Source organism: Mycobacterium sp. RTGN6, assembly GCF_033804605.1.
Classification (GTDB): domain Bacteria; phylum Actinomycetota; class Actinomycetes; order Mycobacteriales; family Mycobacteriaceae; genus Mycobacterium.
The window spans coordinates 788,537-844,215 of the sequence record NZ_JAPZKZ010000001.1; the positions used below are offsets into that span (position 1 = coordinate 788,537).

Below are 55,679 nucleotides of genomic sequence, written 5' to 3' on the forward strand. Positions count from 1 at the left end.
CGCTGCGCACGCCGTCCCGCTCGACGCCGACGGCGACCGTGTCGCCTGCCGCGATCGCCTTCTGCCAGCGCCCGCCGCGCAGCCGCGACACCAGCTCCGACGTGCCGAGTCGCACGTCGTCCCCGATCGTGAGGACGGTCGAGTCCACGATCCGGCGCCGCACCGCCACCTCGTCGCCTGCGCATGCATCGTCGAGCAGCCCCACGACGTGGCGTTTGCCGCGGTGCCCGACCCCGCCGAACCCGGACAGGAAACCGACGGTGCCGCTCAAGCGCTGGTTGCCCAGCAGCGCACGCGTCAGCGCGAGTCCTGCGGGCACCGCTGCTCCCCCGCCGCGGGCGAACTGGAGCACCATGGCGGGCAACTCCCAATGTGCTTGCAGCCGAGCGAGCTTCGACTGGTCGACGTCGACGTCGTAGCGCAGGTAGGCGGGAATTCGCATCGTCAGCGCCGCGGACATCCTCACTTCGAGCTCCAGATCGCGCACGACGGTGGTGCCGACGACAAGGTCGGTGTCCCGGTGGAAGGTGATGTCGCGTGGACCGATGAAGGTGTCGTAGAAGCACTCGAGCGCCCGCGGCCCGCGATGAGGCCGGGAACCCACCGGGTCCTCGACCACGCCGTCGCCCGTGAAGAGGTCCACCCAGCCCGCGCGTTCGTGTGCTGCCGCCGCGGCCGGGGACCGTTCGACGACGGCGAGTAGGTGCTCGCGCGTTGCGGCAGTGTCGTCGGGCATGTCCCATCGTTACCACGTCGTGGCGAAGGTCGGCGCGGGCCTGCACACTGGTCAGTAAGCGAACGTCGAGTGCGGCGGCGCAGTGAGGAGCGAGCCATGAGCCAGCAGAACCCGTTCGGAATCGACCCCGAGGACTTCGATCGAGTCATGCGTGAGGCCGGCGACGGACTCCGGGAGGCGCTCGGGCGGCTCGGCAAGCAGGCTGGCTGGGCAACGTTGCTCGACGAGTTCACTAAGTCGGGGCGTTCGGACCGGAAGCCCGAACCGGAGACCACCGGCGCAGCAGGCGACGGCGTCTGGGCCATCTACACCGTCGATGCGGATGGCGGTGCGCACATCGAAGAGGTCTACCCCGTCGAACTGGACGCCTTGCGCGCGAACAAGAACAACACCGATCCCACCCGCAAGGTGCGGTTTCTGCCCTACGGCATCGCGGTGAGCGTGCTGGACGCGCCCGAATAGCCGCGTCGGGCGAAACGCCTGAGCCGCTCGGCGCCACCCGTTAGGCTTTGCCGCGACGCTGAGGAGACCCAACAGCATGATTCGCGAACTCGTGATCGCCGCCGCCATGGCCGGTGCCGCCATCGCGCTGGCGCCGTCAGCCGCCGCCGATCCGCCGCCGGACTTTCCCGACAATCCGGGCCGCTACCCGTCGGACGTGCCCGGGATGAGCTACGACGCGCACCTGGCCGGACCATGCGACAACTACCAGGTCTTCACCTACGGCCGGGGACCCGGTGGCGAGACCTTGGCGTGCCATTGGATTCCCAACCAGTGGCCGCCCATCTACACCGGGTTCTGGGTGGCGTCCTATCCGCTTGACGGCGTGAAGGAGATCGGCGCGCCGTGCGCCACCTGGAAGGCGGCGGCACAGTCGCCCGACGGACGTCCGATGGCGTGCCTTGGCGCCCAGGGCTGGCAGCCCGGGACGCTGACCGGAGCGGGTTTCTTCCCCGGCTGAGCGCCCGCTGACCATACATAGAGGAAAGAACTGTATGGTCGATCGTCATGGGTGCTGACACGAGCTTCAACCTGTCGGACGTCTTCACCACGGTGGCCGAGGCCATCCCCGACCACACGTTCCTGGTCTGGCGCGACCGCAGGTTCACCTACGCCGAGGCGGACGCCCGCATCGATGGCTTCGCGCGCTACCTTGCCTCGGTCGGGTTGGGGTGCCACACCGAACGCGACGCACTCGGCGGCCACGAGTCCGGTCAGGACCATCTCGGCATCTACCTGCGCAACGGCAACGAGTACCTCGAGGCGATGACCGGCAGCTACCGGGCCCGGGTGGCGCCCTTCAACGCCAGCTTCCGCTACGTCGAGGAAGAACTCGTCTATCTGCTCACCGACTCGAAGGCACGGGCGCTCGTCTACCCCGCCGAGTTCGCGCCGCGCGTGGCGGCGATCCGTGACAAGCTTCCCGGGCTCGACGTGTTGATCCAGGTGGCCGACCAGTCCGGCAACGCGCTGCTGCCGGGGGCCGTCGACTACGAGACCATCCTGGCCACCCCCGAGCCGGCAGGCGGGATGCCGACGCCGTCTGGCGACGATCTGTACGTGCTCTACACCGGGGGTACCACGGGCATGCCGAAGGGCGTGCTGTGGCGTCAGCACGACATCTTCTTGTCGTCGATGGGCGGACGCCCTTGGGGCGCAACCGAGTTCATCGATTCCTACGCCGAGCTCGCCGAGAAGGCGCGCGCGGCGGCGGGCGTGATGTCGATCCTGGTGATTCCGCCGTTCATGCACGGCGCCGCGCAATGGGCGGCCTACACGATGGTCACCATGGGCGGTCGGTTGGTGATCCCCGACGACGTCGAGCGGATGCGTGCGCCCGACGTGCTGCGGCTCGTCGAACGCGAGAAGGTGCTCAGCATCCCCGTCGTCGGCGACGCCATCGCGCGCCCGCTGATCGATGAGATCGAGGCCGGCGACTACGACCTGTCGAGCGTCGTCACGTTCACCAACGGCGGTGCGCCCCTGTCCCCCACGGTCCGGGAGCGGATCCACGCCGCGCTGCCGAACGTGATGGTGATGGACGCCGTCGGAGCGTCCGAGTCCGGTGCGCAGATGAGTACCGTCAGCGCGCCAGGCGTCGAGCCGAAGGCGGCGACGTTCATCCCGCAGTCGGACACGGCCGTCGTCTCCGAGGATCTCGACCGGGTGCTGGAGCCCGGCGAGGGCCAGGGGTGGCTGGCGCGCCGCGACCTGATCCCGCTGGGCTATCTGGGCGACGCGGAGAAGACGGCCCGTACCTTCCCGACGATTGACGGCGTGCGGTGGTCGGTGCCGGGTGACCGGGCGAACGTGTTGGAGGACGGCAGAATCGAACTGCTCGGCCGCGATTCGGTGACCATCAACTCGGGCGGCGAGAAGATCTTCGCCGAAGAGGTGGAGCGTGCGGTCGCTGCGCATCCCAGCGTGTACGACGTCGTGGTCGTGGGCCGCCCGTCGGACCGTTGGGGCAGCGAGGTCGTGGCCGTCGTGCAGTTCGCCGAAGGGGCGAGTGCCACCGACGAGGAGCTGGCGGTGACCTGCGGCCAGTCGATCGCACGCTACAAGATCCCGAAGGCCTTCGTCCGGACCGAGAAGGTAATGCGCTCACCCGCGGGCAAGGCCGACTACCGCTGGGCGAAGTCCGTGGCGACCGCGGCGGACGCGCCCGCCTAGTTGGCGAGGAAGGCCGTCGACCTGCGTCGGAAGGTTTCGACGGCACCCACCGGCTCGTCGACCCCCGCCGCGCGCAGCGCCTGGCACTTGAACGCCCGCGCGGCCGCACTGAGCACGTGGTCGATCGACTCGACACCACGCTCGATGCCACCTGCGCCGGAGTCACCCCAGAGGGTCACCTCCGTCAGTCCGCGCTTCAGCGCGCGCAGCACGTCGTCCCGCAGCGGAGCGTTGTCGGTCATCGCACACGCCGAAACGGCGAGCGCCCGCGCGGTCGGCGGAGCCGTCGCGTCGGCTTCCGAGTTCGCCTGCTCCGTGCGCACGCCAAGGATGCGCAGCGGCGTGACGTCATCGTCGTGGCTGACCACGACCGTCACGTCCCAGCCGGCCCTGGCCCGGTCGTACAGCCATCCCCCGGCGCTCCGCACGACGTCGGCGACGTCGCATGCGGTGACGTCGAGCTGGTACTTGCCGTGACGGCCAGTCGCCACGCCGGAACGCGTTCCATGTGTCTGGGCACTCACAATCAAGAGCGTGACACTTATGCAATGATCTGTAAAGGTCGGATCAATAATTTGGTGCCACGTGCTCCCGGCCGAGCCCGCTCACCCCGGCCACGCCCATCAGCGTCAGCGCCTTGCTTGTCTCGTCGGCCAGAATGCTCAGCACCGCCTCGACCCCGGCGGCTCCGGACGCCGCGATGCCGTACAGGTACGGGCGGCCGATCAGCACCGCCTGCGCGCCGAGGGCGAGCGCGGTGACGACGTCGGTGCCGCACCGGACGCCGCCGTCGAGCAGTACCGTGGCGCGGTCGCCGACCGCATCAGCGATGCCGGGCAGCGCATTCAACGACGCCGTAACCGAGTTGAGTTGGCGCCCACCGTGATTGGAGACCACCACTCCGGTGGCCCCGACCTCGTCGACGGCCAGCACCGCGTCCTCGGGCTCGAGGATGCCCTTGACGACGAACGGCCCGTCCCACCGCTCGCGTAGCGCCGCGACGTCCCGCCACGTCAGGTCGGGACGCATCCGGCGCTGCTGCAAGGTCACCGACTCGACCGCACCGGCCGCGCCGCGGGTGGAGGTGAGACTGCGCATCGTCATCCGCCGATGCCGCAACAGCCCGTACCACCACGACGGGCGGATGGCGGCGTCGACGACACGGCGCGGGGTGAGAATCGGCGGGTGGCCCATGCCGGTGCGTCGCTCGCCGGTGCGGTTGCCCTGCACCGGTACGTCGACGGTGACGACGAGGGTGCGATAGCCGGCATCTGCGGCCCGGTCGAGCATCGAGTCCATGAAACCGGCGGCCTGATCGCCCCACGGATACAGCTGAAACCAGTGATCGTGCTCGGTACCCGCGGCCACTTCCTCGATCGAGTACGACGACGCGGTGCTGAGCACTAGCCGCGTTCCGGCCCGCTCGGCGGCCCGGGCGGCGCCGAGTTCACCGGACCAGTGCGCGAGCCCCGTCAACCCCGTCGGAGCAAGCAGCACCGGGAGGGCGAGATCCGTGCCGCAGACCGACGTCGAGACGTCGGCCTCGGCGTGCCCCGTCAGGACCCGTTGGCGGAGTAGCCATTTCGCAAACGCGTCCCGATTGGCGCGCATGGTTCGTTCGTCTTCGGCGCCGCCGTCGAGATAGGCCCACACCATCTTGGGCAGGGCGCGCTTCGCCGCCGCGCGGTAGTCGTCGACGCTGACCAGCGGCGTCTTCGTGCGGAGCCGGTATTGAAACGCCGGACTCATTTGATGGCGATGGGGCTGACGGGTGAGCCGACGGCGTGGGTGATGTGCAGCGGCGGCGCCACGAACATGAAACTCCACCGCCCGTCGGCGGCGCAGTCGCCCGCGAGCGCGTCGAGGTCGAGGATCTCGGCCAGCGGCATGCCCATGTCGCGGATCAGGATGCAGTGCAGCGGCACCATCGCGCCGCGAATCGGGCTCGGCATGACCTCTATCGCCCAGTTGTCCGAGCCGACGGCGGCCACCGACCGCGCGTGCAGCCACCGCGCACAGTCCAGGTCGAGCCCGGGCTCACCGGCCATCCAGCCATCGTTGCCGTCGGCCAGCAGCTTGGCGCGCCAGCCGGTGCGAACGAGCAGGAAGTCGCCGGCGCCCACGGTGACGCCCTGGGCCCGCTCGGCCTGCTCGAGGTCGTCGGGTGTGATCGGGGTGCCGCTTTCGAGCCAGGGCCGGTCCTTCAGCCGCGCGACGTCGAGCAGGACGCCGCGGCCGACGAGCCGGTCGGTCATGGCGTCAATGGCCAGCCGCCGTGCACCGCTGCGCGTGTCGACGTCGTCGGTGGAGTAGCCGTTGTACATCTTGCCGTCGTAGGCGACGTGCGCGAGCGCGTCCCACTGGGTGCCGGACTGCAGCGGCATGATGATCCAGTCGTCGGAGATGGCCACCCCGTGCGGGTTCTCCCAATCTCGGGGCTGCATCGACATCAGGTGCACGGGGTTGATGCGCCCACCCAGTCCGCTCTGGGGGCCATCGCTGCCGACGGGGATGCTCAGGTGAAAGGTCTTGCCCTTGCGCACCTCGGCGGCGGCAGCCTGGATGTGCTCGGGCCGAACGAGGTTCAACGTGCCGAGCTGATCGTCGGGCCCCCACCGGCCCCAGTTCGACAGCTCCCGGCCGAGTTCCTTGAAGTTCGCGGTCACGCTTTACAGAATCGCATGAGACTGTCAACGTAGGCGGCGAGTTGCCCACTTCGTATCGGAGGAGCCCATGCGCGAGGTCCCCGTGTTGACGTTCGACACCGCCGACCCGGACTTCGTGCGCTCACCCTGGGACCGCTACGACGAGATCCGCCGACTCGGTGGGGTGGTCTACAACGGGCACGTCAATCGTTGGATGGTCGCCGACTTCGAAGCCGTCCGCCAAATCCTCGTCACGCCACGCAAATTCGGCTCCGAGCGCGGCCAGGTGGAGCAGGCCGCGGTGTTCGGCGGCCCGACGATGGAGTTCTACGACGGCCCACACCACGACGACATCCGTGCGATCTGGTCCGACGACTTCCGGCCGAAGACGCTTGGCAAGCTTCGACCCGTCATCGCCGAGCTCGTCCGGGCCCGCCTCGACCCCGTGGTGGATCGGCTGCGTGGGGGCGAGAACGTCGAGGCGGTGTCGGAACTGACCAGGGGCATTCCCACCGCGGTCATTGCGCACATGCTCGGCATCGAGTCGGACATGGTGGATCAGTTCTCGGCGTGGAGCGACGCCATGGGCGCCTCGGCGGAGGGTTACACCAACCCAGGGGAACGCGGACGGGAACTGATCGCCGCGGGCAAGCGGGCCACCGCGGCGCTCAACGACTATCTCCGCGAGCAGCTCGCCGTGCGGCGCTGCCCGGCGCACGACGGTGCCGATCTCATCACGACGATGGTCCGTGCCGACTACGCCTGCGCCCACATGACCGAGCAGGAGATCGTCGCGAGCAACACGCAATTGGTGTTCGCGGGCAACGAGACGACGGCGAAGCTGTTGGCGCAGATCCTCGTCACCCTCGCCGCGCATCCCGATCAGCGCCGCGCGATCCACGCCGATCCCACCCTGATCCCCGCGGCCGTCGAGGAGGTGCACCGCTTCGAGGCGATCACGCATTCGGTGTTCCGCGACGCCATCGGCGACGACGCGACGATCGGCGACGCGACAATCCCCGCCGACCAGCGGCTCACGCTGCTACTCGGGGCGGCCAATCGCGACCCCGCCCGGTGGGATCGGGCGGAGGTGTTCGACGTGTTCCGAAAGAAGTTGCCGCACCTCGGGTTTGCGTTCGGAATGCACAGCTGCCTCGGCATGAACCTGGCCAAGCTGGAGGCGCAGATCTTCCTCGAGGAGCTCGTCGCGGTGCTGCCCGACTGGCACGTGGCGCAGCCCGTCGACTACGGCAAGAACTACGCGGTGCGCGGCCCCAGCGCGGTGCTGCTCTCGTTCAGGTAGCGCTCAGCGCGCCAAAGTTCGCTCAGACTCAAGTGATCGCTGCAACACCTGATTTGTTTAGGGGTGTTGTTCGATGGGGTTTCGCAAGCATGGCTGCAACCAGGTGCCGGAGTCGGCGCGTGAAGAGTTCCTTGAGGCGTTGAGGTCGGGGTTGTCGCAGTCGGCGGCGGCCGCGGTGGCTGGGGTCTCGCACCAGACGGGTTCGACGTGGGCCAGGGCCGCCGGGGTCGCGGCCAATCTCGAGCATCGAGGTATCCGGTATCCGGCGGCGGCCCGGGAGGCGTTCTGGGCGGCGGTGACGTCAGGTGCATCCCCGACCCAGGGCGCTGTGATCGCCGGCGTGTCGGAACAGACCGGCCGGATCTGGGTGAAACAGGCTGGCTACGTGCCCAGAACCCAACCCGTCGACGACATCGAGACCGATCCGGTGCGGCGCCCGCGTGCGCCGCTGTCGTTCACCGAACGCTGTCGGCTCGAGGAACTACTCGAGGGCGGCGCCACCGCGGTGCGGGCCGCTGAACTGCTCGGCCGCCACCGCGACACGATTCGGCGCGAGATCGTCAAGGGGCTGACCGGCTCGGGGTATCGGGCCAGGGTCGGCCAAGACAAGGCCGACGCCAACCGCAAGCGCCCCAAGCAACGCAGGCTGCAGTCTGGGCCTGCCCTGCTGGCCGAGGTTGTGCAACGGTTGGAGCAGCGGCACAGTCCCGAGCAGATCGCGGCGCGGCTGCGGCAGGACTTCCCCGACGATCCGGAGATGTGGGTGTCACACGAGACGATCTACCAAGCCCTCTACGTTCAACCGCGCGGGGAGTTGGCCCGGCTGGTCAAGACCGCGCTGCGCACCGGACGTACTCAGCGGAAAGCGCAGGGCCGCAAGGGAAATGGCCAAGGCACACTCAAGGACATGATCAACATCGCCGATCGGCCCAAGGAGGCCGCCGACCGCGCGATCCCCGGCCATTGGGAAGGCGACCTGATCCTGGGCAGCACCGCCTCGGGCTCGGCGATCGGCACCCTGGTGGAGCGCACCACCGGGTTCGTGGTCCTGTTGCACCTGCCCGAGGACCGCACCGCGGCCACCCTCGCCGACGCCATGTCGGTCAAGATCCCCGACATCCCCGAGATCCTGCGCCGCTCGCTGACCTGGGACCAAGGCAAAGAGATGGCGCTGCACACCAAGATCACCGAGGCCACCGGGTTGCCGATCTACTTCTGCGACCCGCACAGCCCCTGGCAGCGTGGCACCAACGAGAACACCAACGGATTGCTGCGCCAGTACTTCCCGAAGGGCACCGACCTATCGTTCTACGGCCCCGGCTGGCTCGACCAAGTCGCCGCCGAACTCAACGCCCGACCCCGCAAACGCCACAAATGGCGCACCCCCGCCGAAGAACTCGACCGACTACTCTCAGACCCGTCCACATTCGTTGCAGCGACCGCCTGAATCCAAGTCGAGTAGACGTCGCTGGGACTGCTATCTCAATGACCTAGTCGAGCAGCCGCAGCGCCGCGGCCGGGCACTGCGTGACGGCCTGGTTGAGCTTGCTGCGATCCAGTTCGGCCGCGTGTTCGTGGTCGATGTGGACGCTGCCGTCGTCCTGTACCTCGAACACGTCCTCGGCGATCGACTCGCAGATGCCGTGTCCGGTGCACCTGTTGAGGTCGACTTCTACGTCCATGTCCCGATCCCTACTACTCGACGAACGCCGGAACGCGCTTGACTCCGTGCACGAAGTTGCTCAATAGGTAGTCGGGTTCGCCGAACTCGACGCGGCGCAGCCGAGTAAGCAACTCGCGGAACAGGTTCCGCAACTCGACCTTCGCGACCTGGCTGCCGAGACAGAAGTGCGGCCCTCCGCCGCCGAAGCCCATGTGCGGATTGGGCGACCGCGACAGGTCGAACCCGTGCGGGTCGTCGAACACCGCCTCGTCCCTGTTGGCCGAGCAATAGAACAGCCCGACCTTGTCGCCCGCCTTGAGGTGCTGACCCGCGAGCTCGGTGTCCGCCGTCACGAACCGGGCGAACTGCATGACGGGCGTCGCGTAGCGGACGAACTCCTCGACGGCAGTGCCGATGCGGTTGTCGAAGTCGGCCATCAGCCACTCGCGCTGTTCGGGATGCGCGGCCAGCGCCATCATCGCGTGCGTGGTGGCCTGCTTGGTGGTGTCGTTGCCTGCGGACGCCAACAACACCATGAAGGCGCCCATCTCCTCGTCGGTCAGTCGGTGGCCCTCGACTTCCGCGTTCACCATGGCCGTCATGAGATCGTCGGCGGGGTGGGCGCGTCGGTGCTTGGCCAGCTCGATCCCGCAGTTGTTGAGGAAGATCATCTCGTTGATGGTGTGCGTGGCACGTTCCTCGAGCGTCGCGTACTCGTCGTCGCTGCCGCTGAACAGCTTCTCCGCGGCATGCGCGACTGCCTCGCGGTCCGACGGCGCAACTCCGAGCATGTCCGAGATCGTCATCATCGGCAGCCGCGTCGAGCAGGCCGCCACGAAGTCGACCTCGCCCACACCCACCAGGTCGTCGACGACGGCCACGGCGTTGGCGTGGATCTGATCCTCGATGCGCTTGACGTTCTTCGGCGTGAACGCCGTGCTGATCAATCGCCGGTAGACGGTGTGCTGGGGTGGATCCATCGCCAGGAAGAACGTCGCGATGCGTTGAACCTCCACCGGCATCGGGTCCAGCGCCACGCCCTGCGCGCTGCTGAAGGGCTCGGGATGCGTGCTGACGTGGGCGATGTCGGCGCGCCGGGTCACCGCCCAGAACCCGGGTTCGTCGGAGTCGAACATCGACGGCAACGGCTCGTGCCAGGTCAGGCCCTCGGTGGCGCGCAGCTGCGCGAAGGTCTCGTCGCGTGCGACGAAGTCCTTTGCCCAGAACTTGCGGGTGGAGACGTCGAACCGGCTGTACTCGCGGGCTGTCGGTGCGTCGGCGACGGTCATCGCCTCACCCCGGCTACGTGCGAGAAGATGGACTTCAACACCGAAATAGCGTGACACTTCGGCAAGAATTTGTAAAGCTACTCGGGTGGCGCGAACCACGACCGATCCAACCGACCCCACCGTCGCCGAGTCCTCGACGCGGGAGCGCATCCTGACCGCCACCGCCGAGGTGCTCAGCCGCAACGGCATGACCAAGGTCAGCCTGTCCGAGGTGGCCCAGCAGGCGGGAGTGTCCCGGCCCACGCTGTACCGGTGGTTCGCATCGAAGGCGGAACTGTTGGACACGTTCGGAGTATGGGAACGCCACATGTACGAGCGCGGCATGGGCGACGCCATCGCCGGGCTCACCGGCGAGGAAAAGCTCGACGCCGCTTTGCGATTCATCGTCGAGTACCAACAGTCATACCCCGGAGTGCGGATGGTGGACCTCGAGCCAGGTCACGTCATCGGACAGATGTCGCGCGTCATTCCGATCATGCGGGAGCGTCTACATCGGCTGCTGCCGGGCCCCAAGGGGGCGATCAGCGCAGCGGCCACCGTCCGCGTCGCCGTCGCGCACTACGTCGTGCCCGGCGACGATGCCGACGACTTCCTGGCGCAGCTGCGCCACGCCGCCGGCATCAGGCCGCTGCCCTGATCGGCGCGCCGTCACGCACCTTCGAAGTGCTCCCGGATGCCGACGAGCATTGCCCGGTGCGCCTCGACGGCCTCGCCGACGGTGAAGCCGGCCAGCGGACGCGGCGCGCTGATGAGGAGCCGTTCGGTGAGCCGGGTGCCGTCGCCCGACGGGTCGAACGACACGGTCCCGCTCAGCCGGACGCGGGGAAACTGTCGCGCCTCAGTGTGCACGTCGCCGTTGCCGGGAACCGTCACTCGCGCGGTGTAGCCGATGCCCATCGTCAAGGGCCCGAGCGGGATTCGGTCGCGGACCCGGTAGGTCTGCGTATAGCCGTCGCCCGACTCGGTCCGGTCGGTGGGTGTCACGGAGACAACGAGCGGGTGGACGCGGATGATGTTCCGGAGGTCGACGTAGAACGCCCGAACGGCGTCGGTTGGCGCCGGGATCTGTTCGCTCAGAGTGCGTTCGGCCCGGCCGATCCACCACCCGTTGTCCGATGCCACCCCTCGAATGTAGCCGTAGTCGGCGGCTCGCCCGGTAGCTTGTCTTCGATGACGGATGGACAGCAGCGAAGCGTTCCGGGAACGGACCTGGACGTCCGGTTCTCACACGTGGTGATCGCCGTGACGGACATGGACCGCTCTGTTGCGTTCTACCGCGACGTACTCGGCATGGACGTGGTCTTCGACAAGACCCTGTCGGGGCAGCCGTTCGACGGTCGTGCCGTCGGAGGGCTGCTGGGTGGGGTCAGCGTCGAGTTGCTGAGACTGGCTTCGGGACGCGGCGACGAGACGTCGGCATCAGTCGGAACGGTTGGCGTACAGGTGATTTCGTTGTCCGTTCCAAATGTGGATGCCGCGTACCAGGCAGTCTCCAAAGCCGTCGAGCCCGCGACGAAGCCGTTCGACGTGGACGGCGTCCGGATGTTCTTCGTCTCGGATCCCGACGGTGCCACCGTCGAGTTCGTCGAGTTCCCAGGTGCGGCGCGCACGCCTGCCGAAATGCATCGTGGCCTCGACGGGGCGCGGCCATGAGCGACGGGTATTCCCATCCGTTGCCGTTGAGTGTGTTTGGTGACACGTTCATGCGGCGTCCCCTTGCGGGGTTTGGGTTTTGGCCTCTCCGCGTCTGGCCCCACCGGGGTGGGGTCTTACAGATGCTCCGGCGGCGCCGCATGCTGCGGCGTCGCCGCCATGGCCTGTACCAACCACGGTGGTGGTTGGCCCGGGTACCGATGGGGCCGTGGTCCCGACTGGACCACGACTGGCAGGATCCGGCCAGTCACGGAGATTCAACGCAGCGTTTCGGTCGCGATCGACGACGTGTCCGGTCTGCGGACAGACCAGCTGCTTGTCCAGTTTGTGCTTGCTGACGAGCCGACACGGTGTGCCGTCGGGTTGAGTGCAGCCGTGGTGGATTTGGCTGGACGCGAACCAGCGGTCGGCCACCGTCAACCGCCCGCCGTGGCGGGCGGTCTTGTACACCAGCATGGGTTTGATCGCGCCCATGGCGGCATCGGAGACGGCCCGGCGAAACGCCCGCCGGCCCATGCCCTGTTTCATCGCGGCCACGTCGAGGTCTTCGATCACGACGTGGCCGTAGCTGCCCGCCAACTCGGTGCTGAGTTGGTGGGCGGCTTCCCGCCTCAGGTGCACACACCGGCGATCCAGGCGGGTCAGCTTGGCTTTCGCTGACATCCACCCGCGGGAGCCGGGTATGCGGCGGGAAAGTTCACGCCCGGCCCGCCGGCGCGCGGTCAGCGTCGCCTTGAGCGGGGCCGGATTCGGATACTCAGTCAATGTTTCGGCACCGGTGGCGGTGTCGAGGGTGGCCACCGTGGCCAGCGTGCGCATGCCCAAGTCGACGCCGGCGACCACCGTCGGTCGGGCGACGCTGCGTGCCGTGCTGGGGGTGCGCAGCGCGTAGCCGACGGCCACGAACAACCGCCCCCACCGCTGCGACAGGGTCACGTTCAGGATGTGGGCGCGGCCGCTGGCGAGGTGGCGTTGCACCCGGCGGGTGTTCTCCTTGGTGCGCAACCCGCCGATCACCGGCACGGTGATGGTGCGCCGGTCCGCCTCCAGTCGCATCGCCCCGGTGGTGAACCGGACCCGGCCCGGGTCGCGGCGGGCGGACTTGAACCGCGGAAAGCCCACCCGGCGGCCGTTGCGGGTGCCGTTCTTACTCGCGCTCCAGTTACTGAGAGCTTGGGCGAGATCGGCCAAGCCGGACGAGTAGGCCTCCTTGGAGTTGGTGGCCCACCACGGCGCTACCTCGTACTTCGCCCGATTCCACGCCTTGCGCAGCGAACCCAGCTCCCAGCCCACGCACTGATGGGCCGGGTCAACGGTTTTGGCGTCCAGGTCGGCTTTCACCTGGGCCAGACCCCAGTTGAACGCTTTGCGGCGAGCCCCGAAATGCGACCGCACCTGCGCGGCGCGGTCCGGGTCGGCGGGCCACTCGACTTCGAACTTCGCCGCGGTCACCACCCAACCCGACGGCAGCTTCTCTCCCGGCGAACCGGTCGCGGCGTAGCCGGCAGCGTCCCCGTCGAACAACTCGAACAACACCGACACCGACTCCACCGCCGCCCGGTGCACCTCGACATCCGCGCCCACATCCACATACCGCGACAACGACGCCGTGCCATCACGTTTCGGTTTCCCCACCAACTGCACACCACCAGTCAAAGCGGCCACCCGCTCGGCCTGCCCCCGCGTACGCATCCCGACAATCACGCGACATCACCCGAATCGCTCCTGGAGGCCCGCAACGCCCGCATCACCCGGTTACCCGCCCCCCGGCGGCCGTAGCGCGCACACGCACTGGCCAGCACCTCGATCACATCGCACACCAGATCATCTGTGCTCTCCCCGCGATCGGCCACCAGGATCCGCCAGCCCTGCCCCGCCAACGCCGCCGCCAGCCGCTCCGCCCCGAAACGCGCCAACCGATCCCGATGCTCCACAACTGTCACTGTCGCATTCGGGTCTGACAACACCCGCCGCAACTTGGGGTCGCCTCCCGCTCACGCCGGATCCCACCTCGCAGACCATCCGAGCCATTCTCAGTGGCCCACCCCGTCAGCCGCGCGACCTGCCGGTCCAGATCCGCACGCCGATCACGGCGAGACACCCGCGCACACTAACCACACCCCCAGCCCAATCCGCTGCGCTGGTGCTCCGCACCAGAATCCTCCGGCCCACACACTCCGCTAGCACCGGCAATGTCCCTTCCCGAAAATCAGCGACAAGCGGTATGTCGGCTCACTCCAACCGGTTCCGCCCAACCCGCCGGATCCACACCTCCGACCAGAACACACTTAACGCACACCAAAACACACTCAACACACAGCAGCCCACATCCCCATGCGCTGGCCGGGCGCGCCGTCATCGTGACGGGTGCCGCGCAGGGCGTCGGCAAGGGCATCGCCGGCGCACTGCTGGAGCGCGGTGCGGCGGTGCTGATCGTTGATCGCAACGCCGACGTGCTTACGGAGACGTCGAATGAGTTTGCAGCAGCAGGATTTTCGGCGGAGCCGTTGCTCGCCGACCTGCGCGACCCGGCGAGCCCCGGCCACGTCGTCGAAGCGGCGCTGAGCGCGTTCGGCAAGGTCGATGCACTGGTCAACAACGCGATCGCCACCAACGAGCCCAAACCGCTGGTCGACATCGACGCGGATGACTACGACCTTGTCTTCGACGTCGGTCCGCGCGCGACGTTCTTCCTCATGCAAGCCGTGCACCCGACGATGGCGGCGGCGGGAGGCGGAGTGATCGTCAACCTCGGATCGGCGTCCGGCACCGGCGGCCAGGCAAGCTTTGCCGCCTACGCGGGCGCCAAGGAGGCGATACGCGGCATGTCGAAGGCGGCGGCACTGGAATGGGGCCGCGACAACGTCCGCGTCAACGTCGTGTGCCCATTCGCGGACTCGCCGGGCGTGCAGTTCTGGGCTGACATCGCCCCGAAGGACTTCGAGCGCGCGCTCCGGTCAGTGCCGCTGCACCGGGTCGGCCGCATTCGCGAGGACGTCGGCGCAGTGGTCGCATTCCTCGTCGGCGACGACGCGTCGTTTCTGACGGGTCAGACCATCCACGTCGACGGTGGCATGGGCGTGCACCGCTGAGTCACGCGATGTTGTCGACCAGCATGGCGTAGAGCCGTCGCGCTTCGCGTGCCGTGTCCACGGTCACGCCTTCGAGTGCGCCGGCCGTCATCGCTCCCGTGTGGAACATCAGCAGCGCTGCCGCGGCCGCCTCGGGATTCTGATGCCCCAACTTGCGCAGCTCTTCTGCGAGAAACGCGACATACCAACGGCGAAGCTCAACCACCAGGCCGCGCACCGGATGAGTGCGGACCATTTCGGCGGCGAAGTGCACCCACGATCGCCCCGGAACGGTGCCGTTCGGCACGTCCAACAGCGCCGCACTCCCGAGCAGGACCGCACGCGGGTCATTCGGATGTTCGTCGCGTAGCCGCTCGGCCTCCGCGCGACGTTGGTCGGCCCACCGCTCGACGTAGACGATCACCAGCTCGCGCTTGTTGGCGAAGTGCTTCAGCACGGCGTTGCGGCTCAGGCCGGCGTCGCTGGCGATGTGGTCGAGGGTGGACCCGATGACGCCGAGTTCGTCGAAGATGCGCTCCGCCGCAGCCAGGATCATCTCGCGCTCGGCGGCATCACCGGAGGAATCGGCATCCGGCGGCGTTGTCACGGCTTCCATCGGTACCCCTAATGTGTTTGCCGGACAGTTTCTCGACAAACCATATCCCCAGTACAACCGGCGTGCTACGCCGAAATCGTGTGCGCTGAGCCAGCGTAACAGGTTCAAGATCGACCCCGCCGCGCATTCGCAAACTGCGATCCGCTGCTCGGGAACGCTTCCGACCGAGGGTAGTCCGCCTAGTAATCTCGAACGGGACGGCCGGTTCCGTTGCGCGCGTTTGTCAATGGCGGGTTGACGCCGAAATCCTCAGGGCCCCAACATGAGTCCCGCATGGGCACACCAAACCGTCAGTCGGCCAACAGGTATCGCCACCTGATCCACGCGATCGTCGGCCCATCCGAGCCGCGTGGATCGTCGGAATGGCTTCGGTCGCAATGGGAGTGCCTCGGCGTTAGGCGACCCTTCGTCGCGTGGCGGGATGTGGTCGGGGTCACACGGGCCCCGTGCCGTACTTGATCGATTCACCGGTGTCAGCTTTCTTGTCGCAACTTGGCAAAACGAGCAACGACACCGACGCGGATTCACCCCCGCGTCACGTCGTCTCGGGTGGCCGCGGATGGTGCGCTCAAAAGCATTCCTGAACAGGCGTTTTCATGAGATAAGCGAACCGCTTAACCGGGTTGACGCCAGCGCGACATCACGCGTAGTCTCTGCGCCTATACGAACGCGAGAATGCAACGCGCCCAACAAGATTTGTTACCTGATCCGCTGATTTCGCGGAAGGTGATGGGTGCCACAAATTTTGGCGGTCGGCAAATTGCGTCGGTAGTGTCCGGCCGCATGATTGGTATTGCGACCGCAACATTGATGACACTCGTCAATCAGGTCTCGGGCACGCCGTACGTCTCGGGCGGCGATTCGCCCCGCGGCACCGACTGCTCGGGTCTTGCTTCATGGGTGGCCAACGCGGCCACAGGTAGGCCCGTCTACGGCGACCGGTTTCACACCGGAACCGAGGAAGCCGCCCTGCTGGCGCGCGGCTTCAAGTACGGCACCGCGCCCGGTGCGCTGGTGATCGGCTGGAACGGCCACCACACGGCCGTCACGCTGCCGGACGGCACCCCTGTGTCGAGCGGTGAGGGTGGCGGCGTCAAGATCGGCGGCGGCGGCGCCTTCCAGCGTCAGTTCACCCGTCACATGTACCTCCCGGTGGAGGCGGTGGAAGGCCTGCCCGCTCCTGAGGATGCACCTCCGCCGCCCGCGTTCGATCCGTTCGCGCCCCCGCCCCCGCCGCCGTTCGACCCCTTCGCGCCCCCGCCGCCACCGGCGGACGTCGTGGACGTCGGATTCGTGACGCCGGATCCCGCGATGGCGCCTCCCCCCGGACCCGAGGGCATTCCCGCCCCCGCACCGGACCTGGTGCCGGCACCCGAGCTGGCACCGCCGCCCGCCGTCATCTAGCCGGATCGGGTGCGACGCGTCTTAGGTCGCTGAGCCGTCGTCGGCCTTGGGCCGGCGTCGCGTCGCACCCCACAGTCCGACGCCGATGCCGACGACGGCGCCACCGAGCCCGATCAGCCGCTGCGAGGGCTTCATGTCGTGGTGGACGCTCATCCCGCCGAGCAGGTCGGCGGCGTCCGCCCCACCGGATGCGAGGAACCAGCCTCGGGTGTTCCGGCCGCGTAGTGCCGCCGCGGCAAGCAGCCCGCCGATGAGGGCGTCGCGATAGCCCATCGAGCGCAGCAGTAGGCGCGCGGTCGTGTCCGGCTCGTCGGGGTCGCCCCACAGCCGGTTCGCGCGCACGGGATCGACGAGGAACGAGACGCCAGAGGCGAGCCGGATGGTGCCCGCCGCGAGCGCGGCGCGATCGATGGACATGGCAGGCAGCCTAGGTCTTCATGGGTGCGCCGCGAACCACTACAGCCTCCACGCCACCACGACGAGTGCGACGACGCCCACCACTGCGATGAAGCTGGCCATGATGGCCGATATCGAGTACGGCAACGGTCCGGCTTCGGCCTTCAACGCCTTCATCGCCTGACGGTGCTGAATAGAGGCCAGCACTAGGCCGGTCAGCCCCACCAGGATCATCAGCACCCCCACCACCCACGGGCTGACGACCGCGCGGTGGGCCTCTTCCTTCGTGTCCAGGTACTGGAAGAACTTGAAGATCGTGAAACCGAACGCGATCAGCGACGTGCACGTGCGGATCCACGCCATCAACGTGCGCTCGTTGGCGAGCCGGGTGCGTTCCACGGCAAGTCGGGTGGATGCGTCCAACGGTTCGGCAGCCATGGCCCCTCAGTTCATTCGGAATCGACGTCCGCGACAAGGATCATCATCGTAAGGGCCCGTGAGTCAAGCGTGGTCGAGTTCAGCGTCCGAAGCCCGCGTCGCGCAACGCCTGTGCCATCGCTCCCCCGGCCTGGCTCGGCTCGCGACTACTAGTGTCCTTGCCCCGGTTGGGGTTTCGTGGCTCGGTCGGCGGCTGGTTGCCACCCCGCGGGCGGGGGCTTCCTGCGCGGTCGGGGCGCTTGCCCTGGTCGCGCTGGGGCGTGTCCTTGAGCCGCATGGTCAGCCCGATCCGCTGGCGATCGACGTCCACCTCGAGCACCTTCACGCGCACCACCTGCCCGGACCGCACGACCTCGTGCGGGTCGGAGACGAAGCGATCCGCCAACGCCGAGACGTGCACGAGGCCGTCCTGATGCACGCCCACGTCGACGAACGCGCCGAAGGCCGCCACGTTGGTCACGACGCCTTCCAGGACCATGCCCGGCTTGAGGTCGGCCACCTTCTCGACCCCGGCGGCGAACGTGGCGGTCGAGAAGGCCGGCCGGGGATCGCGTCCCGGCTTCTCCAGTTCGCCGAGGATGTCGGTCACGGTCGGGATGCCGAAGCGGTCGTCGGCGAAGTCGGCAGGTCGGAGCGACCGCAAGGTGCGTTCGTCGCCGATCAGTTCGGCGAGGGTGACGCTCGACCGGTCCAGGATGCGCCGGACCACCGGGTACGCCTCGGGGTGCACACCCGACGCGTCGAGGGGATCGTTGCCGCCGGTGATCCTCAGGAAGCCTGCGCATTGCTCGAATGCCTTGGGGCCCAACCGAGGAACCTTCAGCAGTGCCTTGCGGTTGGGGAACGGACCCGTCGCCTCGCGGTGCGCGACGATCGACTCGGCCAACGACTCCGTGACCCCGGAGACGCGGGACAGCAGCGGGACCGATGCCGTGTTCAGGTCGACGCCGACGGCGTTCACCGCGTCCTCGACCACGGCGTCGAGGCTACGGGCAAGCGTGCCGGGCGAGACGTCGTGCTGATACTGCCCGACACCGATCGACTTCGGTTCGATCTTCACCAGCTCGGCCAACGGGTCCTGCAGCCGTCGCGCAATCGACACCGCTCCGCGCAACGTCACGTCGAGCGTTGGCAATTCGTGGGCCGCGTAGGCCGAGGCCGAGTACACCGACGCGCCAGCCTCGCTCACCATGGCCTTCGCCGGAGCGACGGCACCGGCGGCGCGGATGTCGGCGATGAGTTCGGCTGCCAGAGCGTCGGTTTCGCGGGACGCGGTTCCGTTGCCAACGGCGATCAACTCGACGCCGTGGCGGGCGACGAGCGCGCCGAGGGTGGCCTTGGCCGCATCCCATTGCTTCTGAGGCTGATGCGGAAGGATCACCGCGGTGTCGACCACCTTGCCGGTGCCGTCGACGACCGCGACCTTGACTCCGGTGCGGAAGCCCGGATCCAGACCGAGCGTGGTGCGCGTTCCCGCAGGTGCCGCCAGCAGTAGGTCCTTGAGGTTGCGCGCGAACACCGCGACGGCGTCCTGCTCGGCGCGTTGCCGCAGCCGCAGCCGCGCGTCGACCGTGGCCGAGATCATCAGCCTGACCCGCCACGCCAACCGTACGGTGGTCGCCAGCCATGGCGTCGCGGCTGCCGTCGAGGTGAGGTTGACGCCGAGGCTCTTGGCGACCATGACCTGGTAGGCGTCGTCGTCGCCGCCGTCGAGGTTGACGGAGAGCACCTGTTCCTTCTCACCGCGCATGACCGCCAGAATCCGATGCGACGGCATCTTCTCCAGAGGTTCGGAGAACTCGAAGTAGTCGCGAAACTTCTGCGCCGCCGGACTTTTGGCGACGTCTTCGGACGCGGGCGACGTGCGCAGCGCGCCGTCCGTCCAGAAGCGCTGCCGGACGGCGCCGACGAGCTCCGCGTCCTCGGCCGCACGTTCGATGATGATGTGGCGCGCCCCGTCGAGCGCCGCGTCGGCGTCGGCGACGCTCTCGGAGCGGAACTCCGCGGCCACCGTCACCGGGTCGAGGGTTGGATCGGCCAACAATCGGTCGGCCAGTGGGTCGAGCCCGGCTTCGCGCGCGAGCTGCGCCTTGGTGCGCCGTTTCGGCTTGTAGGGCAGGTAGATGTCCTCGACCCGCGACTTGGTGTCGGCGGCCATCAGCGCTGCCCGCAACGCGTCGGTGAGCTTGCCCTGCTCGTCGATGGAGCTCAGCACCGCGTCCCGGCGCTGGTCGAGTTCGCGTAGGTAGCCGAGGCGTTCCTCGAGCGTGCGAAGCTGCCCGTCGTCGAGGCTGCCGGTGACCTCCTTGCGGTACCGCGCGATGAACGGCACGGTGGCGCCATCGTCGAGCAGCCGCACGGCGGCGACCACCTGCGGCTCGGCCACGGCGAGTTCCTCAGCGAGACGGGCATTTACGGACTTGACGGTCGGGCTTGTCGGCACGCGAAGACCCTACCGAACGCCTCCGACTCAGCGTCGTGCGAGCGCCTGGCGTGTCGAAGTCTCCGCGGGCGGCCGGGTCACCGACCCGACGCTCACCCGTGCGGCGGCCAGTCCGACCAGGAAGCATCCGAGCGCTACCCACCCGTCCAGACCGGTCAGCCCATTCTTGGCCAGCAGCACCAGCGCGACGCCCGCCACGCACACCAGCGCACCCGCGGCGGTCGAGCGGATGCCGGTGGCCCCCGTCGGCGCGTCCCACCATGGCAGCCGTCGGTGCTCGAGCGGCGAGAGCGCGATGAACGCCAGCGCCATGACGACCGCGAACACCAACTCCCGTAGCGCGAGTAGCCCCCAGAACCCGGGCGCGTGGATGTCGTACGCATCCAGTCCGAAGGCGTGCAGGGTGAACGTCGCCACCGCAATCGCGGGGATATGCCACAGGTAGAGCGTCATCGCTCCCCCGTTGCCCACCGAGACGACGTGCCACACCCGAGGGCGGGCGGCCCAGCGCTGGATCGCGCCCGCCGATGCGACGAACAGACAGGACATCCACGTGCAGTGCAGCGCGAGCAACAGCGTCGGCGGCGACACGTTGGACATCCGCTCCACCCCGGTGACGACGAGGGCCACCTCGTACGTCTCGGTCATGGCGAGCGCCACCTGGGCGGCGAACGCGACGGCGGCCACGACGAGTGCCGTCCGAGTGCTGATCAACCGGCGTGCGTAGGCGACGCCGATGGTTACCGGGATCAGCCAGACGATCACGAAGTTGGCGACGCCCGATCCGGGCGTTCCGACGGCGATCCGAACGCCGTCGACCGCTGCCGCGGCCACCAGCAGCGCCGCGACCACCGCCGCGACAGCGCGGCCCGAGCGCAGCCGGGCCAGGGCGGGTACGAAGGCCAGTACGACGAGGTACACCCCGAGGAACCACAGCAGGGCGACGCCCTCTTGGCCGAGTCCGCGGGCCGACTCCGCGCCGAGGATCATGCGTGCCGCCAGGAGCGCGACCACCCATGCCCCGAGGTACCAGAACACGGGTCGGCACAGCCGCTGCGAACGGGTGAACAGCCAGGTGCCCCACGGCGTGCCTGCCCGGTAGCCGTAGGCACCCGCCGCGCCACCCGCGAGGAAGAACAGCGGCATCACCTGAACCACCCACGTGAGTGGCCGGATCGCAGGAATCTCGCCGAGCAGGTTGCCGATGTGCAAGCCGCTGGTGTCGATGGTGGCGAGCAGCAGCGCGCAGTGTCCGAACATGACGACCACGAGTGCGGCGAGTCGGGCGACGTCGACGGCGCGGTCGCGGCCGGATGCGGCGTCGTCGGCGCTATCGGGTGCGACGGTCGATGGCTTCTTCAGCGGCATGGGTTCAGCATGCCCCTGCGCAGCCGGATTGGGATGAGTAGGACTACGTGCCTTCCGTCATTGCGCACCCTGGCCGAACGCTCAAGAACACCGGCTTCGTGAAGTCGGTGGGCAGTCGACGACGCGCTTAGTCGTTAGGCAATTCGTTCGATGGTGGCCAGCCGCGTCGCGAGGTGTTCGCGGGCGATTTCGGCGTCGTAGTGGGCCTGCATGTTGATGAAGAACATGTCGCTTAGGCCCAGCGCGCGCGACAGCCGCAGGGCGGTGTCCGCACTGATTCCTCGCTTGCCGTGCACGATCTCGTTGATCCGCCGCGGCGGCACATCGATCGCCTTGGCGATCCGGTACTGCGAGATCCCCATCGGCTCGAGAAACTCACTCAAGAGAATCTCGCCAGGGTGGGTGGGCGCGAAGTCTGCCATCGGGTTCTCCCTTCTAGTGATAGTCGACTAACTCGACGTTCCCGGCGCCGCCAGCACTCCAGGTGAAGCAGATGCGCCACTGGTCATTGACGCGAACGCTGTACTGGCCGACGCGGTCACCGGCCAGCTTCTCCAGTCGGTTGCCCGGCGGTACCCGAAGGTCGTTGATGCTCTCGGCTGCGTTGATGAGACCAAGCTTGTTGTATGCGAGTCTGCTGAGCTCCGGACTGAGTTTCTTGACGTAGCGGCGATGCCAGATCGCCTCGGTGTCCTTACCCCGGAACGAGCGGATCACTCGTCAATGATAACGCAGTACGTTATTAACGCCAACCGTTATCACTCGGGCGTGTCGACAGGTTGTGCATAGGGGAGTCTCCGGGGCGAATTCGGCTGTCGGATCGCCTGTGCTGTCTGCTGAAAGTCGCTCAGCGGCAACAGTTTGGGTCGAGCACGGCACAAAGCGCCGCGAGGGCGTCACGGTGTGCTCGGTGGTAGACGTTCATGCCGCGTCGTTCGGATTCGACGAGGCCGGCCTTGCGCAACTGGGCGAGGTGGTGGCTGACGGTCGATTCGGTCAGGCCCAGCGCGGCCGCGAGGTCACCGCTGTTCTCCTCGCTGGCACTCGACCCGAAGAGGAACGACATGATCTTGACGCGGGCAGGATCGGCCAGCGCCTTGAGTCGCAACGCGACCTCGAGGGCAGCGTCGTTCGTCATCGGTCCGGCGGCGACCGGTGCGCAGCAGACCGGCGCCGTCATGTCGATCACGGGGAGTGTCTTAGGCACGGAACCCATCTTGCCAGAGATATTGACATATATCAAAAAGGTGGCATTCTGGGCGTTGACGCGTCAGTTCGATATATGTCTAACAGGTCTACCCGGAGGTCAACATGTCCCGTGTCCAACTCGCCCTCAACGTCGACGATCTCGACGAGGCGATCACGTTCTACTCCAAACTGTTCAACACCGAGCCGGCCAAGGTCAAGGAGGGCTACGCCAACTTCGCCGTCGCCGAGCCGCCGCTGAAGCTCGTACTGCTGCAGAACCCCGGCAAGGGCGGCACCATCAATCACCTCGGCGTCGAGGTGGGATCCAGCGAGCAAGTGCATGCCGAGATCGCCCGGCTCACCAGCGAAGGGCTGTTCACCGACGAGGAGCTCGGCACCACCTGTTGCTTCGCCACTCAGGACAAGGTCTGGGTGACCGGACCGGCAGGTGAAAAGTGGGAGGTCTACACCGTGCTGGCCGATTCCGAGACGTTTGGCTCCAGCCCGCAACACCTCGACACCGACACCACCGCTACAACGTGCTGCGGCGGGCAAGCCGCCGACGATCAAAAGTCCGCTGCCGGCGCTTCCTGCTGCTGACCGGTCGCACCGGCGCGCCAGTTCATCTGCTGTTGGCTTGTGCACTGATTCGATGACTGTCAATATCGATGGGTGTCGAAGTCACTAGAGTCGAGCGTGAACGACGCGTGCTGCGAGGTCGCCCCACTCGTCCGCGAACCTCTGTCGGCGGAAGCGGCGACCGAGCTGGCCGGCATGCTCAAGGCCTTGTCGGATCCGGTGCGGTTGCGGTTGCTCAGCGTGGTGGCCAGCCACGGCGGTGGCGAGGCGTGCGTGTGTGACATCTCGGCCGGAATCACGGTGGGCCAGCCAACGGTGTCGCATCACCTCAAGGTGCTGCGCAACGCCGGTCTGCTCGACTGCGAGCGACGCGGTTCCTGGGTCTACTACCGCGTGATTCCCGAAGCGCTACAACAACTCTCCGCGCTGCTCGGCACCGACAACCTGATCGGGAGCCGCTAGATGGACGCGGTGTCGTTGCCGCGCCGACTGCTGGCCGAATTCACCGGCACCGCCCTGTTGGTCACGGTCGTGGTGGGCTCGGGAATCGCCGCCGCTCAACTGTCACCCGACGACGTCGGCCTCCAGCTGCTGGAGAACTCGACCGCCACCGTGTTCGGCCTGGCGGTGCTGATTCTGATGTTCGGCCCGGTTTCCGGTGCCCACTTCAACCCCGTCGTCACGGCTGCGGACTGGCTGCTGGGACGACGGTCGGGCACCGGGATCGGGGCCGGAGACGCAGCTGCCTACTCCGTCGTGCAGGTGATCGGCGCCGTCGCCGGTGCCTGGTTGGCCAACGTGATGTTCGACCGGCAGGTGTTCGAGTTTTCCGTCAAGGACCGCATCACGACCGGTCACCTCGTCGGGGAGCTCGTCGCCACCGCCGGGCTCATCGCGCTGATCTTCACGCTGGCCCGGACCGGCCGGGCAGCGCTGTCGGCGGCCGCGGTCGGCGCCTACATCGGTGCGGCCTACTGGTTCACCAGCTCGACGTCGTTCGCCAATCCCGCCGTCACGGTGGGACGCATGTTCTCCGACACCTTCGCCGGCATCGCACCCGGCTCGGCGCCCGGCTTCATCGGGGCCCAAATCGTCGGCGCGCTCATCGGTTTGGCCTTGATCGTCGCGCTCTACCCCGATGCCGCCGCCAACGCCGACGACGTCGTAGTCCCCCACCCGCATCCGGCCCATCACGTCGACGTCGACCACAGGAGCGCGAAATGACCGACAGCCCAGTCACCCACCATCTGCGAGGCGACCTGTCCATCGACCAACAGTTGGCACTGCGGACCGCCTCGACGCGACTGGAAAGGGAATTCGACGGCAGCTTCGGAGTCGAGACCATCGAACGCTTCCTGCACTCGTCCTACGACCAATTCGCAGGCCGCGCAACCGTGCCCAACTTCCTGCCCCTGCTGGCCGAACGCTTCGCCCGCCAACGCCTTTACGCCCTGGCCCGCGTCGAGGGCAAGATCACCGACGGCAAACCCACCGTGCTGTTCCTGTGCACCCACAATGCCGGCCGCTCGCAGATGGCGCTCGGATTCTTCACCCACCTCGCCGGAGACAACGGGGTGGCCTGGTCCGGAGGTTCGGAACCCGGAAACGAAGTCAACCCCTCAGCCATCGAGGCCATGGCCGAGGTCGGCATCGACATCACCGGCGAGTACCCCAAACCCTGGACCGACGAAATCGTGCAAGCCGCCGACGTCGTGGTCACCATGGGCTGCGGCGACGCCTGCCCCATCTTTCCCGGCAAGCGCTACGAGAACTGGGAACTCCCCGACCCGGCCGGCCAATCCGTCGACGCCGTTCGCCCGATCCGCGACGACATCGAAGAACGAGTCCGCCGGCTCCTGGCCGACCTCAACGTCGCCGCCGCCAACTGACAAGAGCCGCAATGAATCAGCAGCGCTCCGTGCTGTTCGTCTGCGTCAAGAACGCCGGAAAATCACAAATGGCCGCAGGGCTGATGCGCAAGCTCGCCGGCGATACCATGCAGGTCCATTCGGCCGGCACCAAGCCCGGCGACGCTCTGAACGACTTGTCGGCGCAGGTCCTCGCGGACGCGGGTGTCGACATCAGCAGTGAGAAGCCCAAACTCATCGACCCGCAACTCGTGCGCGACGTCGACGTCGTCGTCACACTGGGTAGAGAAGCCCACGTCGACCCCGTCCCTGGCACCCGCTTCGAAAACTGGGACACCGACGAGCCCTCCGAACGCGGCATCGACGGCATCGAGCGCATGCGCCTGGTGCGCGACGACATCGCCGCCCGAGTCGCGGACCTCTACAACCGCCTCAACGGGCACTCGGCGTAAGGCGCGGCGTTTCGACCGCTAGCCCATCGGCCCGTCGGGAACGGGCGCATTGCAGCGATCCCGGAAGTCGGCTGCGGGCTGCCTAACTGCCATTATCTCGTCCCGCACCTGAGGGTTGGCGTCGGCGTACGCGGCGATGTCCGTGCGCATCTGATCCTTGGACATACCCTTGAGGCTGGTGAAGAAGTTGTTCACGTCGGGATGGGTGAACAGATACGACGACATCCCGGCGTTCACCCCGGACATGACGCCGGCGAGGTCGGCGGCCGTGCAGTTCGGCGGATCGGCGGCAGCCGTAGCTGCCGAACCGATGAGCGTCGCACCAGCGATCACGCCGGCGCCGATGAGGCTACGCAACAACATTTGAGGCTCCTTGATTCGAGTGGATGGTTGAGGAAGTGCTCATCGGGGTCCGATTCCGCCGCCTCCGCCGCCCCCGCCCCCGCCGCCGGGTCGGCCCGGTCGTCCAGGCAGGATCACGTCGACGTCCCAGCCGTCGTCGCAATACCAGGGGTCGGCGCAGTAGGAGGGGTAGTACGGCCCGGCCGAAGGGGGTGTCGGGCCGCCGCCGCGGACCTCCCCCTGCGCACACACCGTTGCATAACCTGCGCCGGAGCAATCCGCCGACGCAGGCGATGCGACGGTCACGCCGACGGGCATTAGTGCCGCGGCTAGCCCCAATATCAGGTAGCGCTGTCTTGATCGCACGGCTGCCCCCTCCTCAAAGTTGGCTCCGCCGTGGTCGACGCCTCGACCACACACCGGAACCTGTATGTGCGCAGCGTAGGTCGCCACCCCCGCGTGCATAGGAGATTCACAATTTCATGACCGACGGAAAAGATTCGCTCAGCGGCTAAGTTCGAGCGACGGAATCCCGAGCCTTGTTGGCACTAAGCATTAGTGGATCTACATGTGGTTTACCTACCCTAACCAGCGGCTTCAGGGCGTCCGGCGAATATCTCCATCCCCGCCGTCAAATACGCAATGACGCCAACTCGTCGGTGCTATTGTCCGCTCACGCCAGTCGGAAATTGGGGGCGCGATATGGCTACGAACGATGACCGCGACTGGACCAAACCCGCGGCGATGGCGATCCCGAAAGAGGGCTACTTCGAGCTCGAACGCGGACGGTACGGTCCAGTTTTTCCACGGACACCGGCCTGCTACGGGTTCTCGATCATCGCGAAGGTCAAGGAGGGTCGCGAGGACGCGATCCGAGAACACGGCAAGACCATCCAAGCAGCGATCACCGACTCGCCGGAGTTCCTCGCCCCCCTACGACTGCACTACCTCCGCTGGCTGCTGTTCGACATCGGCGATGGCTTGACCTTTCAGTACCAGGGCATCTTTGACACCGATTTCGACAAGTACACCGAGGACGCGGTACAGCTGTTCGGCCAGAGCGGCATCAACACCGTGTTCACCAATCTCGAGGGCTTCCCGGATGATTGGAAGGAGAACCCCGACTCATTCGTGACGTTCGTCCGCGAGCATCACTACCCCAGTTTCCTGGAGTACGGCGAGTACCCGTACGTGACGGCGGATGAGGTCAAGAAGGCGCTGCGGCTCAAGGATGCCTTCTCGACCATGCTCGACCAGATGCAGTAGATGCTCGAGTTCGACGACATCCAGCACATCCTGCTGACCCGCACTCCCGCGATCACGGGACGCTACGAGTTCCTGTCGTTCGACACGCCCGCAGGTGGCCGCGCGTGGCTGACCGAGTTGCTCGACAAGGTCCAGTCGGCGACGGATGCGCAGGCCACGATGGACAGCTCGGATCGCTGGATCACGTTGGCGTTCACGGGGAATGGCCTTCGCGCGCTGGGCGTGCCCGAGGAATCCCTTGCGACCTTTCCAGACGAGTTCCGCGAGGGCATGGCGGCACGTGCGGACATCCTCGGCGACACCGGCACCAACGCTCCCGAACATTGGGTCGGTGGCCTAGCAGACGACGACGTACACGCCATCGCGATCCTGTTCTCACGCACGGACGAGCAGTGCAAGCGTTCCATCGAGGAACACGACAAGCTGCTCGCGCGCACCGAAGGCGTGCGATCGGTGTCCTACCTCGACCTCAATGCGTCGCCGCCGTTCAATTACGCCCACGACCACTTCGGATTCCGCGATCGGTTGTCCCAGCCGGTGATGAAGGGATCCGGCGAGGAGCCAACCCCCGGCTCGGGTGCGGCGCTGGAACCCGGCGAGTTCATCCTCGGGTATCCCGACGAAGAGGGACCGGTGGCCAATCTGCCTGAGCCCGAGGTGTTGTCGCGCAATGGCAGCTTCATGGCGTATCGCCGGCTGCAGGAACACGTCGGGGCGTTCCGCGACTACCTGCGCGAGAATGCCGATACGCCGGACGGCCAGGAACTGCTCGCCGCGAAGTTCATGGGCAGATGGCGTAGCGGCGCGCCTCTCGTACTCGCACCGGACAAGGACGATCCCGAATTGGGCGCAGATCCGATGCGCAACAACGACTACAACTACAAGGAGATGGACCCGTTCGGCTACGCGTGCCCGCTGGGATCGCATGCACGCAGGCTCAATCCGCGCGACACCGCGCACAACATGAACCGCCGACGGATGATTCGGCGCGGTGCGACCTACGGACCCGCGCTGCCGGACGACGCACCCGACGACGGCGTGGACCGCGGTATCGCAGCGTTCATCATCTGCGCCGACCTGATCCGGCAGTTCGAGTTCGCCCAGAACGTGTGGATCAACGACAAGACCTTCCACGAACTCGGCAACGAGCACGACCCAATCTGCGGAACTCAGGACGGCACACTGGATTTCACCGTCCCCAAACGCCCCATCCGCAAAGTGCACAAGGGAATACCGGCATTCACGACGCTGCAGGGCGGAGCGTACTTCTTCCTGCCAGGGCTCAACGCACTGCGCCATCTCGCCACGCTCGGCAACTAGGGAACACCATGCGCGCTCGCACCTACAACCAGAACCACATCGCCCGGCCGCACAGCGGAGGCCGGCGCATCAGCATCTATTGGACGTGGAGTTATCCCTGGGAAGCACAACGGGATCCGGCCTCGATGGAGAACCGCTTCTCGACGATGACCGAGGTGCGCAACGTCCTGTGGCCCTCCTACGAGACGCCGGAGTACGACGTCGCGAGTTTTCTGCAGGGCATCGCCGGCACGTTGGAGCTCTTCCACCGGTCCTCATTGGCCTTCCAGGAGTTGGCCGAGGAGGCCACCGGGCACCCGGTAGCGATTTTCCAGCGCATCGACCAGGCCGGCTACAAACTCCCGATCGACGAACGGATCCTGGCCGATACCGACACGCTGATGGTGTTCGGACTCGATCACCTCCTGGCCCAGCAGGAAGCCGCACCCGAGGAGATCGCGGCAATCACCGAATGGCTCAAGCGGGAGGGCACCTGCCTGCTGCTGGCGCCGCATCACGACGTCGGATTCACCGACGACTACAGCCAACGACAGGTCGAGTACGAACACCACGGCGACCGACTCGTCCCTCGCCAACAACGCTTCAGTCAATACACCCGCTCACTGATGAAGGCGCTCGACGTACCCGTGAAGAACATCTGGGGGCTGCGACCCGCCGTCGTCGAAGGCACCAAGGAGATCGCACCTCTGACCGGCTTCCGCGACCTCGACGCACCGCGACTGCTCGACGACGTCACCACCTTCAACTTCCACCCGCACTTGCCGCACTACGAACTCACCGCTCCCGAAAGCGACACGCTACGAGTGCTCGGACGCCAGCGCGTCGACCCGAACAGGCCGCATCCGTTCACCGCGGAAGGCAACACCGAGTTCAACGCGCTGATCTGGATGCCTCCCAGCGGTCAGCGCGCGGGTGACATCGTGCTCATTGACTCCACGCACTTCACCACGCTGTTCGGCGGCACCGACAGCCTGCGCAACCTTTGGCACAACCTGGCGACGATGAAGTAGCACAGTCAGCGGCTTACGGTGGTGCCCGCCAATCCGGCTCAGAACGCCCGCAGGTTGTCCCGCAACAGGGCGTGTGAGTAGCTCGTCCGGGTCAGACCCCTCGCCTGCAGCGCCGGCACCAGCCCGTCGCAGATCTCGATGATCCTGTGACGCGTCAGCGAGCCGCCATCCCCTGGGATCAGGAAGCCGTCGCCGCCGACCTCTTCCATCGCCGCCGCCATGATGTCGGCGACCTGGTCCGGCGTACCGACGGCCTCGAAGGAGGTGGCGCCGCCTCCCGATTGGGCCTGCATGCACTGGCGCAGCGTCTTGCCGGTTCCCCACTGGGCAAACCCAGCGAGTGATCCCTGTTCGCCGCGCGTGACGAAGTAAGGGACCGGCTCGTCAAGATCCATCTTGGTGAAGTCCGCGTAGAAGTTCGAGCTCAACGCCTTGAGACGTGCCGGGATCTCCTCCTCGCTCATCGGCTTGATCTTGGCTCGTGCCTCCGCCTCGGTCTCGCCGAGGATCGGGGAGAACAGGAACATCACCTTCACGTCATCAGGATCGCGCCCAGCGGCGGCGGCCTGCTTGCGGATGTCCGCTCGGTACTCCTTCATCCCCTCGACTCCAGTCGCCCAGGCGATGATCGCATCAGCGTGGTTGGCGGCGAAGGCCCGCCCCGCGGGGGACCCCCCGGCTTGCAGGTAGACGGGGCGCCCCTGCGGTGAGCGGACGCACGTCAGGGGACCCCGCGACTTGAAGTGCTTGCCGACGAAGTCGACGTCATGGACCTTGCTGGGATCGATGTAGATCCCCTTCTCGCGATCGCGCACGATCGCTCCCGGTTCCCAGCTGTCGCACAGTGCGTTCACGAGCTCCACGAACTCGTCGGCGATCTCATAGCGCAAATCGTGCTCCGGCATCGCATCGAGGCCGTAGTTCTGGGCCGCTTCGTCCTTGGCGCTGGTGACCACGTTCCAGCCGAAGCGCCCACTCGTGAGCGAGTCCATAGTGGACGCCAGGCGCGCCAACGCATACGGGTGGTAGAACGTCGTGGACATCGTCGCGACGATGCCGAGTTGCCGGGTCAGCGCGCCGATCTTCGCGGCCAGCGGCACCGGATCCTGTTTCGGACAGGAGTCTCCGTTCTCCAGGGCGCGAGCCGTGGTGCCTTCCAGACCGCGCGGGATCCCGACGGTGTCTTCCAGGATCAGGAAGTCGAAGCAGGCCCGCTCGAGCGCCTGGGCCAGCTCGACGTAGAAGTCCCCTGTGAACGGAACCCCCTCCGACAGCGTGTACGGAGTCGTCCACTCGTTGGCCTGGAACGTCTGGAACCATCCGAGGTGGAACGGTTTTGCTGGCATCTGTCCTCATCAACGAGATTGAACTGTCAGCGAAATCCAATCGCGGCACCGTGTCGATCATGTATCCCCCGTGTCTCGCTCGAATTAGGCCGCATAGGTCGCGAGTCACGTCACAGGTCGCAGCATTTAGAACTACGCTTCAGCTCGACGGATCGGGTTGGCCTGTCGGGGGGACGTCGTAATGGTCATGACCGCACTTTCCGGTTGCCGGACACGGTGACCGTCAAATGACCGAGCAACCCGACGCTCCGACGACGCCTCCCCCGGACCCGGTCGAGCCGGGCGCAGGGCGGTTGAGTCGACGTCACTTGCTCGGCGGCGCTGGGCTGCTCGGTCTCGGTGCCGCTGCGGGCGCCGTGGCCGCCACCGCATTACAGGGCGACGGCCCCGACGTCACCGGGCGGCAGCAGGGCGCCACCCAGGTCCCCCGCGACCAGCCAGTGCCCCAAGCCCCCGGCACTCCTCGGCCGCCGAACCAGCCACTGAACATCATCCTGATCATTCGCGATCAAACGCGGTTCGACTTGCCTGCCGCCGCGGGCTACACCACTCCAGCCCTGGATCGCCTTGCTCAGCAAGGGATTACCTTTCGGAACCACTACATCGCCTCGGCGATGTGTACGCCCTCGCGAGCAGCGTTTTACAGCGGGCATCCGCCGCAAGTGAACGGCGTCTTCGACCAGATGGAGACCGGCTGGGTGCCGGACTTGCGGCTCGACCAGCCCAACATGGGTTCGATGATGAAGAAGCTCGGCTACCAGACCGCATTCTTCGGCAAGTGGGAAATGGAAGCGGACATCATCCCTCCCAAGCCGACGGTCAACTACAGCGAAGCGCTCCAGCCCTATGGATTCGACGTCTACCAACCCGACGGCGACAAACCTGGCGCGCCCAACCAGGGCTATGACACCGATGTGTACACGGCCAGCGAAGGCGTCCGCTGGCTGCGTGGGAATGTGCCCAGGCTGCGCGAATCCAATCAGCCCTTCTTCTTGGTCATGAGCTACCTGAACCCGCACGACATCATGTACGCCGACGCCAATGTCCCGGGAACACCTCAAGTGCAGCAGGCCATTTCGAAGGATGCGATCGTCACTCCGCCGCAGAATTCGCTCTACAGCCAGCGCTGGAACACCGCTCCCTCACCGACACTGCAGGAGTCGCTGTCGGCGCCGGGCATGCCACCGGCGTTGGGCGAATACAACACCGGGTGGGAGGGCGTCCTTGGCGCCATCCCTACGAACCGCCCCGACATGTGGCAAGTCTTCAATGACTACTACCTGAACATGATTCGTGACACGGACCTCAGCCTGCAACAACTCGAGGACGGCCTCGACGAGCTCGGCCTATGGGAAGAGACGGTCGTGATCTTCACCGCCGATCACGGCGAGATGGCCGGTGATCACGGCGGCATCCGGGGCAAGGGACCGATGGCGTACGAGGGCAACTCCCATGTGCCGTTGATCGTGGTCCATCCCGACTACGCCCGGGGCCAATCGTCGGAGGTCGTCACCAGCCACCTGGATCTCATGCCGTCGCTGCCCGGGCTCGCGGGGCTGCCCGAGGACCAGCGCCGCGAAGCGGTCAAGGGATTGCCCGGCCACGACTTTTCCGGGGTGCTCGCCACGGCCGATACCGCGAGTCCGCAAGCCGTCCGCCCCGGCGCCTTGTTCAACTACGTCGGCCCGCTCACCATCGACGCGGACTATTGCGTGGCAGGGATGAAGGAACTGCTTCAGAACAAACCGGCGCCGCCGTTGACGGAGCTTCAATCGAAGCTCAATAGACGGGGATTCATGTGTTTCGCGTTTGACGGGCAGTACAAGTTCGCGCGCTACTACGCGCCGGCCAACTTCAATACGCCGACAACGATGGAAGAAATACTGCGGGACAACGACGTCCAGCTCTTCGATCTGAGGAGCGATCCGCTCGAGACGAGCAATCTCGCCCTGGACCCAGAGAAGAACAAGGACCTCATCCTGCGCATGAACGCCCTGCTGAACGAACTCATGGCTGATGAAGTGGGCAAGAACGACGGTAGTTTTCTGCCGCAGGAGATTCGCCCCAAACCGCAGTGAGCCAACACGCCCAGACGAAGGTTCCTGGCACAGTGCATGTCGGTAACGCCTTCTTCAGTTGAGTGAGGAACAGGCACGCGCAGCCGCCAGTGACCAGACGACGCTGAAGAGGGCGCCGGCGGCGTAGCGCCAGCTGAGGGTTACGGTTCTACGCCCAGATCGACACGAATCACCTGCTGGATACCCGGCTGGTCGGTGACGGGTTGTGACGCGACGGGGCCGAATGTGGGACTCACCTCGCCCTCCGCGCCGGCGAACTGCACGTTGAAAACGGGTAGGACGGGCGCGCTTGTGATATATAACACCTCGCAATTCCCCCCACTCAGCCTCGACCGGTAGTGTTGGCCCACAGCCACTTTGGGGGTTTCGGACGACTCTGGAGACCCTTCCGAGAGGAAGACCCAGGAACCTCGTCGAATAGTCGCAAGGTTCCCCGTACCGACGCACTGGTCGGCATCCACTGTCGCCGTGAAGGATTTGTGCATCACGACATACACAGCGGTACTCACATTGCCTGCAACATCGGGCGGAGCTGCCGATGCCTGCGCTATCGGTGTCAGGATCAAGAGTGCTACAGCGATGGCGGCCCGCACGAGCATGTGACGGCGGCGCAGGTGCTGAGCCGCGCGGCGCAGCTTGTTGTCGGCACTCATGGTTTTTCAGTCATATTGTCTCTCGTACCTTCTTCAGCGCGGCATAGAGCTCGCGATATTGGGGATTGAACGCCTCATAACGCTGGGCGTTGGCGGCGTCGGGCTCGATGGTGCGCGCCGTCCGCACCATGGCCTCGGCGCCTTCCTCGATGCTGCCGAAGCGCTCGGCGCCATGGGCGGCCAGGATCGCGCAGCCGAGGGCAGGGGCGTCCGACACCTCGGTCAGCGCCAGCGGCGCGCCGATCGTGTCTGCGTGGATCTGCAGCCAGAGCGGCGATTGCGTCGCACCGCCGGCCACCACGATGCGGTTGGGCGTGAAGGCCGCGCCGAAGTTCTCGACGATCAGCTTGGTGCCGAGGCAGATGCCTTCCATGATCGCGCGATAGACGTGCGCCGGCGTGTGCTTCAAAGTCAGCCCGGTGATCGCCCCGCGCGACAGGGCGTCGGTGTAGGGCGTGCGGTTGCCCTGGAAGTGGTCCAGCACCAGCAGGCCTTCACAGCCGGGCTCGATCTGTGCCGCTTCGTCATCCAGCGCATCGAGCGTGGTGTTCGGCGCGAAGTGGCGCTTGAACCAGGCGATGACCGATCCGGTTGAGGTCTGGCCGCCTTCGATCACCGGCTTGTCGGGATAGACGGCGTCCATGTAGGTGCCCCAGATGCCGGGTCCGTGGACCTCGCGCGCGGCGATGCCGAGATGCAGGTGCGATGAGCCGGTGATGAGCGCCATCTCGCCCGGCTCGGTGACGCCGAGGCCGATCACGCCAATGAAGGCATCGGCGCCGCCTTGCACCACCGGAATGCCGGACTTGAGGCCGAGATGCTCAGCCGCGGATTTGGTGAGGGAGTCGATGACGTCGCCGGGCCTCACGATCGCCGGCGGCCATTTTTGTTCGAGCTCGGCAAGATCGAGCTTCCCGAGTAGCGACAGCGGCAAGCCGCCTTCGCGGCTCTGATAGTGCCAGCGCGCCGACGTGTTGTTGAGCGAGGCGACCCAGCGGCCGGTCAAGCGCCAGTTGATGTAGTCCTGATACTCGCAGATGCGCGCGGCTCGGCTGAACAGCTCCGGCTGGTTGCGTTTCATCCACAGGGATTTCGGGATCATCCACTCGGCGGAGACCGGTCCTCTGCCGTCACTGTTGATGCGCAGGGCGGGATCGCCAGTGGCAGCGACATCGGCGGCTTCGGCGGCCGAGCGCACATCCATCCAGATCATGGCGGGGCGCAGCGGCGTGCCCTCTGCATCCACCGCGACGACTGAGCAGCACGTGGTGTCGATGCACAACGCGATCACCTGATCGGCGGAAATACCGGAAGCTTTGAGCGCGCCACGCACTGCTTCGCCGAGGCAGCGCCACCAATCCTCCGGGTTCTGCTCCGCCCAACCCGGCTTCGGGAACTGGGTCTGATAGGCGCTGGCGTGCGAGCCCGTGGGCCGGCCGTCCAGGTCGAACACGATCGCCCGGATGCTCTCCGTCCCGCCGTCGATGCCCAACAGATAGGCCATGCAATCCCCGACTTTCTGGTCGCGAGGCGCACTAAAGCATAGGGACGGCGAATTGCAATGGCGGGTCAGTTGAAGAAGAGCGGTTCCGTCGCGAACAAGCGCTTGCCCCCGACGAAGGTCCGCCAGCGCGCGGTAGAGGCCGTGCTGGTCGGTAGTCGACTAACCGGGCGGCAGCGGGATGAACTGGTCCAGCCACCAGACGCCCCAGGCCACGAGGTCGTTGTTCCAAACGACTGGCAGATCCGGAGCGCCAACCCACGGCGCCCACGTCTCTCCCCAGTGTCCCGGCGGAACTCCAGTAAGTCCGGGAACGACCGGGTTTCCTTGCATCACCTGTCCAGGCGGGCCGAACGGGTTGTGTCCGGGCGGATCTCCGGGAACCCAACAGTTGCCCCCCGGCACGACACACGGACCGGGGTCGTGCGGTTTAGCTTGCGTAAGGCCCACACCCTCAAGGGCGCCGAACCCCAGCACCACGGCCATCGCGGCACAGGCTGCGATCTTCTTCGAATTCATCGTGACCCTCGCCTCCTGTGTCGGCGCTACGGTTGTCGCGCTGGCAGTTGCCTCGCGTCGACTCTGGATTTTGAATGAGGCCGTCACAGCCAGTGTCTCTGCATGGCGAGCCAACGTGATTGACTCCGGCTGCTGTCGGATACCCGCGCGGGGACCGCACCAAACGGGCGGTGTAAATGCCGTGCGCTGTGCCTCAGCGACCGAATGGGTGGGCGAGCGCTTCCGCGATTAGGTCGTACACCACGTTTTCTTCGGCGTAGATACCGGGGAAAAAGTAGTAACCGTGCGGTAGGCCGTCCGGGAAGTAGTCGACCGTGCGACCGCCGGCATCGCGGACCCGTTGTGCGAATGCCCTAGCAGAGTCGACAAGGGGGTCGTGGGTACCCGCAGTGACGACGGCGAGCGGGTAATCCGCCAGGTCGCCCTCTATCGGACTAACCCACGGATGGTTCCACGGCGTCGTGGAGACATACGCGCCGCGGATATAGCCCATGAACGCCGTGTCGTAGACGATGCCGCGGGGCGCGAGCCTTCGGAACGACTCCCACCGCTCGTACTGGAAGTCGGTGAACGCACCGAGCAGCACGACGGCGCCGGGTATCGGTACAGCTTCGTCGCGTGCGCGCAGCGGTATGGCCGCGGCGATGGTGGATCCGGCCGAGTCGCCGGCGACCGCGATCCGGGAGGTATCGCCACCGAGGTCGCGGCCATGATCGGCCACCCAGCGGTAGACATCGAAGGCATCGTCGAACGGCGTCGGAAATGGGAACTCCGGGGCCGACCGATAGTTCGCCGACACCACCACAGCACTGTTGGTGTAGGCCAGTTTTCGGGCCAGGAAGTCGCAGTCATCCGACGTGCCGACAGTGAAGCCGCCTCCGTGGTAGTAGACGATCATCGGAAGGTGTTCGGCGGGCGGCGCGGTCGTCGGCCGGTAGAGCTGACAACGCGCGACACCGTCGCTGACGGGCAGGTAGACCTCAACGACGTCCACGTCCGGCACGGCCTCGGCGCCGCTCGGCGGGACCAGGGCGGAGTCCGGTGAACGCCCGTCGCCGATATAGCCGCTGCGCACCGGTGCAATCATCAAGTCACGCAACGCTACTGGCTGCCGGAGATTGGCCAGTACGCGGTACATCGCCATCGCGGGATCGGCTGGATCGATGTAACTCAGGCCATCGATGGTTACTGGAGCGGTCACGTCAACGACGCCGGCTGGGATGGATCGAAGGGACGCGGGGATCACGCTGCGCATCGTACAAATTGCGACCGGCACAAAACGCGCAATGTTGGAACTGCGCCATGGTGCGCAATGCGGAACCAGCGAACCGAGGAGCGCGACCATCGGTCGCGGCACGCGCCGCCGCCGTCTAGCCAGGCGCCAAAGTCGCGATGACGAGGGCGATTGTCGCGAACGCGCTTGGTGGCAGTGCGGCAACTTGAATCCTCGGCGCTCACTTGACCAGTGAAGGTCGTACGCCTCGCCAGCCGCCGGGGTTGGTGAGCGTACGAATTGGCGTACTGCGGCCCTGGAACGAAGGAGAAGCGGTCTCGGATTTCTCCGAAACCGCCTCTCACCTGCTCTAACTCTGGTCGGGCTGACGGGATTTGAACCTGCGACCACTTGACCCCCAGTGTCGTCGAAGGGGTCCGTGAGAATCCGCCGGTGCCCTATCCGAGCACGTCGGGCAGGTTTGTAGAACGTGGGCGGACGGCGGTGGACATGCCCGCATCGAATGCCGTTGCTATCGGCGTTGCTATCCACGCCTACGAGTTGTCGGGTTGCGCCGCAGGGTGATTCGTCGAGTCGGCCAAGGCGTGGCGCTGCTCCTCCTCGGCACGTCGGCGCCTCGGTCGCAAGAACCCATCGTTATCGAGACAGACCCGCAGATCGCCGGGAGTGACCTTCGGCGACGCAATACATCCGTTGATGAATACACGATTCGATGTACTGCTACGCCATCCTGCCTCGACAGCCGCCCCACGATCGCACGGGCCATCCGGGATTTGCCAACCCCCGGTGCGCCTGCCAAGGCCACCCCGCGCACGCCCTTGGTACCCGAGAGTCGATTGACCTCATCGATCTCCGAGTTAGGGCAGATCATGGGCCGCTGGTCGAGCACCTGCGAACCTTGTCCGACGGGTTGTCGCGGCGAGGCTCAATCGTTCACTGCTCCGGCGCGGGCCTTTGACGACGCGCCCTCAGAGTCATTGGCGCCCTTGGCACATTCGCAGGGGTGACGGAACCTCGGCCGCACAGAGTGGCGATTCGGCTAAGGTTGCGAAATCACCCGACTCGATGCCCGCGGGCAGCGCGAACGTTGTCCTCAAGGAGCGCCCGTGGCATCACAACACTTCATCTCGGGCTTGCCGCGCTCGGGCTCGACGCTATTAGCGGCCTTGTTGCGACAGAACCCCCGTTTCGAGGCCGGGATGTCCGGCCCGCTGGCCGGCCTTTTCGGTGCGCTACTTGGACAGATGAGCGCCCGCAACGAATATTCGGTGTTCATCGACGACGCCAAACGCCGACGCATACTGAGCGGGCTGTTCGAGAACTTCTACGCCGATTGCACCGCCGAGGTCATCTTCGATACGAATCGAAGTTGGTGCGCATGGATGCCCGCCATTGCTCAGCTCTTTCCGGGCGCGAAAGTGATTGCGTGCGTGCGTGATGTGCCCTGGGTGATCGATAGCATCGAACGCCTGATTCAGCGCAACGTCTTCAGCCCATCCTCGATCTTCAACTACAGCGCCGGTGGCACCGTCTATACCCGCGCCAATGGTGTTGCGGCGCAGGACGGCATGGTCGGCGGACCTTTCGACGCGCTCAAACAAGCGTGTTACGGCGCGCAGCGGGATCGGCTGCTGCTGGTGCAGTACGAGACCCTGACCACCGACCCTGCCGGGACGATGCGCGCCATCTACGACTTTCTCGGAGAGCCATTGTTCGAGCACGACTTCGACCGAATCGATTACGACGTAACCGAATTCGACTCTCGTGCCGGTACACCCGGCTTGCATACCGTAGGCACCAAGGTGAGGGCCGAGCCGCGCGCATCGCTGTTGCCGCCCGATCTCTACCAGCGATTCGTCGACGACGCCTTCTGGCGTGACCGCAAGCGAGTTCCGGACGACCTGCACATCGTGTGAGATCGCCGGCGCGGCGACGCTATCGCCGCGCCGGTCGGGCCCTTAGAGGCCAGCGATCCCGTCGTCGCCGCCATCACCCTGGGTACCCGGTGGGGTGCCGGTGCCGCCAGGTCGTCCGACGCCGCCGGAACCGCCGGTCCCAGGCGTACCGGCCGTGCCGGCCACACCGGGTCCGCCTCCGTGCAAGAAGACCTCGTTCCCGGCTCCGCCGAGCCCGCCGGCGCCGCGCTTTCCGCCGTCGCCGCCGTCGCCGCCATCGCCGCCGTCCCCGCCGGCGTCGACGCCGGAATTGCCGCCGTAGCCACCCCAACCGCCCGTGCCGCCGCTACCGCCGGTGCCACCGGTGCCGCCTCGGCCTCCGGTGCCGGGAGACGTTCCGAACAGGCCGCCGTAGCCACCGGTGCCGCCATTGCCGCCGGTGCCGCCGGCACCGCCTGTGTTTGCGTTGCCGCCGCTGCCGCCAGCACCGGCAGGTCCGAGCGCGGAATTGCCGCCGACCCCGCCGAAGCCACCGCTGCCGCCACGGCCTCCGGTGCCGCCCCTGGCGCCTCCGGTTGCATAGTCGTCGTACTCCGCCCCACCGTGGCCGCCGTTGCCGCCACGGCCACCGATACCGCCAATGCCGCCATCGCCTCCGACACCGCCGCTGCCGGCTCCCGCTGCAGCGCCACCGGCACCGCCGAAGCCTCCGGAGGAGGCGTAACCGCCATCGCCTCCGACGCCGCCGTAGCCACTGAACTCGCTGCTGACGCCCCCGGTGCCGCCGTGTCCGCCGGCGCCGCCAATGGCACCGGCTCCGCCGACGCCCCCACCTCCGCCGTTGCCAGCACCCATGGCTGCGCCGCCGGCTCCGCCGACGCCGGCCGCTCCGGCATTGCCACCGTCGCCCGCGAAGCCTCCGAAACCACCGCTAGTGTCGTAGACACCCGAGTCGCCGCCGCCGCCGCCGCTGTTGCCGCCCGCTCCGCCGGCTCCGGCCGCTCCGGCATTCCCGCCGACGCCGCCATTGCCCGACCCGAGGGCGGCGCCGCCGACACCGCCGTTTCCTCCGAATCCTCCGTGTGCGCCGTACCCGCCGTCGCCGCCGTCGCCCGCGTCGGGGTTGGAACCGAAGGGATTGCCATCGACAAATGGCTGACTCCCGTTGTGGCCGCCGAAGCCGCCGCCGCCGCCGCTTCCACCGATTCCTCCGGCACCACCGACGCCGCCTGTGCCGCCGTTGCCCGAGCCCAGAGCGGCACCGCCTGCACCGCCGCTGCCGCCGTCACCTGCAAAGGCGGCGTCCCCACCCCTGCCGCCGTCCTGGCCGGACTCGAGGAAGTCGCCCGACTCGCCGTTGCCGCCGCCGCCGCCGTTGCCGCCATTGGCGCCATTGCCGCCAGCACCACCGTTGCCGCCGTTGCCCGACGTCGATCCGCCCAAACCGCCGGCCCCGCCGTCGCCGCCGTCCGTTCCCACCGTGCCCAAACCGCCTGCGCCGCCGGTTCCGTGTGCGGCTTGCGTACCGACGACGCCTGCAAATCCGTTGCCGCCGGCCCCACCGTTGCCGCCATTGCCGACCGAACCGCCATTGCCACCGGCCCCGCCACTGCCACCGTCGTCAGTCGGCAAGGCTGCGTCGCCGCCTCGTCCTCCGTCGCCGCCGTTGCCGCCGCTGGTGACGGCGGCTCCGTCGGCGCCAGCACTGCCGACGTTGCCGCTGCCCGGGTCACCACCTGCGCCCACCGCGCCGCCTGCTCCGCCCGCTCCCACGCTGCCGGGATTGCCGCCGTTGCCACCGGCACCACTGGCGATGATGAAGAAGCCATCAGCGCCCGTGCCGCCGTTGCCCGGCGCGCCGGCATTACCGCCACCGCCACCTTGGCCGCCGTCGCCGTTGACGCCCGCGTCGCCCGACCCACCGGCAGCCGTGCCGCCGCCAGCACCGCCGATACCACCCGTACCGCCGGTGCCACCGTCGCCACCGTCAGTTCCGGCCTTGCCGTTCAGATCAGCAGCGACCAGGCTGAACACACCATCGGTGCCGTTGATGCCGTTGCCGCCGTTACCGCCGCGGCCACCGTGCCCGCCGACTCCGCCGCTGCCGCCGTCACCCGAGATGGATCCGCCTAGCCCGCCTGCGCCACCGTTACCGGCGACCCCACCGGACAGGCCATCGCCCCCTGGTCCAGGCAGGGCCAGGTTGCTCCCGGAAATGCCGTTGGCGCCGGTGACCCCGTCGCCGCCAGCCCCGCCGTCTCCACCGTCGCCTCGATTACCGCCGTTACCGCCACGGCCGCCGTTGCCGACGATGGCAACCGGGGCGATGGGGTTGTAGCCGTCGCCTCCGCCACCTCCGTTGCCACCACTGGTGATTGCGATGCCCGCGGTACCGTCGAGCCCGGCCAGGCCACCAGTGCCACCGCTGCCAGCCAGCCCACCAGTTCCGCCGGCACCCGCGGCGCCCGTGTCGCCGCCGGCGCCGCCGGCCCCTCCGTCCGCAATGCTGGCGTCTCCTGCCGCGCCGGCCCCACCGTCACCCGCGGAACCCGCGTTGCCGCCGTCGCCCGCATCGCCGCCGTTCGCGTTGGCGCCCGCCCCCCCGAAGAAGGATCTACCGCCAGCACCTCCGGTGCCGCCGTCGCCTCCGATGCCGCCCGTGCCGCCGCTCCCGCCGGCCTGTCCTTCGCCGCCAGCGACGGTCGCCGCCAGTCCGCTCACGCCGTTGGCGCCGTTACCGCCGATCGCGCCTGCACCACCGACTCCACCGTCGCCGCCCTCACCGAAGATGCCGCCGCCCCCGCCGGCCCCTCCGGCTCCGCCCTTGCCGCCGGCCAAACCGCTAGTACCCGATTCACCCGGGTCGACCCCATTGCTGCCGTTGGCGCCAGGGGTGCCCGCCGCGCCCGCGCCGCCAGCCCCGCCCTTGCCGAATAGCAGGCCAACGCTACCGCCGTTGCCGCCTGCACCGTCGTTGATGCCAGCGACCCCGGCCCCGCCCGCGCCGCCGTTGCCGACGACCCCGACCGAACCGCCGTCGCCACCTTGGAAGCCGCTGCCGCCTACGCCCAGCAACAAACCACCGTTGCCGCCAGTGCACGCCACACCAGCGGCACAGGTATCGCTGGTGTAGCTGAAGCCAGTGCCGAGAAACAATCCGGCGTTCGGGTTGGCGGCGGTGCCGTTGCTGACGAAGACCGCGAGGATGTTTCCGACCAGTGCGCCCAGATCGGGGGCCGCCCCTGCTGCGGCCGCCGCGGGAGCGATCCTCGCCGTGTTCGCGGGTGCCACATTGATCGACGTGGCTGGTGTAGTGGTCGTGCGAGCGGCGCGGGTTGGGCTCGCCTGGACGCTTGCGGTGGTCAGGCCGGTCGCCGACGTCTGAGGCTCGGCCGAAGATGCCTGAGATGTGTGGCTGGGTGGCGTCGACGTCGCGGCCCCGCTCGTCGTCGTGACCGCCGACCGGTCGGTAGCCGACGTCGATGAGGTACCTGCTCCGTCGTCGGCGTCAGTGCTGTTGGCTCTCGATCCGGCCGTTCCGGTCGGCGAAGTCTCTGGGGTCTTGGCCGACGCCGCACCGTTGGATGACGGCGATCCCGTACTGCCGGAAGCGTCTGTATCGCCAGTGCTCCCATTCGATGTCGATGACGAGCCCCCGTCCGACGCTGCCGGTTCGGCGTGCGCCAGAGCCGCGCTAGCAATCATCGCGGCGCCCATTCCCAAGGTGACCGCGCCGGCGCTCAACCATCGCGAGACCGGCAAGACGCGATAGTCACCACGGCCGCGCAGCCGGCCGCTCGGCTTGCCGCTGCAATTCGTCCCCGCCATCAGAGTTCCTCTCAAATCACTTCGTCACCCCAGCGGGACAAGCCGCACCACCGAGCCGAGCCGTCTTCAGGTCGTGCATCCAGAACTCGAACCTTCGAGCGCGACTCCTCGGGTCGCGGGCTGGCGCATCTGGCGTTGGACTTTGCTAGTAACCACACCGTGGTGCAATGTAACCGACGGACGGCAAAGCGCGCTGCATTTTATTGACGGAACCGAAAATTGAGTGGTGACGTCAGATTTGCAGCAGCTTGTGTCCTTCGCTGATGACCAATGGACCGAAGAGGGCTTGGTGTTCGCGACTGAGTTCGGCACTGCGGTCGACCCGCGCAACGTGTTGCGGACGATTGAGATCGCAGCGCAGAAGGCGGGCATCGTCGACGTCGGCGTACACACTCTTCGCCACAGCGCGCCGGTGGCCTGGTTGGAGGCGGGCGTCCACATCAAGGCCGTGGCCGATCTGCTCGGCCATTCGTCGATCTCGATCGCGGGTGATGTGTACGGGCACACCTCCGACTCGACGGCACGGTCCGCGGTCGACGTGCTGGCCGACCAACTCGGGCTATAGGACTTCTGACCGCCGTTGCTATCTGAGAACATTTCAACGCAATTGAGGCGGCTCCCGCTTCCGCGAAAACCGCCCCTGAACTGCTCCAACTCTGGCCGGGCTGACAGGATTTGAACCTGCGACCACTTGACCCCCAGCCCACAAAAGCCCGTTCGAACGGGTTCGCGGCGGTACGCATGATGCCCCTCTTTGCGCAGTTCAGTGCGCAATCCGAGCCGAGGCGAACCGATCCGGCCCGAACCGGTTGGGACCGAATTTCGGACCTGGTTGGCGCACCGGTTGGGCCACGGGCGCGCCTCGACGTGCTAGCCCGGGTGACGAGCTACGTTCGGTGAATCGGGAGGTGGGGCGACCATGTTCAGGCTGACGATTCACACGCAGGGCGACGTCTTCGAGGACTACGCGCGCGACGAGGTGGCGCGGATACTTCGCACGGCGGCCGACCTCGTGGAGCACGTGGGCCCCGTCTTCGGCGTCTGCCGGGACCGCTTCGACAACGCGGTGGGTCGCTGGGTACTCGTGGGGTGCGACGAGTGCCGTCATCCCGTCGCCCACCGAACCGCGGACGGGTGCGGCAAGTGCGGCTGCACGGAGCTTTTCGTGCCCGAAGACTTGTTCAAGTGCGACGAATAATTCGGCGCTGAATATTCAGCGGCCCTATACGTCCAGCTCGGCCAATCTGCCGGGTCCTACCGTGGGCAGGCGCTCAATGAATCGCATCACGATGTCGCGCGTCCATTTCACGTGAGCGAGGGTGTCTGCGTAGGCGACTGATTGCGCACCTCCGTGGCGACGCGATTTTGCGGCTTCCCTGATCACGTCAATCTCGGCCTTCGACACTCCGAGATCATCTCGCAGACTTTCCCATGACAGTTTTCGCGCCGATCCGTCGTCTTCATCGCCGAGAAGGTAGTGCTGGCGCAGACTTTCGATTGCCCGGTAGCAATGGAAACCAGCATCACCGTCGAGGGTGAGCGCCTGCCGGACATCCGCCAGCGCATGGCGAATGTGGGCGTTGTCGAACGCGTGCCAAGTGACAGGCGCGAGTTGTTCAGCCTCTATCCGAGAATCTTGGGTGTAGGCGAAATCAAGACGATTTGGCTGCTCGAACAACACGCCGTTGTTGTCGAAGGTCGCGCCGACGAACTCCACTTCGAGTCGGGCACCTCTATAGAATCCGAGCCCGTCGAGGGCCCCGCGGAGGGCCGCGGAAGCGCGGGACCATAGCTGCCGAAACCAGTCGCCGTCCACGTCCTCGTCGCTCGGCGACGTCACGCGAATGCTGAACTTCGAATGCACCACTGCAATCTGAAATTCGTCGTCGCCACTCTTAACGACGAGCGGTTCGTCGAAGTACCAATCACCGGCTTCGGGATGAACCTTTCCCATCAACACCGCTACATGCGCCATCCGTACAGGATGCCCGTTGGACGTGTTGCCTCACAGCCCATTTTCTTCGAGCCACCAGGTCCCGTCGTCGTCGTAGAACTCGACGGCGCCGGTAACGGTCACGATGGCCCTGCGGTGCCAGTGCGCACGCCTCCATCGCGATCACGGGCGACGTCTATGGGCACACGTCCGACGACACTGCACGCGCGGCCGTCGACGGTCTGGCAGGGCAGCTAGGGCTGTGACCGTTGGCGCACGGAAACCTGCTTGGGGCACGGGTTGGCGCACCAACGGAAAAAAAGCACCTTCCGGATGACCGGAAAGTGCCTCTGACCTGCGTCGGGCTGACAGGATTTGAACCTGCGACCACTTGACCCCCAGTGTCATTTTCGGCGTCCGTGGGTATTTGCTGGTGTCCGGTCTTCGCACTTCAAGTACTGGAAGCGGATGTCAGAGGATGCACCCGGACACGCACGAATTGGGATGCGTTGCTATCCGCGTTGCTATCCGCCGCTCTCCACCTCAATGAGGTGCTAACGGCTGTAATCTTCTGCTGCGGAGGAGTATTAGCCCGAACTCCAACCGCTAAAGGGGACTGGTCGCGGTCGGGCCGTATCCCCGGCGCTGGTGCTCCTCGGCACGTTGGCGCGCCTGAGCGGTGCGGTGGTGTGACTTACTTGGCGGACTCCCGATCGGGGCCGTCTAGTAGGCGTCAACACGGCCACGCGGTGTGGCGCTAGGCATTGCGCGAGTGGCGGCACGATCACCAGAGGTCTGGAGCCGCTTGCTGGAATCATCTCAGGCGACCGGATCGACGAGGCCCGTTGGAGAGACCGAGGACTGCCAGGACGTTGTCGCTACGCCGTGTCCCGTAATTTGAGCGTCGTGAATAACCGCGAGGTGCTTGAAGGCTTCGGTCCGACAGACGCCAAGCTCAGATTGGAACGGTGGCAGTCACGCACCGAGTGGCCACTCGCGATCGTTGCCGTTATCTTCCTCGGCGCATACTCGGTCCGCGTCTTGGCTCAACCGCAGGGGCGGGTGGAGACCGGCCTACAACTAGTCATCTGGATCACCTGGGCGGTTTTCCTGGTCGACTACATCGCCCGCCTGTGCTTTGCCACCGATCGCGGGCGATGGTTCGTCCGTCACCTACTGGACCTGGCGGTCGTTGCACTTCCACTGTTGCGTCCGTTGCGGCTTCTACGACTGGTCGTGTTGGTCGCCGCATTGCAGAAGGCGATCGGTGGGGCCATTCGCGGGCGCGTAGTCGTCTACACCGCCAGCAGCGTCGTCCTACTCGTCTACGTAGCGTCTCTGGCAATCTTGGACGCCGAACGCTATGAACCCGATTCGAAAATCACGACCTTCGGCGACGCAGTGTGGTGGTCGATAACTACCATCACCACTGTCGGATACGGCGACCTCTCGCCCGTAACCGGTACCGGTCGGGTGATCGCGGTGGCGCTCATGATCGGTGGGATCAGTCTCGTCGGCGTCGTCACCGCCACCCTCGCGTCCTGGATCGTCCAGCGTGTCGCTGAAGAGGACACCGCCCAGCAGGCAGCAACCGCCGCCCAGATCGACGCTCTGCGTACCGATCTACATAGTCAGGTCCAAACGCTAAGCGGTGAAATTCGGCGACTGACAGAACGGTTTGAAGACCCACGCATGACATGAGGGGTCTAGAGGTTCTCATCAGGGCAGGCAGCGTGCACTTTTGAGATAGCGCCAGATCGCCATGCCCTGCGCACGGCGCTAGAACCCATTGGCTTCCGCCTAGGCCTGGCGTCCTTCCGGGACTATCTGGCGATCACACCGGGACTATCTGCCGAAGCCGTCAGCGGATACTTCTACTTGGCCATTGACAGCAATTCGGCGGTGCGGCACAGGCTGCCCGGAGACAACGGGCAGCTGGCTCCCGCCTACGTCAACTGGCCGTCGATGCACTGTCGCCTCGCAGTACGCCATGGGCGTGCTGCCATTTTTGGGCGTACCTGCTCGGGCGTAGCGTCACTGCCGTGGCAAGACGGATGCGTGACCCATTGTTCCGAGCGAATCAAGGTGCACACGTGCTGGATTCCCACATCAAGCCGATAAAAGCCACAGTGCCGCATAACAACCCCGAACCGTCCCTTTGACGACTCTCTCCCCGATCGTCGCTAAGAGCAGTCGGCGCACACAGGGTTGGTGAGGCGTCGCGACGCGATCCAGGAGTCCCCGCATTCGGCGCAGACGAGCGCCACCCCGCTTGACGACATCTGAGCGACCGGCAGGGAGTTGCCTGTCGTCAGGGCATTGGCGAACGCCGAATACGAAGTGACTGGGGTCCCGTTGCGCCGGGCTTTGCGTGCCTTCTCTGATCGCGAGCCTGCGTCGGCTGCCACGAGTAGGTCTGGCCCAGTCTTGGTGACGGACTTGACGACTACTAGGCCATGGTGCTCAGCGAGGCGTATTTGGTCCGTGCGCTCGACCGGGTTTCCGTGCTGATCGCACCCTTCTCCCGTGAAGCACACGCTGAGTCCGGCGGAGAGCATGAGTTCCGTGGTGGTCGTGCGGAATTGGTCGGTCCGACCGGCCACATGCTCGATGTCGATGTCGAGCAGCGCGGCGGCCCGGCAAAGCTGATCTAGTTCGTCGTCGGTGACGATGCCGTCCTCGACGGCGGCGTCGATGAGCCCGGCGAGGAAGTCGCGGTGGGCGCGGGTGACCGCGAGGTCGTCGAGTCCTAGGTCAGCCGCTAGTGCATGAAGCTCGGCGCGCTCGTTCGCGGTGAGCCGCAGATCGACGATCGCAACGTCGAGTAAGGAGACGTAGGGAGCGACATCCGGTGTTGTGTGGATGCCCTTGGCCAGAGCAGCTAGATACGTCTGTGGCGGCTGAACGTGGGCCTTGCCGTCGCGACGGCAGACCTGCATCGCCGTAACCATCAATGGTCTCGCCCTGGCGGGAAGGGGGCTGTCGGCGAATGAGGCGCACAGCTTGAGCATCAATTTCGCGGTGGCACGGGCGTCGACGAGTGCGCAGTGCGCGCCTTCAAGCGCGATCTCATGGTCAATGCAGGCTTGGGCGAGCTTGCAGCCGGTGACCGACAAGGTGTCCAGTCCAGTGCCCCAGTCGATGTCGATGCCAGCGCGGTCGAACTCGTCGCCGAGCATGCGCATGTCGAACCGCACATTGTGGCCCGTGACAACGGCACCGTTGACCCGCGCAGCCACGTGGTGTGCCACGTCCGAGAATGTCGGTGCATCGCGCACCATCGCCGTGTCGATGCCGTGAATCCACGTCGCGCCCATGTCGCGCATCGGGTTGACCAGAGTGTCGAACTCTTCCTCTATGACGCCATCGGCGTTCACCGTCACGACCGCGACTTCGACGACGCGATCGGTGCGGTACAGGCCCGTCGTCTCAACGTCAACGACAGCGACACGACCATCGCTACCAAGAAGATCGCCCAAGCTGACCGGTGCCGACCGTACTCGTGGCGAGGGCCCGGCAGTTGACGACGTCCACTGCCGACCGTCCCACCACCGCACCTCGGCGTGTTGCCAAGGGTCTTCGTACCAACCTGCTGGCAATGTCATAGCACTCCCCCATAACCGCGCCGTATCGGGAACTCCCCCTCGGAAAGTCGTATCACTTCTCACCCCAAGATGACGCGACAGTTCTAATTCGACTCGACTTGATGCCACCCTCTCGCCAAAGCGCTAGCGCATCTGCGCGGCGCGTAGCGTCATCGTCGTGGTCCGACGGATGCGTGATCCCTTGTTTCGAAATGATCAGGCTGTCCACATGATGGACTCCCACATCAAGCCAGTAAATGAACTCGTTGATCGTTTCATCGGGCTGGACGACCGCGGGTGGATGCCCTACGTCGCACCTATTCACGGCGGCACCAAAGCTCGGGTTCTAAGCGTTCTGCGCGATCCGGGTCCAAAGACACGAACCGAGGGCGGATCGGGGTTCCTCTGCGTAGAGAACGATGACCCGACTGCCGAGAGCCAAGCCGAGTTGTTCGTGCGCTTCGGGATCGAGGCGTCAGATGTGTTGCCGTGGAACGCCTACCCTTGGTACATCAATCGCGCCCCCACCGCTGCCGAGCTTGAGGCGGGTGCGTCGGTCTTAATCGAACTGCTGCCTCTTCTTCCAGTTCTGCGCGTCATATTGCTTCAGGGGCGCGATGCTGCGGCTGGCTGGCGACGAGTTGCAACGAAAGCGCCCAAACTCGTCGGCGACAAGGATCTGATGGTGGTTGAGTGCATCCATCCCAGTCGACAGGCGTTGTGGACTTCTGATCCCATGGTTCGTCAGCAGCGACTGGACCAACGAGACGCAGCATACGCAAGTGTCGCGGGTGCGCTGGCCAAGTGACGGACGTGCTTGCCAATCCGCGGTTCTCACGGCCCAGCCTTGCGCTTGCTCCGATATTGATTCACTGCGGCAGCACTACGCTCCCGCGTCGGCTATTCGGGCACCGGAACTCCGCCGATCGCACACCACTCCGCGAGCGTGTCACCCAGACGGTCCTGCACGAGATCCTCCGACACGTTCGCATACCGCGCCAACGCTCGGAGATGGGTACGAGTCGCGATCGCGGCGAGCACCGTCACCTTGGCCGTGGTGCCCGCCGACGAGTGCATAGCGATCGTCGGCACGCCGTTCACGGATCGGCCGGTGAGCACGGACTCCGAGACACCCGCGTAGTTGAAGCGGCCGTGCGTCGCAGCAGAGAGCAACGTGTACGGAACGCGTGCCTCATCGGCTCCGAGACCGGATGCAGCGAATATGCCCCGCACCACATCGGTCTCCGACGGCGGCCTGTCCTTGCGTACCTGGCCGGAACGGATCAGGTATGGCGCTTCCCAGTCCCTCGCGTTGTTCTTGGGCACCACTCGCAGGCCTGCAGTCGCACCGACCGCCACGTGATCGTCCGTGCGCGCAGCGATGTCGGCGCGCGAATCCTGGTCGTTGAAGTCCCATGGGGCGCGATAGAGAGCGTCCAGCTCCTCGTTGAGATAGTGCTGCAGTCGCTCCTCCCGCGTTGCTCCACCGAGGATGTGCCACGCCTTCGCGGCTGTCACGACACAAGTCCGCGCTAACGGGAACGGCGAGAAGTAGACCTTCGATACGGACAAGCCAGCGGCGATCCCGCGATGGAGGTCGCACTGCACCGCGGCGGCGCGGATCTGATTCGCACATAGCCGAGTCAGCGCCTTCGTGGTCTGTGTGCCGGGGTGCCGCCCGTCGGCGGCGCAGTCGCGTAGAGCCTCACTCCCGACAGAGAAGGGATACGAGAGCTCCGTCGTGACCAGATCCTCAACCGCGGTGGCGAATCCGATAATTGTGTCGGCGAGCTTCGTGTACGGCTCAAGAGAGGGGCCTGACGTGCGGTTCGTTGCGTTCTTGTCCATGGGGCGGACGGTACGCGGGAGAGGTGCAGGGAACCGTTCCAGAGCCGCGGCGCGACGCGCGTCTAACCCGGCTGCGGGTCGCATGAAAAACCTCTCGGACGTCACCCGCGTCCCAGCGGTCGATCTCCTCGACGGATACCGTCACGGTGCTCGGCTAAAGACCGAGATCTTGCGCACCGGCTGCTCGTCCCGCGTCGTGAATGTCATCCGCACTGTTCTCATCGACCGCTTGGTAGGCCGCCGCCCCGGCTCGCAGCCGTCAGCGTGGTCAATCATGTGCCCGAACAGTGCCGAGGTGTCCGCCTGCCACTTGGAGACGGCGGTGCTAAGCGCGGCAGCTGAACCAGCAGGCAGACCTGCTGAGCGGTCTCCATGCGGCTATCTGCTTCCAGCTGCTTGGCATGCACACCGCCGGCGTGCGCATCAACCGTTGCCACGGACATCTGCATGTCCTCCGGCGTCACTCTGACCTGCTTGGGCACGATCCCCTCCTCGCATGCCGATGCGTTGCTCTTCAACGACGACAACGGTGCTGCCCGGTGCGGATGCCCACCGTTTCGCCCAGCGCTGCGTGCCGCCCGACCTCCAGGGCTCGGACCCTACCGATGCAGATCGGCAACGACGCTCCGGGCCACGGCTCTCCGCGTCCGCAAGCTGCGCTGCTGCGCGAGATGCGTGTAATTGCGCTCCTCCCACTCCTGACCCGACGAACCACCGACGGCAGTGATTATCTGCCGGTGCCCTCGCGTACCTGATGTTGGCCACTGCTCCCCCTGTCTCGCAAATCCGTAGGTTGACCGGTTTGAGAGACGGGTTTCAAGACACTCGGCGCTGGGCGTCGGTCCAGGTGGTGAGCCGCGGTCGAGCCGCAGGTCCCGCTTCTGAACAACCCATCGTTATTAAGACAGGTGCGCAAGCGTCAGAACCGCGACGGCGTCACGATGTGCTGAGGAGACTTTCCCAGCCATCGCGATAGCGCTGCGCCCACGGCTGCGTGCAGTCGAGTGATGCGACGTAGTTACTGACCACGCGGGTCTCGAAATTGGCGAGGTCGCAGTGGTCTTTACCGCCGAGTTCAGCCTCGATCCGGCGTCGCAGGTAGGCGGGCAACCACTTTCCTTTGAGCAGCGTGTACGTCCTCTTTACCCTGAACGCAGTGGCGATCTTCGTCTCGAGGCGCTCCTCGAGTTCGTCGAAGGCGGCGTCCGACAGGCCGGAGGCAGTCTTCAGATGTGCGCGGCATGCCTGAACTGACGCGAGGTCGTCGTTGGATACGACGTTGCGTCCGAAACTGGCTTTCGACTGGATGCCGAGGACCTTGGCGATGCAACAAAGCAGTATCCACTCACGCCACTCATGAGCAGCTTGTGATCGCCAGTCGCCGAGCTTCTGCGCCAGGCTTCTCGCATCGGTTGGGGCTAGGCCGGTTGCTGTCGACAGGGCTAGTGCGTCATCGCCATTATGAAGAATGTCGCTTTCCACGTCGTACCCATTGGTGTAGAGAATGTGGGGATTTCGTCTCGACCCGCCGACGATATTTTCAACATCGCGATCCAACATGAACGCGGTCACCTTACGGGCGGTCTTGGTCCGCTGGACGAGCCGAGATTCCTGCTTCATGCCTTCATAGACCTTCAATATCCCCGACTTGCCGCCGCCGGTGTACAAGTTCTCGACCTTGGTGACTTGATATCCCCGGTCGCGAATTTCCGCGCTGGACTCAGCGATCTTGCCGTAATAGCTGCCGTCATGCGCTTTGCCCTCGACTACGAGGTGCAGACAGTACGGACTTGTGAGGACTTTCTTGTGAAATGCGCTAACCGACCACGTCGGCTTTTCTAGAGTTCGATCACGCATCGATCGGCTAACTCGGCCATGACTTCGGGTGAGTGGGTCGCCATGATTAATTGCGATCGGGGGTTCACTCGCCGCATACTGTCGACGAGTCGATTCTGCCAGGCTACGTGCATCGACAATTCGGGTTCGTCGATCATGATCGTACTGGTTCCGCCCCGAAGGCATTCGAGCAAGATCAGCATCAATTGTCGCTCACCACTGGAGAGAGACCCCAGCGGAATATCTGATCCACGCACGCTAACCACGATTGATTCCGGAGTGAAGACGACCTTCCGTCCGTTGGAGAACAGGTCGCGGATCAACTCCTCGAGTCGCTTTTGCGGAGCCTCGATATCTGAAATCCGCGATTCCACCTTCTCAAGCCGCTGGACAATATCGCGTAGAAGTGGGTCGGCTTCGTAACGACGGGCGAACTCCTCATAACTGCGGAATTTGAAGCCTAGGTTCGGGTTGCGCTCTCCGAAGAACGTGGAGACGACTTCGTAAGCAAGTTTCGGCTCGAGCGGCTTGACGGATTTGTCGCGCTTCGACACACCGCGTAACGCGACCTCAAGGACCTCCGTGAGGGCGACGTCTTGTGCTACTTTGATTTCCGCGTTCGACCTATATCGCCACTGCTGCCAACGCCCTTCGATGCCCTCGGAGAAGAGATCGTCGATGTCGGCTTCGGTGAGCCGACTAGCGGTATCAGGGGGATGGTTGCGCCTGCTCAATGGGGCGCTATCGGTGATGCGCGTAATCGGGAGCCACCCGTGAGAGAACCGAACTGCGGAGTTTTTTGTCTTAGGCGTTGTCGTCCAGTCACTCGTTTCCGACGGCTCGCTTGACCTCCAAATGAAGTAGTGCCCTTGGTCCCTATCGTAAACGGGCTGTCGCGTGCGCTGAACTTTTCTCACTTGCTCGGAAGTGATGGTCCGCGTCAGTGTGCGGTTACGGTCCTCGCTGAAAAACTCGACTCGAGCGGAGTCGAAGGCTACGGAACGCAAGATTTCGACGTCATTTGTAAGCGCCGAATGCAGCACCTTCAGCATGGACGTCTTGCCATTGCCATTCGGTCCCCAGAAAACGTTCACATCGTCATTCAGCACGTGCTGCACGGGCTTGGTGCGTCCCGCCAAGCCCTCGATCTCAAATGAGATGATCCGCGTCATCAAGCAGGTCCCTTGTAGAGGTGGGTTCACTGTGGTCTGCGCGAGAGCTTACGCAGATCGATGCTGATTGTGATCAAGCCGCGACTCATTTAGGCGGCATCCCGTCGACTGCTGCTGCAGGAATCAGCGTCAGCTTCTTCGTCGGTTCGCTCGGATACCGTGACGACGTGACTGGCCTAAGCGCGGCCTCCGAGGTGATGAAGGCGTTGATCGCCATCGCCGGTGTCGATCAGCAGGAGGTGCTCGACGTGGCCGAGCGCGCTGTCGCCTGGCTGGAGGCGGGCGTGCACATCAAAGGCCGTGGCCGATCTGCTCGGCCACTCGTCGATCTCGATCACGGGTGATGTCTATGGGCACACCTCGGACTCGACGGCGCGGTCGGCGGTCGACGTCCTGGCCGATCAACTCGGGCTATCGGACTTCTGACCGCCGTTGCTATCCGAGAACATTTCAACGCAATTGAGGCCGCTCCCGCTTTCGCGAAAACCGCCCCTGAACTGCTCTAACTCTGGTCGGGCTGACAGGATTTGAACCTGCGACCACTTGACCCCCAGTCAAGTGCGCTACCAAGCTGCGCCACAGCCCGCGACACTGCCGGGATCGCCGGCAGCGGTCGAAATGCTACCGCAGCCACCACCTGCAATCCCAACCGCCGCCGTCGCGCGTCGGGTTCTAGATGTTCAGCAGTCGGTACAGCCCGATGAGCCCGACGACCACGATGACGACCCGAAGCATGTTCGGCGAGAGCTTCCGTCCGTAATGGGCTCCGAGAAACCCGCCGACCAGCGATCCGACCGCGATCAGCCCGGCCGCCAGCCAGCTGATCCGGTCGAACGCCACTAGCGTGTAGGCGGCCGCCGCGACGATGTTCACCAGCAGCGACAGCAGGTTCTTCGCCGCGTTCATGCGCTGCATCTCCTCGGGCAGCAGCGCACCCATCACCCCGATGAGCAGAATGCCTTGGGCTGCAGTGAAATAGCCGCCATACACGCCGACCGCGAACGTCCCGGCGACCAGCGCGGCCATTCGGCCCCTCGAGATGTGGTGCACCGACCGGCCAGCATCCTCCGCACGCGCCCGTGCCCACGCCTGAATCCGCGGGCCGAACACCACCAGCAGCAGTGCCCCGATGAGGAGCACCGGCACCACCGCGACGAACACCTTTTCGGGCAGATGCAGCAGCAGCCACGCGCCGACGCCCGCCCCGAGCAGCGAGCCCGGAATCTGCCAGCGCAGCCGGTCCCACTGGCCGCGCAGTTCCCGTCTATACCCCCATGTGCCCGAGATGCCTCCGGCCACCAGGCCTACCGCGTTGGACATCGTCGCGGTGACTGGCGGATAGCCGAGCGCGACCAGCGTGGGGAACGTGATGAGGGTGCCGGAGCCGACGACGGCGTTGATCGCGCCTGCGCCGACACCCGCCAGCGCGATGAGGATCATGTCGACGACGGGCACTGCCCGAACGTTAGCGGGTGCGGCTGGGAGCGCTGAAATCGCCTGCTAGCGCCTCGTCGACCGCTTCTCGCGGACCCGCACGTTGATCCGGATCGGGCTTCCGTCGAAACCGAACGTCTCGCGCAGCTTCCGCTCCAGGAACCTCCGGTAGCCGGCCTCCAGGAAGCCACTGGTGAATACCACGAACGTGGGCGGACGCGCCGTCGCTTGAGTGGCGAAGAGAATCTTGGGTTGCTTGCCGCCACGCACCGGCGGAGGCGTCGCGGCGACGATCTCCTTGAAGAAGGAGTTCAGCCGCCCCGTCGGGATGCGGGCGTCCCACGACTCGAGGGCAGCCTCCAGCGCAGGCACCAGCTTCTGCACCGCACGGCCGGTCATCGCCGAGATGTTCACCCGCTGCGCCCACTGCACCTGCGCCAGTTCGAGGTCGATCTCCCGGTCCAGCAGGTAGCGCCGGTCCTCGTCGACCAGGTCCCACTTGTTGAAGGCCAACACCAGCGCGCGGCCCGCCTCGATCACCATCGTCAGAATCCGTTGGTCCTGCTCGGTCAACGGCTGGGAGGCGTCGATCAGGACGATCACCACTTCGGCCGCATCGATGGCACCATGCGTGCGGACCGAGGCGTAGAACTCGTGTCCGCTGGCCTGTCCCACCTTCCGGCGCAGACCCGCGGTGTCGACGAATCGCCATGTCTTGCCGTCGAGTTCGATCAGCGAGTCCACCGGGTCGACGGTGGTGCCCGCCACGTCGTGCACCACCGACCGCTCGTCGCCCGCGAGCCGGTTCAGCAGCGAACTCTTGCCCACGTTCGGCTTGCCGACCAACGCCACTCGCCTGGGTCCGCCACCGCCCGAACCGACTTCGGACGCCGCGGGCAGCACCTCGAGGACGGCGTCGAGCAGGTCGGCCACTCCCCGGCCGTGCATCGCGCTGACCGGATGAGGCTGCCCCAACCCGAGCGACCACAGCGCGGACGCCTCGGCCTCCACGCGTTCGTTGTCCACCTTGTTGGCGGCGAGGAACACCGGCTTGCCCGAGCGCTGCAGCCGCTTGGCCGCAGCCTCGTCGGCCGA

Annotated in this window: 56 protein-coding genes, 1 tRNA gene and 2 pseudogenes (2 of these 59 running past the window's edge); 25 read left to right on the forward strand and 34 right to left on the reverse strand. The window is 66.1% G+C overall.

Annotated features, from left to right (window positions below):
* Nucleotides 1-736 carry the 5' portion of a ketosteroid isomerase family protein gene (locus tag SLQ33_RS03900; protein WP_319452444.1) on the reverse strand. 68 nt of this gene lie to the left of the window's left edge, so 736 of the gene's 804 nt are visible here — the first part of the coding sequence; its start codon is at nt 734-736; the stop codon falls past the left edge of the window.
* 96 nt (nt 737-832) lie between these two features.
* Here SLQ33_RS03900 and SLQ33_RS03905 point away from each other — a divergent pair, with 96 nt between their 5' ends.
* The 3 genes from SLQ33_RS03905 to SLQ33_RS03915 all read left to right on the forward strand — a co-directional run bounded on the left by SLQ33_RS03905 (nt 833) and on the right by SLQ33_RS03915 (nt 3,409).
* Complete coding sequence (locus SLQ33_RS03905; RefSeq protein WP_319452445.1) at nt 833-1,198, forward strand: hypothetical protein; 366 nt, start codon at nt 833-835, stop codon at nt 1,196-1,198.
* A 76-nt stretch (nt 1,199-1,274) separates the two neighbouring features.
* Nucleotides 1,275-1,697, forward strand: coding sequence for a hypothetical protein (locus tag SLQ33_RS03910; protein ID WP_319452446.1), 423 nt, complete (start codon nt 1,275-1,277; stop codon nt 1,695-1,697).
* A 47-nt stretch (nt 1,698-1,744) separates the two neighbouring features.
* Nucleotides 1,745-3,409, forward strand: a complete 1,665-nt coding sequence (locus tag SLQ33_RS03915) for an acyl-CoA synthetase (protein WP_319452447.1) — start codon at nt 1,745-1,747, stop codon at nt 3,407-3,409.
* Here the strand turns inward: SLQ33_RS03915 and SLQ33_RS03920 are convergent.
* From SLQ33_RS03920 to SLQ33_RS03930, 3 genes are all read right to left on the reverse strand, one after another.
* Nucleotides 3,406-3,900: a hypothetical protein gene (locus SLQ33_RS03920; protein ID WP_319452448.1), complete on the reverse strand. Its 495-nt coding sequence runs from the start codon at nt 3,898-3,900 to the stop codon at nt 3,406-3,408. The genes SLQ33_RS03915 and SLQ33_RS03920 overlap by 4 nt on opposite strands.
* Before the next feature lie 76 nt (nt 3,901-3,976).
* Nucleotides 3,977-5,158 (reverse strand): alpha-hydroxy acid oxidase, encoded by a 1,182-nt coding sequence (locus SLQ33_RS03925; RefSeq protein WP_319452449.1) that lies wholly within the window; start codon nt 5,156-5,158, stop codon nt 3,977-3,979.
* Nucleotides 5,155-6,075 (reverse strand): cyclase family protein, encoded by a 921-nt coding sequence (locus SLQ33_RS03930; protein ID WP_319452450.1) that lies wholly within the window; start codon nt 6,073-6,075, stop codon nt 5,155-5,157. The genes SLQ33_RS03925 and SLQ33_RS03930 overlap by 4 nt, the downstream gene beginning before the upstream one ends.
* Before the next feature lie 67 nt (nt 6,076-6,142).
* Between SLQ33_RS03930 and SLQ33_RS03935 the strand changes: the two genes are divergently transcribed.
* Nucleotides 6,143-7,357 (forward strand): cytochrome P450, encoded by a 1,215-nt coding sequence (locus SLQ33_RS03935; protein WP_319452451.1) that lies wholly within the window; start codon nt 6,143-6,145, stop codon nt 7,355-7,357.
* A gap of 73 nt (nt 7,358-7,430) precedes the next feature.
* On the forward strand, nt 7,431-8,804 hold the full coding sequence (locus SLQ33_RS03940) for an IS30 family transposase (protein WP_319452452.1): 1,374 nt from the start codon (nt 7,431-7,433) through the stop codon (nt 8,802-8,804).
* 43 nt (nt 8,805-8,847) lie between these two features.
* On the opposite strand, the gene SLQ33_RS03945 is transcribed toward SLQ33_RS03940, so the two are convergent.
* Together SLQ33_RS03945 and SLQ33_RS03950 are read right to left on the reverse strand one after the other, a co-directional pair.
* Complete coding sequence (locus tag SLQ33_RS03945) at nt 8,848-9,039, reverse strand: ferredoxin (protein ID WP_319452453.1); 192 nt, start codon at nt 9,037-9,039, stop codon at nt 8,848-8,850.
* 13 nt (nt 9,040-9,052) lie between these two features.
* Nucleotides 9,053-10,309: a cytochrome P450 gene (locus tag SLQ33_RS03950; RefSeq protein WP_319452454.1), complete on the reverse strand. Its 1,257-nt coding sequence runs from the start codon at nt 10,307-10,309 to the stop codon at nt 9,053-9,055.
* 85 nt (nt 10,310-10,394) lie between these two features.
* Between SLQ33_RS03950 and SLQ33_RS03955 the strand changes: the two genes are divergently transcribed.
* A complete protein-coding gene (locus SLQ33_RS03955) occupies nt 10,395-10,946 on the forward strand; it encodes a helix-turn-helix domain-containing protein (protein WP_319452455.1) in 552 nt (183 codons plus the stop codon).
* A gap of 11 nt (nt 10,947-10,957) precedes the next feature.
* Here the strand turns inward: SLQ33_RS03955 and SLQ33_RS03960 are convergent, their stop codons facing one another.
* Nucleotides 10,958-11,431 carry an SRPBCC family protein gene (locus SLQ33_RS03960; RefSeq protein ID WP_319452456.1) on the reverse strand — a complete coding sequence of 158 codons (474 nt, stop codon included), beginning with the start codon at nt 11,429-11,431 and terminating at the stop codon, nt 10,958-10,960.
* Between the two features lie 48 nt (nt 11,432-11,479).
* Between SLQ33_RS03960 and SLQ33_RS03965 the strand changes: the two genes are divergently transcribed.
* Nucleotides 11,480-11,962, forward strand: a complete 483-nt coding sequence (locus SLQ33_RS03965) for a VOC family protein (protein WP_319452457.1) — start codon at nt 11,480-11,482, stop codon at nt 11,960-11,962.
* A gap of 48 nt (nt 11,963-12,010) precedes the next feature.
* Here SLQ33_RS03965 and tnpB read toward each other — a convergent pair whose 3' ends face one another.
* Nucleotides 12,011-13,666, reverse strand: coding sequence for an IS607 family element RNA-guided endonuclease TnpB (tnpB, locus tag SLQ33_RS03970; RefSeq protein ID WP_319452458.1), 1,656 nt, complete (start codon nt 13,664-13,666; stop codon nt 12,011-12,013).
* Nucleotides 13,663-14,231: pseudogene (locus SLQ33_RS03975) on the reverse strand (IS607 family transposase). The gene tnpB and the pseudogene SLQ33_RS03975 overlap by 4 nt, the downstream one beginning before the upstream one ends.
* A gap of 88 nt (nt 14,232-14,319) precedes the next feature.
* Between SLQ33_RS03975 and SLQ33_RS03980 the strand changes: the two are divergent.
* On the forward strand, nt 14,320-15,054 hold the full coding sequence (locus SLQ33_RS03980; protein ID WP_319452565.1) for an SDR family NAD(P)-dependent oxidoreductase: 735 nt from the start codon (nt 14,320-14,322) through the stop codon (nt 15,052-15,054).
* A gap of 1 nt (nt 15,055) precedes the next feature.
* Here the strand turns inward: SLQ33_RS03980 and SLQ33_RS03985 are convergent, their stop codons facing one another.
* Nucleotides 15,056-15,649, reverse strand: a complete 594-nt coding sequence (locus tag SLQ33_RS03985; RefSeq protein ID WP_319452459.1) for a TetR/AcrR family transcriptional regulator — start codon at nt 15,647-15,649, stop codon at nt 15,056-15,058.
* Between the two features lie 726 nt (nt 15,650-16,375).
* On the opposite strand from SLQ33_RS03985, the gene SLQ33_RS03990 reads away from it, so the two are divergent.
* Entirely contained in the window at nt 16,376-17,053 is a 678-nt protein-coding gene (locus SLQ33_RS03990) for a peptidoglycan endopeptidase (protein WP_413467579.1), read from the forward strand.
* A 21-nt stretch (nt 17,054-17,074) separates the two neighbouring features.
* Here SLQ33_RS03990 and SLQ33_RS03995 read toward each other — a convergent pair whose 3' ends face one another.
* From SLQ33_RS03995 to SLQ33_RS04025, 7 genes are all read right to left on the reverse strand, one after another.
* On the reverse strand, nt 17,075-17,470 hold the full coding sequence (locus tag SLQ33_RS03995; RefSeq protein ID WP_319452461.1) for a DUF4267 domain-containing protein: 396 nt from the start codon (nt 17,468-17,470) through the stop codon (nt 17,075-17,077).
* 39 nt (nt 17,471-17,509) lie between these two features.
* Nucleotides 17,510-17,887: a DUF202 domain-containing protein gene (locus SLQ33_RS04000; protein WP_319452462.1), complete on the reverse strand. Its 378-nt coding sequence runs from the start codon at nt 17,885-17,887 to the stop codon at nt 17,510-17,512.
* Between the two features lie 79 nt (nt 17,888-17,966).
* Nucleotides 17,967-20,330, reverse strand: coding sequence for a Tex family protein (locus tag SLQ33_RS04005; protein ID WP_319452463.1), 2,364 nt, complete (start codon nt 20,328-20,330; stop codon nt 17,967-17,969).
* A gap of 27 nt (nt 20,331-20,357) precedes the next feature.
* On the reverse strand, nt 20,358-21,698 hold the full coding sequence (locus SLQ33_RS04010) for an acyltransferase family protein (RefSeq protein ID WP_319452464.1): 1,341 nt from the start codon (nt 21,696-21,698) through the stop codon (nt 20,358-20,360).
* A 134-nt stretch (nt 21,699-21,832) separates the two neighbouring features.
* Nucleotides 21,833-22,120 (reverse strand): HigA family addiction module antitoxin, encoded by a 288-nt coding sequence (locus SLQ33_RS04015; protein ID WP_319452465.1) that lies wholly within the window; start codon nt 22,118-22,120, stop codon nt 21,833-21,835.
* A gap of 13 nt (nt 22,121-22,133) precedes the next feature.
* The gene (locus tag SLQ33_RS04020; RefSeq protein ID WP_319452466.1) at nt 22,134-22,415 is read right to left on the reverse strand and encodes a type II toxin-antitoxin system RelE/ParE family toxin; all 282 of its coding nucleotides are present in this window, start codon (nt 22,413-22,415) and stop codon (nt 22,134-22,136) included.
* A gap of 130 nt (nt 22,416-22,545) precedes the next feature.
* The gene (locus tag SLQ33_RS04025) at nt 22,546-22,905 is read right to left on the reverse strand and encodes an Rv2640c family ArsR-like transcriptional regulator (protein WP_319452467.1); all 360 of its coding nucleotides are present in this window, start codon (nt 22,903-22,905) and stop codon (nt 22,546-22,548) included.
* Nucleotides 22,906-23,009: 104 nt separating this feature from the next.
* Here SLQ33_RS04025 and SLQ33_RS04030 point away from each other — a divergent pair, with 104 nt between their 5' ends.
* The 5 genes from SLQ33_RS04030 to SLQ33_RS04050 all read left to right on the forward strand — a co-directional run bounded on the left by SLQ33_RS04030 (nt 23,010) and on the right by SLQ33_RS04050 (nt 25,785).
* The gene (locus SLQ33_RS04030) at nt 23,010-23,486 is read left to right on the forward strand and encodes an ArsI/CadI family heavy metal resistance metalloenzyme (protein WP_319452468.1); all 477 of its coding nucleotides are present in this window, start codon (nt 23,010-23,012) and stop codon (nt 23,484-23,486) included.
* A gap of 72 nt (nt 23,487-23,558) precedes the next feature.
* Nucleotides 23,559-23,927 (forward strand): metalloregulator ArsR/SmtB family transcription factor, encoded by a 369-nt coding sequence (locus SLQ33_RS04035; protein WP_319452469.1) that lies wholly within the window; start codon nt 23,559-23,561, stop codon nt 23,925-23,927.
* Nucleotides 23,928-24,689, forward strand: coding sequence for an MIP/aquaporin family protein (locus SLQ33_RS04040; protein WP_319452470.1), 762 nt, complete (start codon nt 23,928-23,930; stop codon nt 24,687-24,689).
* Nucleotides 24,686-25,354, forward strand: coding sequence for an arsenate reductase ArsC (locus SLQ33_RS04045; RefSeq protein WP_319452471.1), 669 nt, complete (start codon nt 24,686-24,688; stop codon nt 25,352-25,354). The genes SLQ33_RS04040 and SLQ33_RS04045 overlap by 4 nt, the downstream gene beginning before the upstream one ends.
* 11 nt (nt 25,355-25,365) lie before the next feature.
* A complete protein-coding gene (locus tag SLQ33_RS04050) occupies nt 25,366-25,785 on the forward strand; it encodes a low molecular weight phosphatase family protein (protein WP_319452472.1) in 420 nt (139 codons plus the stop codon).
* An 18-nt stretch (nt 25,786-25,803) separates the two neighbouring features.
* Here the strand turns inward: SLQ33_RS04050 and SLQ33_RS04055 are convergent, their stop codons facing one another.
* Together SLQ33_RS04055 and SLQ33_RS04060 are read right to left on the reverse strand one after the other, a co-directional pair.
* A complete protein-coding gene (locus SLQ33_RS04055) occupies nt 25,804-26,148 on the reverse strand; it encodes a heme-binding protein (RefSeq protein ID WP_319452473.1) in 345 nt (114 codons plus the stop codon).
* Between the two features lie 39 nt (nt 26,149-26,187).
* The gene (locus SLQ33_RS04060) at nt 26,188-26,493 is read right to left on the reverse strand and encodes a hypothetical protein (RefSeq protein ID WP_319452474.1); all 306 of its coding nucleotides are present in this window, start codon (nt 26,491-26,493) and stop codon (nt 26,188-26,190) included.
* 336 nt (nt 26,494-26,829) lie between these two features.
* On the opposite strand from SLQ33_RS04060, the gene SLQ33_RS04065 reads away from it, so the two are divergent.
* From SLQ33_RS04065 to SLQ33_RS04075, 3 genes are read left to right on the forward strand one after another with little or no spacing between them, the layout of a single operon-like run.
* Nucleotides 26,830-27,393: a hypothetical protein gene (locus SLQ33_RS04065; protein ID WP_319452475.1), complete on the forward strand. Its 564-nt coding sequence runs from the start codon at nt 26,830-26,832 to the stop codon at nt 27,391-27,393.
* Nucleotides 27,394-28,713 (forward strand): peroxidase, encoded by a 1,320-nt coding sequence (locus tag SLQ33_RS04070; protein ID WP_319452476.1) that lies wholly within the window; start codon nt 27,394-27,396, stop codon nt 28,711-28,713.
* 8 nt (nt 28,714-28,721) lie between these two features.
* Nucleotides 28,722-29,723, forward strand: a complete 1,002-nt coding sequence (locus tag SLQ33_RS04075; RefSeq protein ID WP_319452477.1) for a hypothetical protein — start codon at nt 28,722-28,724, stop codon at nt 29,721-29,723.
* Between the two features lie 38 nt (nt 29,724-29,761).
* On the opposite strand, the gene SLQ33_RS04080 is transcribed toward SLQ33_RS04075, so the two are convergent.
* On the reverse strand, nt 29,762-31,069 hold the full coding sequence (locus SLQ33_RS04080) for an NtaA/DmoA family FMN-dependent monooxygenase (RefSeq protein ID WP_319452478.1): 1,308 nt from the start codon (nt 31,067-31,069) through the stop codon (nt 29,762-29,764).
* Between the two features lie 227 nt (nt 31,070-31,296).
* On the opposite strand from SLQ33_RS04080, the gene SLQ33_RS04085 reads away from it, so the two are divergent.
* Nucleotides 31,297-33,147, forward strand: coding sequence for a sulfatase-like hydrolase/transferase (locus SLQ33_RS04085; RefSeq protein WP_319452479.1), 1,851 nt, complete (start codon nt 31,297-31,299; stop codon nt 33,145-33,147).
* A gap of 140 nt (nt 33,148-33,287) precedes the next feature.
* On the opposite strand, the gene SLQ33_RS04090 is transcribed toward SLQ33_RS04085, so the two are convergent.
* The 4 genes from SLQ33_RS04090 to SLQ33_RS04105 all read right to left on the reverse strand — a co-directional run bounded on the left by SLQ33_RS04090 (nt 33,288) and on the right by SLQ33_RS04105 (nt 37,021).
* Nucleotides 33,288-33,800, reverse strand: a complete 513-nt coding sequence (locus SLQ33_RS04090) for a hypothetical protein (protein ID WP_319452480.1) — start codon at nt 33,798-33,800, stop codon at nt 33,288-33,290.
* Between the two features lie 10 nt (nt 33,801-33,810).
* Complete coding sequence (locus tag SLQ33_RS04095) at nt 33,811-35,304, reverse strand: FGGY-family carbohydrate kinase (RefSeq protein WP_319452481.1); 1,494 nt, start codon at nt 35,302-35,304, stop codon at nt 33,811-33,813.
* A 159-nt stretch (nt 35,305-35,463) separates the two neighbouring features.
* Complete coding sequence (locus tag SLQ33_RS04100; protein ID WP_319452482.1) at nt 35,464-35,820, reverse strand: hypothetical protein; 357 nt, start codon at nt 35,818-35,820, stop codon at nt 35,464-35,466.
* A gap of 193 nt (nt 35,821-36,013) precedes the next feature.
* The gene (locus tag SLQ33_RS04105) at nt 36,014-37,021 is read right to left on the reverse strand and encodes an alpha/beta hydrolase (protein ID WP_319452483.1); all 1,008 of its coding nucleotides are present in this window, start codon (nt 37,019-37,021) and stop codon (nt 36,014-36,016) included.
* Nucleotides 37,022-38,160: 1,139 nt separating this feature from the next.
* Here SLQ33_RS04105 and SLQ33_RS04110 point away from each other — a divergent pair.
* Complete coding sequence (locus SLQ33_RS04110; protein WP_319452484.1) at nt 38,161-38,970, forward strand: sulfotransferase; 810 nt, start codon at nt 38,161-38,163, stop codon at nt 38,968-38,970.
* A 42-nt stretch (nt 38,971-39,012) separates the two neighbouring features.
* Here the strand turns inward: SLQ33_RS04110 and SLQ33_RS04115 are convergent, their stop codons facing one another.
* A complete protein-coding gene (locus tag SLQ33_RS04115) occupies nt 39,013-42,240 on the reverse strand; it encodes a hypothetical protein (protein ID WP_319452485.1) in 3,228 nt (1,075 codons plus the stop codon).
* Nucleotides 42,241-42,358: 118 nt separating this feature from the next.
* On the opposite strand from SLQ33_RS04115, the gene SLQ33_RS04120 reads away from it, so the two are divergent.
* The 3 genes from SLQ33_RS04120 (at nt 42,359) to SLQ33_RS04130 (ending at nt 43,975) form a co-directional block, all read left to right on the forward strand.
* Nucleotides 42,359-42,721 carry a hypothetical protein gene (locus SLQ33_RS04120; RefSeq protein ID WP_319452486.1) on the forward strand — a complete coding sequence of 121 codons (363 nt, stop codon included), beginning with the start codon at nt 42,359-42,361 and terminating at the stop codon, nt 42,719-42,721.
* Between the two features lie 282 nt (nt 42,722-43,003).
* Nucleotides 43,004-43,342: a tyrosine-type recombinase/integrase gene (locus SLQ33_RS04125; protein WP_319452487.1), complete on the forward strand. Its 339-nt coding sequence runs from the start codon at nt 43,004-43,006 to the stop codon at nt 43,340-43,342.
* A 354-nt stretch (nt 43,343-43,696) separates the two neighbouring features.
* On the forward strand, nt 43,697-43,975 hold the full coding sequence (locus SLQ33_RS04130) for a hypothetical protein (RefSeq protein ID WP_319452488.1): 279 nt from the start codon (nt 43,697-43,699) through the stop codon (nt 43,973-43,975).
* Between the two features lie 24 nt (nt 43,976-43,999).
* On the opposite strand, the gene SLQ33_RS04135 is transcribed toward SLQ33_RS04130, so the two are convergent.
* Nucleotides 44,000-44,752: a hypothetical protein gene (locus tag SLQ33_RS04135; protein ID WP_319452489.1), complete on the reverse strand. Its 753-nt coding sequence runs from the start codon at nt 44,750-44,752 to the stop codon at nt 44,000-44,002.
* Between the two features lie 879 nt (nt 44,753-45,631).
* Between SLQ33_RS04135 and SLQ33_RS04140 the strand changes: the two genes are divergently transcribed.
* Nucleotides 45,632-46,411 (forward strand): potassium channel family protein, encoded by a 780-nt coding sequence (locus tag SLQ33_RS04140; RefSeq protein ID WP_413467580.1) that lies wholly within the window; start codon nt 45,632-45,634, stop codon nt 46,409-46,411.
* 482 nt (nt 46,412-46,893) lie between these two features.
* Here SLQ33_RS04140 and SLQ33_RS04145 read toward each other — a convergent pair whose 3' ends face one another.
* Together SLQ33_RS04145 and SLQ33_RS33555 are read right to left on the reverse strand one after the other, a co-directional pair.
* The gene (locus tag SLQ33_RS04145; RefSeq protein WP_319452491.1) at nt 46,894-48,189 is read right to left on the reverse strand and encodes an exonuclease domain-containing protein; all 1,296 of its coding nucleotides are present in this window, start codon (nt 48,187-48,189) and stop codon (nt 46,894-46,896) included.
* 36 nt (nt 48,190-48,225) lie between these two features.
* Nucleotides 48,226-48,315 (reverse strand): annotated as a pseudogene (locus SLQ33_RS33555) (DUF2510 domain-containing protein); the annotation flags it as partial.
* Nucleotides 48,316-48,484: 169 nt separating this feature from the next.
* On the opposite strand from SLQ33_RS33555, the gene SLQ33_RS04150 reads away from it, so the two are divergent.
* Nucleotides 48,485-49,102 (forward strand): uracil-DNA glycosylase, encoded by a 618-nt coding sequence (locus SLQ33_RS04150; RefSeq protein WP_319452492.1) that lies wholly within the window; start codon nt 48,485-48,487, stop codon nt 49,100-49,102.
* 92 nt (nt 49,103-49,194) lie between these two features.
* On the opposite strand, the gene SLQ33_RS04155 is transcribed toward SLQ33_RS04150, so the two are convergent.
* From SLQ33_RS04155 to SLQ33_RS04165, 3 genes are all read right to left on the reverse strand, one after another.
* Entirely contained in the window at nt 49,195-50,142 is a 948-nt protein-coding gene (locus SLQ33_RS04155; RefSeq protein ID WP_319452493.1) for a hypothetical protein, read from the reverse strand.
* Between the two features lie 936 nt (nt 50,143-51,078).
* Entirely contained in the window at nt 51,079-51,999 is a 921-nt protein-coding gene (locus SLQ33_RS04160) for a hypothetical protein (RefSeq protein WP_319452494.1), read from the reverse strand.
* Nucleotides 51,981-53,150 carry an ATP-binding protein gene (locus tag SLQ33_RS04165; protein WP_319452495.1) on the reverse strand — a complete coding sequence of 390 codons (1,170 nt, stop codon included), beginning with the start codon at nt 53,148-53,150 and terminating at the stop codon, nt 51,981-51,983. The genes SLQ33_RS04160 and SLQ33_RS04165 overlap by 19 nt, the downstream gene beginning before the upstream one ends.
* A gap of 167 nt (nt 53,151-53,317) precedes the next feature.
* Here SLQ33_RS04165 and SLQ33_RS04170 point away from each other — a divergent pair, with 167 nt between their 5' ends.
* Entirely contained in the window at nt 53,318-53,494 is a 177-nt protein-coding gene (locus SLQ33_RS04170) for a hypothetical protein (protein ID WP_319452496.1), read from the forward strand.
* Nucleotides 53,495-53,659: 165 nt separating this feature from the next.
* Here SLQ33_RS04170 and SLQ33_RS04175 read toward each other — a convergent pair.
* From SLQ33_RS04175 to der, 3 genes are all read right to left on the reverse strand, one after another.
* Nucleotides 53,660-53,736, reverse strand: a tRNA-Pro gene (locus tag SLQ33_RS04175).
* An 86-nt stretch (nt 53,737-53,822) separates the two neighbouring features.
* Entirely contained in the window at nt 53,823-54,590 is a 768-nt protein-coding gene (locus SLQ33_RS04180) for a sulfite exporter TauE/SafE family protein (RefSeq protein WP_413467581.1), read from the reverse strand.
* Between the two features lie 60 nt (nt 54,591-54,650).
* Nucleotides 54,651-55,679, reverse strand: the 3' portion of a protein-coding gene (gene der / locus SLQ33_RS04185) for a ribosome biogenesis GTPase Der (RefSeq protein WP_319452498.1). 378 nt of this gene lie beyond the right edge of the window; 1,029 of the gene's 1,407 nt are visible here — the last part of the coding sequence; its start codon lies off the right edge, out of view; it ends in the stop codon at nt 54,651-54,653.

Bases quoted from the DNA above. Each gene is read 5' to 3' on its own strand.
- SLQ33_RS03905 (WP_319452445.1), top strand. From the start codon at position 833: ATGAGCCAGCAGAACCCGTTCGGAATCGACCCCGAGGACTTCGATCGA.
- SLQ33_RS03910 (WP_319452446.1), top strand. From the start codon at position 1,275: ATGATTCGCGAACTCGTGATCGCCGCCGCCATGGCCGGTGCCGCCATC.
- SLQ33_RS03915 (WP_319452447.1), top strand. From the start codon at position 1,745: ATGGGTGCTGACACGAGCTTCAACCTGTCGGACGTCTTCACCACGGTG.
- SLQ33_RS03925 (WP_319452449.1), bottom strand. From the start codon at position 5,158: ATGAGTCCGGCGTTTCAATACCGGCTCCGCACGAAGACGCCGCTGGTC.
- SLQ33_RS03935 (WP_319452451.1), top strand. From the start codon at position 6,143: ATGCGCGAGGTCCCCGTGTTGACGTTCGACACCGCCGACCCGGACTTC.
- SLQ33_RS03940 (WP_319452452.1), top strand. From the start codon at position 7,431: ATGGGGTTTCGCAAGCATGGCTGCAACCAGGTGCCGGAGTCGGCGCGT.
- SLQ33_RS03945 (WP_319452453.1), bottom strand. From the start codon at position 9,039: ATGGACGTAGAAGTCGACCTCAACAGGTGCACCGGACACGGCATCTGC.
- SLQ33_RS03950 (WP_319452454.1), bottom strand. From the start codon at position 10,309: ATGACCGTCGCCGACGCACCGACAGCCCGCGAGTACAGCCGGTTCGAC.
- SLQ33_RS03965 (WP_319452457.1), top strand. From the start codon at position 11,480: ATGACGGATGGACAGCAGCGAAGCGTTCCGGGAACGGACCTGGACGTC.
- SLQ33_RS03985 (WP_319452459.1), bottom strand. From the start codon at position 15,649: ATGGAAGCCGTGACAACGCCGCCGGATGCCGATTCCTCCGGTGATGCC.
- SLQ33_RS03995 (WP_319452461.1), bottom strand. From the start codon at position 17,470: ATGTCCATCGATCGCGCCGCGCTCGCGGCGGGCACCATCCGGCTCGCC.
- SLQ33_RS04000 (WP_319452462.1), bottom strand. From the start codon at position 17,887: ATGGCTGCCGAACCGTTGGACGCATCCACCCGACTTGCCGTGGAACGC.
- SLQ33_RS04010 (WP_319452464.1), bottom strand. From the start codon at position 21,698: ATGCCGCTGAAGAAGCCATCGACCGTCGCACCCGATAGCGCCGACGAC.
- SLQ33_RS04015 (WP_319452465.1), bottom strand. From the start codon at position 22,120: ATGGCAGACTTCGCGCCCACCCACCCTGGCGAGATTCTCTTGAGTGAG.
- SLQ33_RS04030 (WP_319452468.1), top strand. From the start codon at position 23,010: ATGTCCCGTGTCCAACTCGCCCTCAACGTCGACGATCTCGACGAGGCG.
- SLQ33_RS04040 (WP_319452470.1), top strand. From the start codon at position 23,928: ATGGACGCGGTGTCGTTGCCGCGCCGACTGCTGGCCGAATTCACCGGC.
- SLQ33_RS04045 (WP_319452471.1), top strand. From the start codon at position 24,686: ATGACCGACAGCCCAGTCACCCACCATCTGCGAGGCGACCTGTCCATC.
- SLQ33_RS04050 (WP_319452472.1), top strand. From the start codon at position 25,366: ATGAATCAGCAGCGCTCCGTGCTGTTCGTCTGCGTCAAGAACGCCGGA.
- SLQ33_RS04055 (WP_319452473.1), bottom strand. From the start codon at position 26,148: ATGTTGTTGCGTAGCCTCATCGGCGCCGGCGTGATCGCTGGTGCGACG.
- SLQ33_RS04065 (WP_319452475.1), top strand. From the start codon at position 26,830: ATGGCTACGAACGATGACCGCGACTGGACCAAACCCGCGGCGATGGCG.
- SLQ33_RS04070 (WP_319452476.1), top strand. From the start codon at position 27,394: ATGCTCGAGTTCGACGACATCCAGCACATCCTGCTGACCCGCACTCCC.
- SLQ33_RS04075 (WP_319452477.1), top strand. From the start codon at position 28,722: ATGCGCGCTCGCACCTACAACCAGAACCACATCGCCCGGCCGCACAGC.
- SLQ33_RS04080 (WP_319452478.1), bottom strand. From the start codon at position 31,069: ATGCCAGCAAAACCGTTCCACCTCGGATGGTTCCAGACGTTCCAGGCC.
- SLQ33_RS04085 (WP_319452479.1), top strand. From the start codon at position 31,297: ATGACCGAGCAACCCGACGCTCCGACGACGCCTCCCCCGGACCCGGTC.
- SLQ33_RS04090 (WP_319452480.1), bottom strand. From the start codon at position 33,800: ATGAGTGCCGACAACAAGCTGCGCCGCGCGGCTCAGCACCTGCGCCGC.
- SLQ33_RS04095 (WP_319452481.1), bottom strand. From the start codon at position 35,304: ATGGCCTATCTGTTGGGCATCGACGGCGGGACGGAGAGCATCCGGGCG.
- SLQ33_RS04100 (WP_319452482.1), bottom strand. From the start codon at position 35,820: ATGAATTCGAAGAAGATCGCAGCCTGTGCCGCGATGGCCGTGGTGCTG.
- SLQ33_RS04130 (WP_319452488.1), top strand. From the start codon at position 43,697: ATGTTCAGGCTGACGATTCACACGCAGGGCGACGTCTTCGAGGACTAC.
- SLQ33_RS04135 (WP_319452489.1), bottom strand. From the start codon at position 44,752: ATGGCGCATGTAGCGGTGTTGATGGGAAAGGTTCATCCCGAAGCCGGT.
- SLQ33_RS04150 (WP_319452492.1), top strand. From the start codon at position 48,485: ATGCGTGATCCCTTGTTTCGAAATGATCAGGCTGTCCACATGATGGAC.
- SLQ33_RS04155 (WP_319452493.1), bottom strand. From the start codon at position 50,142: ATGGACAAGAACGCAACGAACCGCACGTCAGGCCCCTCTCTTGAGCCG.
- SLQ33_RS04160 (WP_319452494.1), bottom strand. From the start codon at position 51,999: ATGCGTGATCGAACTCTAGAAAAGCCGACGTGGTCGGTTAGCGCATTT.
- SLQ33_RS04165 (WP_319452495.1), bottom strand. From the start codon at position 53,150: ATGACGCGGATCATCTCATTTGAGATCGAGGGCTTGGCGGGACGCACC.
- SLQ33_RS04180 (WP_413467581.1), bottom strand. From the start codon at position 54,590: ATGATCCTCATCGCGCTGGCGGGTGTCGGCGCAGGCGCGATCAACGCC.